Source organism: Salinimicrobium xinjiangense DSM 19287 (assembly GCF_000423585.1).
GTDB lineage: Bacteria > Bacteroidota > Bacteroidia > Flavobacteriales > Flavobacteriaceae > Salinimicrobium > Salinimicrobium xinjiangense.
The window spans coordinates 1-57,671 of the sequence record NZ_AUIG01000024.1 but is presented as its reverse complement, the minus strand read 5'-3'; the positions used below and the strand labels follow the sequence as shown (position 1 = coordinate 57,671).

General features: G+C 41.4%; 58 protein-coding genes (1 of these 58 running past the window's edge). 24 read left to right on the top strand and 34 right to left on the bottom strand.

The annotated features are described in order from the left end of the window. A protein-coding gene (gene mfd, locus G564_RS0110185; RefSeq protein WP_029037577.1) for a transcription-repair coupling factor crosses the window boundary here: on the top strand, positions 1-64 show its 3' end. 3,326 nt of this gene lie to the left of the window's left edge; 64 of the gene's 3,390 nt are visible here — the last part of the coding sequence; its start codon lies off the left edge, out of view; it ends in the stop codon at positions 62-64. A gap of 52 nt (positions 65-116) precedes the next feature. On the opposite strand, the gene G564_RS0110180 is transcribed toward mfd, so the two are convergent. Further along, complete coding sequence (locus G564_RS0110180) at positions 117-548, bottom strand: hypothetical protein (RefSeq protein ID WP_037373820.1); 432 nt, start codon at positions 546-548, stop codon at positions 117-119. Continuing rightward, positions 545-1,921 (bottom strand): hypothetical protein, encoded by a 1,377-nt coding sequence (locus G564_RS0110175; RefSeq protein ID WP_029037575.1) that lies wholly within the window; start codon positions 1,919-1,921, stop codon positions 545-547. The genes G564_RS0110180 and G564_RS0110175 overlap by 4 nt, the downstream gene beginning before the upstream one ends. Positions 1,922-2,071: 150 nt before the next feature. Here G564_RS0110175 and G564_RS20785 point away from each other — a divergent pair, with 150 nt between their 5' ends. Next, complete coding sequence (locus G564_RS20785; protein ID WP_262504840.1) at positions 2,072-2,197, top strand: hypothetical protein; 126 nt, start codon at positions 2,072-2,074, stop codon at positions 2,195-2,197. Between the two features lie 113 nt (positions 2,198-2,310). Here the strand turns inward: G564_RS20785 and G564_RS19045 are convergent, their stop codons facing one another. Then, a complete protein-coding gene (locus G564_RS19045) occupies positions 2,311-3,570 on the bottom strand; it encodes a cation:proton antiporter domain-containing protein (RefSeq protein ID WP_051205392.1) in 1,260 nt (419 codons plus the stop codon). A 223-nt stretch (positions 3,571-3,793) separates the two neighbouring features. On the opposite strand from G564_RS19045, the gene G564_RS0110155 reads away from it, so the two are divergent. Together G564_RS0110155 and G564_RS0110150 are read left to right on the top strand one after the other, a co-directional pair. Next, the gene (locus G564_RS0110155; RefSeq protein ID WP_029037574.1) at positions 3,794-5,053 is read left to right on the top strand and encodes a DUF389 domain-containing protein; all 1,260 of its coding nucleotides are present in this window, start codon (positions 3,794-3,796) and stop codon (positions 5,051-5,053) included. 9 nt (positions 5,054-5,062) lie between these two features. Next, positions 5,063-5,596 carry a DUF421 domain-containing protein gene (locus G564_RS0110150; protein ID WP_029037573.1) on the top strand — a complete coding sequence of 178 codons (534 nt, stop codon included), beginning with the start codon at positions 5,063-5,065 and terminating at the stop codon, positions 5,594-5,596. Here G564_RS0110150 and G564_RS0110145 read toward each other — a convergent pair. Then, positions 5,593-5,952 carry a YraN family protein gene (locus G564_RS0110145; protein WP_029037572.1) on the bottom strand — a complete coding sequence of 120 codons (360 nt, stop codon included), beginning with the start codon at positions 5,950-5,952 and terminating at the stop codon, positions 5,593-5,595. The genes G564_RS0110150 and G564_RS0110145 overlap by 4 nt on opposite strands. Before the next feature lie 8 nt (positions 5,953-5,960). Further along, positions 5,961-6,542 carry a hypothetical protein gene (locus G564_RS0110140; protein ID WP_029037571.1) on the bottom strand — a complete coding sequence of 194 codons (582 nt, stop codon included), beginning with the start codon at positions 6,540-6,542 and terminating at the stop codon, positions 5,961-5,963. A gap of 112 nt (positions 6,543-6,654) precedes the next feature. On the opposite strand from G564_RS0110140, the gene metG reads away from it, so the two are divergent. Both metG and G564_RS0110130 read left to right on the top strand, forming a co-directional pair. Next, a complete protein-coding gene (gene metG, locus G564_RS0110135; RefSeq protein WP_029037570.1) occupies positions 6,655-8,769 on the top strand; it encodes a methionine--tRNA ligase in 2,115 nt (704 codons plus the stop codon). A 364-nt stretch (positions 8,770-9,133) separates the two neighbouring features. Beyond that, complete coding sequence (locus tag G564_RS0110130) at positions 9,134-9,454, top strand: GIY-YIG nuclease family protein (protein ID WP_029037569.1); 321 nt, start codon at positions 9,134-9,136, stop codon at positions 9,452-9,454. A 323-nt stretch (positions 9,455-9,777) separates the two neighbouring features. Here the strand turns inward: G564_RS0110130 and G564_RS0110125 are convergent, their stop codons facing one another. The 14 genes from G564_RS0110125 to G564_RS0110060 form a co-directional block, all read right to left on the bottom strand. Continuing rightward, positions 9,778-10,503, bottom strand: a complete 726-nt coding sequence (locus G564_RS0110125; protein ID WP_029037568.1) for a hypothetical protein — start codon at positions 10,501-10,503, stop codon at positions 9,778-9,780. Positions 10,504-10,541: 38 nt separating this feature from the next. Then, positions 10,542-11,765 carry a GTPase HflX gene (gene hflX / locus G564_RS0110120; RefSeq protein WP_029037567.1) on the bottom strand — a complete coding sequence of 408 codons (1,224 nt, stop codon included), beginning with the start codon at positions 11,763-11,765 and terminating at the stop codon, positions 10,542-10,544. Positions 11,766-11,890: 125 nt separating this feature from the next. Continuing rightward, on the bottom strand, positions 11,891-12,781 hold the full coding sequence (locus G564_RS0110115) for a DUF3078 domain-containing protein (protein WP_029037566.1): 891 nt from the start codon (positions 12,779-12,781) through the stop codon (positions 11,891-11,893). Positions 12,782-12,784: 3 nt separating this feature from the next. Further along, complete coding sequence (locus G564_RS0110110) at positions 12,785-13,288, bottom strand: DUF2480 family protein (protein ID WP_029037565.1); 504 nt, start codon at positions 13,286-13,288, stop codon at positions 12,785-12,787. A gap of 31 nt (positions 13,289-13,319) precedes the next feature. Next, positions 13,320-13,643 (bottom strand): SUF system Fe-S cluster assembly protein, encoded by a 324-nt coding sequence (locus G564_RS0110105; RefSeq protein ID WP_029037564.1) that lies wholly within the window; start codon positions 13,641-13,643, stop codon positions 13,320-13,322. 1 nt (position 13,644) lies between these two features. Beyond that, a complete protein-coding gene (locus tag G564_RS0110100) occupies positions 13,645-14,070 on the bottom strand; it encodes a SufE family protein (RefSeq protein WP_029037563.1) in 426 nt (141 codons plus the stop codon). Position 14,071: 1 nt separating this feature from the next. After that, on the bottom strand, positions 14,072-14,476 hold the full coding sequence (locus tag G564_RS0110095; RefSeq protein WP_084625618.1) for an META domain-containing protein: 405 nt from the start codon (positions 14,474-14,476) through the stop codon (positions 14,072-14,074). Between the two features lie 10 nt (positions 14,477-14,486). Then, on the bottom strand, positions 14,487-15,725 hold the full coding sequence (locus G564_RS0110090; RefSeq protein WP_029037561.1) for an aminotransferase class V-fold PLP-dependent enzyme: 1,239 nt from the start codon (positions 15,723-15,725) through the stop codon (positions 14,487-14,489). A 20-nt stretch (positions 15,726-15,745) separates the two neighbouring features. Then, a complete protein-coding gene (gene sufD / locus G564_RS0110085) occupies positions 15,746-17,059 on the bottom strand; it encodes a Fe-S cluster assembly protein SufD (protein ID WP_029037560.1) in 1,314 nt (437 codons plus the stop codon). 61 nt (positions 17,060-17,120) lie between these two features. After that, a complete protein-coding gene (gene sufC / locus G564_RS0110080) occupies positions 17,121-17,873 on the bottom strand; it encodes a Fe-S cluster assembly ATPase SufC (protein WP_029037559.1) in 753 nt (250 codons plus the stop codon). 34 nt (positions 17,874-17,907) lie between these two features. Next, complete coding sequence (locus G564_RS19040) at positions 17,908-18,303, bottom strand: hypothetical protein (RefSeq protein WP_156879214.1); 396 nt, start codon at positions 18,301-18,303, stop codon at positions 17,908-17,910. Positions 18,304-18,315: 12 nt separating this feature from the next. Beyond that, positions 18,316-19,761: a Fe-S cluster assembly protein SufB gene (gene sufB / locus G564_RS0110070; protein WP_029037558.1), complete on the bottom strand. Its 1,446-nt coding sequence runs from the start codon at positions 19,759-19,761 to the stop codon at positions 18,316-18,318. 40 nt (positions 19,762-19,801) lie between these two features. Further along, positions 19,802-20,194 (bottom strand): four helix bundle protein, encoded by a 393-nt coding sequence (locus tag G564_RS0110065; RefSeq protein ID WP_029037557.1) that lies wholly within the window; start codon positions 20,192-20,194, stop codon positions 19,802-19,804. Between the two features lie 32 nt (positions 20,195-20,226). Beyond that, complete coding sequence (locus tag G564_RS0110060) at positions 20,227-20,556, bottom strand: HesB/IscA family protein (RefSeq protein WP_029037556.1); 330 nt, start codon at positions 20,554-20,556, stop codon at positions 20,227-20,229. A 270-nt stretch (positions 20,557-20,826) separates the two neighbouring features. Between G564_RS0110060 and thiL the strand changes: the two genes are divergently transcribed. Next, positions 20,827-21,879: a thiamine-phosphate kinase gene (thiL, locus tag G564_RS0110055; RefSeq protein WP_029037555.1), complete on the top strand. Its 1,053-nt coding sequence runs from the start codon at positions 20,827-20,829 to the stop codon at positions 21,877-21,879. Here the strand turns inward: thiL and G564_RS19035 are convergent. From G564_RS19035 to G564_RS0110040, 3 genes are all read right to left on the bottom strand, one after another. Next, positions 21,876-22,160 (bottom strand): hypothetical protein, encoded by a 285-nt coding sequence (locus G564_RS19035; RefSeq protein WP_211224627.1) that lies wholly within the window; start codon positions 22,158-22,160, stop codon positions 21,876-21,878. The two genes, thiL and G564_RS19035, sit on opposite strands and share 4 nt — an antisense overlap. Positions 22,161-22,230: 70 nt before the next feature. Continuing rightward, positions 22,231-23,004 carry an alpha/beta fold hydrolase gene (locus G564_RS0110045; protein WP_029037554.1) on the bottom strand — a complete coding sequence of 258 codons (774 nt, stop codon included), beginning with the start codon at positions 23,002-23,004 and terminating at the stop codon, positions 22,231-22,233. Between the two features lie 85 nt (positions 23,005-23,089). Then, a complete protein-coding gene (locus G564_RS0110040; protein WP_029037553.1) occupies positions 23,090-24,382 on the bottom strand; it encodes an aminopeptidase P family protein in 1,293 nt (430 codons plus the stop codon). Between the two features lie 293 nt (positions 24,383-24,675). On the opposite strand from G564_RS0110040, the gene G564_RS0110035 reads away from it, so the two are divergent. From G564_RS0110035 to G564_RS0110020, 4 genes are all read left to right on the top strand, one after another. After that, positions 24,676-25,389 carry a succinate dehydrogenase cytochrome b subunit gene (locus tag G564_RS0110035; RefSeq protein ID WP_051205390.1) on the top strand — a complete coding sequence of 238 codons (714 nt, stop codon included), beginning with the start codon at positions 24,676-24,678 and terminating at the stop codon, positions 25,387-25,389. 3 nt (positions 25,390-25,392) lie between these two features. Then, a complete protein-coding gene (locus G564_RS0110030) occupies positions 25,393-27,396 on the top strand; it encodes a fumarate reductase/succinate dehydrogenase flavoprotein subunit (protein ID WP_029037551.1) in 2,004 nt (667 codons plus the stop codon). An 80-nt stretch (positions 27,397-27,476) separates the two neighbouring features. Continuing rightward, entirely contained in the window at positions 27,477-28,220 is a 744-nt protein-coding gene (locus G564_RS0110025) for a succinate dehydrogenase/fumarate reductase iron-sulfur subunit (RefSeq protein WP_029037550.1), read from the top strand. A gap of 78 nt (positions 28,221-28,298) precedes the next feature. Continuing rightward, complete coding sequence (locus tag G564_RS0110020; RefSeq protein ID WP_029037549.1) at positions 28,299-29,456, top strand: methionine aminotransferase; 1,158 nt, start codon at positions 28,299-28,301, stop codon at positions 29,454-29,456. Between the two features lie 4 nt (positions 29,457-29,460). On the opposite strand, the gene G564_RS0110015 is transcribed toward G564_RS0110020, so the two are convergent. After that, the gene (locus G564_RS0110015) at positions 29,461-29,976 is read right to left on the bottom strand and encodes a DUF1440 domain-containing protein (RefSeq protein ID WP_029037548.1); all 516 of its coding nucleotides are present in this window, start codon (positions 29,974-29,976) and stop codon (positions 29,461-29,463) included. 104 nt (positions 29,977-30,080) lie between these two features. Between G564_RS0110015 and G564_RS0110010 the strand changes: the two genes are divergently transcribed. Beyond that, positions 30,081-30,860: an amidohydrolase gene (locus G564_RS0110010; protein WP_029037547.1), complete on the top strand. Its 780-nt coding sequence runs from the start codon at positions 30,081-30,083 to the stop codon at positions 30,858-30,860. Here the strand turns inward: G564_RS0110010 and G564_RS19030 are convergent. Then, on the bottom strand, positions 30,847-32,493 hold the full coding sequence (locus G564_RS19030; RefSeq protein ID WP_051205389.1) for an Ig-like domain-containing protein: 1,647 nt from the start codon (positions 32,491-32,493) through the stop codon (positions 30,847-30,849). The two genes, G564_RS0110010 and G564_RS19030, sit on opposite strands and share 14 nt — an antisense overlap. Before the next feature lie 38 nt (positions 32,494-32,531). After that, positions 32,532-33,212 carry a ComF family protein gene (locus G564_RS0110000; protein WP_029037546.1) on the bottom strand — a complete coding sequence of 227 codons (681 nt, stop codon included), beginning with the start codon at positions 33,210-33,212 and terminating at the stop codon, positions 32,532-32,534. A gap of 72 nt (positions 33,213-33,284) precedes the next feature. On the opposite strand from G564_RS0110000, the gene G564_RS0109995 reads away from it, so the two are divergent. From G564_RS0109995 to G564_RS0109975, 5 genes are all read left to right on the top strand, one after another. Then, the gene (locus G564_RS0109995; protein WP_029037545.1) at positions 33,285-34,166 is read left to right on the top strand and encodes a hypothetical protein; all 882 of its coding nucleotides are present in this window, start codon (positions 33,285-33,287) and stop codon (positions 34,164-34,166) included. Positions 34,167-34,229: 63 nt separating this feature from the next. Next, entirely contained in the window at positions 34,230-35,768 is a 1,539-nt protein-coding gene (locus G564_RS0109990) for a glycine--tRNA ligase (RefSeq protein ID WP_029037544.1), read from the top strand. Between the two features lie 108 nt (positions 35,769-35,876). Beyond that, entirely contained in the window at positions 35,877-38,882 is a 3,006-nt protein-coding gene (locus tag G564_RS0109985) for a GEVED domain-containing protein (RefSeq protein ID WP_029037543.1), read from the top strand. After that, the gene (locus G564_RS0109980; RefSeq protein ID WP_029037542.1) at positions 38,879-39,640 is read left to right on the top strand and encodes an exodeoxyribonuclease III; all 762 of its coding nucleotides are present in this window, start codon (positions 38,879-38,881) and stop codon (positions 39,638-39,640) included. The genes G564_RS0109985 and G564_RS0109980 overlap by 4 nt, the downstream gene beginning before the upstream one ends. A gap of 29 nt (positions 39,641-39,669) precedes the next feature. Further along, complete coding sequence (locus G564_RS0109975; protein WP_029037541.1) at positions 39,670-40,635, top strand: OmpA family protein; 966 nt, start codon at positions 39,670-39,672, stop codon at positions 40,633-40,635. Here G564_RS0109975 and G564_RS0109970 read toward each other — a convergent pair whose 3' ends face one another. Beyond that, positions 40,636-41,775: a peptidoglycan DD-metalloendopeptidase family protein gene (locus G564_RS0109970; RefSeq protein ID WP_245583681.1), complete on the bottom strand. Its 1,140-nt coding sequence runs from the start codon at positions 41,773-41,775 to the stop codon at positions 40,636-40,638. Between the two features lie 260 nt (positions 41,776-42,035). On the opposite strand from G564_RS0109970, the gene katG reads away from it, so the two are divergent. Together katG and G564_RS0109955 are read left to right on the top strand one after the other, a co-directional pair. Further along, a complete protein-coding gene (gene katG, locus G564_RS0109965; RefSeq protein ID WP_029037539.1) occupies positions 42,036-44,297 on the top strand; it encodes a catalase/peroxidase HPI in 2,262 nt (753 codons plus the stop codon). Positions 44,298-44,496: 199 nt separating this feature from the next. Further along, complete coding sequence (locus G564_RS0109955) at positions 44,497-44,703, top strand: hypothetical protein (protein ID WP_029037538.1); 207 nt, start codon at positions 44,497-44,499, stop codon at positions 44,701-44,703. 163 nt (positions 44,704-44,866) lie between these two features. On the opposite strand, the gene radA is transcribed toward G564_RS0109955, so the two are convergent. From radA to panC, 5 genes are read right to left on the bottom strand one after another with little or no spacing between them, the layout of a single operon-like run. Then, positions 44,867-46,231 carry a DNA repair protein RadA gene (gene radA, locus G564_RS0109945; protein WP_029037537.1) on the bottom strand — a complete coding sequence of 455 codons (1,365 nt, stop codon included), beginning with the start codon at positions 46,229-46,231 and terminating at the stop codon, positions 44,867-44,869. Between the two features lie 26 nt (positions 46,232-46,257). Continuing rightward, a complete protein-coding gene (locus G564_RS0109940) occupies positions 46,258-47,403 on the bottom strand; it encodes an alpha/beta hydrolase (protein ID WP_029037536.1) in 1,146 nt (381 codons plus the stop codon). A 34-nt stretch (positions 47,404-47,437) separates the two neighbouring features. After that, positions 47,438-48,403, bottom strand: coding sequence for a lysylphosphatidylglycerol synthase transmembrane domain-containing protein (locus G564_RS0109935; RefSeq protein WP_029037535.1), 966 nt, complete (start codon positions 48,401-48,403; stop codon positions 47,438-47,440). Between the two features lie 3 nt (positions 48,404-48,406). Further along, a complete protein-coding gene (panD, locus tag G564_RS0109930; protein WP_029037534.1) occupies positions 48,407-48,757 on the bottom strand; it encodes an aspartate 1-decarboxylase in 351 nt (116 codons plus the stop codon). A gap of 4 nt (positions 48,758-48,761) precedes the next feature. Next, entirely contained in the window at positions 48,762-49,610 is an 849-nt protein-coding gene (gene panC / locus G564_RS0109925) for a pantoate--beta-alanine ligase (protein WP_029037533.1), read from the bottom strand. Between the two features lie 106 nt (positions 49,611-49,716). Here panC and G564_RS0109920 point away from each other — a divergent pair, with 106 nt between their 5' ends. From G564_RS0109920 to G564_RS0109895, 5 genes are all read left to right on the top strand, one after another. Then, complete coding sequence (locus G564_RS0109920; RefSeq protein WP_029037532.1) at positions 49,717-50,526, top strand: glycogen/starch synthase; 810 nt, start codon at positions 49,717-49,719, stop codon at positions 50,524-50,526. Between the two features lie 15 nt (positions 50,527-50,541). Next, positions 50,542-52,107 carry a DUF4270 domain-containing protein gene (locus G564_RS0109915; protein ID WP_037373816.1) on the top strand — a complete coding sequence of 522 codons (1,566 nt, stop codon included), beginning with the start codon at positions 50,542-50,544 and terminating at the stop codon, positions 52,105-52,107. A gap of 3 nt (positions 52,108-52,110) precedes the next feature. Then, positions 52,111-53,958: a glutamine--fructose-6-phosphate transaminase (isomerizing) gene (glmS, locus tag G564_RS0109910; protein ID WP_029037530.1), complete on the top strand. Its 1,848-nt coding sequence runs from the start codon at positions 52,111-52,113 to the stop codon at positions 53,956-53,958. Between the two features lie 271 nt (positions 53,959-54,229). Then, entirely contained in the window at positions 54,230-55,741 is a 1,512-nt protein-coding gene (gene atpD, locus G564_RS0109900; RefSeq protein ID WP_029037529.1) for a F0F1 ATP synthase subunit beta, read from the top strand. Positions 55,742-55,817: 76 nt separating this feature from the next. Further along, positions 55,818-56,108, top strand: a complete 291-nt coding sequence (locus tag G564_RS0109895) for a FoF1 ATP synthase subunit delta/epsilon (RefSeq protein ID WP_029037528.1) — start codon at positions 55,818-55,820, stop codon at positions 56,106-56,108. 400 nt (positions 56,109-56,508) lie between these two features. On the opposite strand, the gene G564_RS0109885 is transcribed toward G564_RS0109895, so the two are convergent. The 3 genes from G564_RS0109885 to G564_RS20485 all read right to left on the bottom strand — a co-directional run. Then, entirely contained in the window at positions 56,509-56,721 is a 213-nt protein-coding gene (locus G564_RS0109885; protein ID WP_029037527.1) for a helix-turn-helix domain-containing protein, read from the bottom strand. 3 nt (positions 56,722-56,724) lie between these two features. Continuing rightward, on the bottom strand, positions 56,725-57,240 hold the full coding sequence (locus tag G564_RS0109880) for a DUF2975 domain-containing protein (protein WP_029037526.1): 516 nt from the start codon (positions 57,238-57,240) through the stop codon (positions 56,725-56,727). A 125-nt stretch (positions 57,241-57,365) separates the two neighbouring features. Further along, a partial coding sequence (locus G564_RS20485; protein ID WP_037373734.1) for a transposase occupies positions 57,366-57,671 on the bottom strand: 306 nt, incomplete at its 5' end.

Below are 57,671 nucleotides of genomic sequence, written 5' to 3'. Positions count from 1 at the left end.
TAAAGCCTTAAAGGTACTACAGCCGCTTGATATTAAGGTGGAGGTTGAGGTGGAGGAAAAATAACACCTCTCAAAAATGACATTTTTGAGAGGTGTTATCTGCTCTTGGCCAGTATCTATTCTATTTCAGTCAATGGGTAAACCCGAAAATATTTAGGAGGTTCACAGTTATAATCCACCAGGTATATTGTAAAATTTTGAAGATGAGAAGCGAGTCTGTAATCTCTCAGTTTATTTACTTTCTTTTCCTCATTAAAAAAATCGGAATTTCTAATATATTGTTGAAAATTTTCAATTTTTTTTGGGGGGGCGATATCACTTCTTCGCTCCATTATTTTAAACAGGAAAGTTTCTGAAGAACCTTCGTCTTTTAAAGCATCCTTAATATAGAGCAAATTCTCATCGTACCTTCCTTTTAGAAAATAACTTTCATCTAATTCAAAAAATATGGTATCCTTGAATTTATAAGAGGTCATGTCATTCTGAGCATGTGAAAAACACCCTAACAAGGTGACAACTAAAACAATGTATCTTTTCAATATTTTCATTGTGGGCAGTCTTTACCTAATAATCCTAATTTTTGTTCTTCAGCTAAAATAAGCTTTTTTACTTCCTCCGTTAGGTTTACATATGCCTGAACATTATGATTTTTTAACCCCTGCCATGCTAATGCCTCATAAAAAAAGTCACTTGGTGGAGTTCCGAAGTAATTGACGTATGCATTATAATCTGCTGTCAAGGCAGTTTGATGAAAATTCTTAAGGGCATCTCGCATACTTTCTACATATAACGACGCCATAGTTTCATGATGATCTTCTTCATATTGTTCAAAAATATTTTTGAAATTTAATTCAAGAATGGTATTCGTCCTACTTTCCAATTTTCTAAAGATATCAGCGTGTATATATTCATGAAGTAAGGTTCGAGTAACAGCTAGAGCAGAATTTCCATTAGCATTTGTCGAGCTGATATGTATTTCAATAACATTATTTACAGGAGATCTTGTTATGGCGTTAACGTAATCCTGTAAATTTTCCGACCATACTTTATCTTTTGATAAAATTTTAATATCAAATTCAGTACCATCTCCTTTAAACTTGGCTAACAAATCTTTGACAAAGGAATTTCCATTTTTATCTAGTAAATCATTTATACATTTTTCTTTGTCCTTCAGTTCACTATCATCAATTTTATCCTCTTCCTCATTCGGTTCTGGGGTAGTTGAGGTTTCGCCTCCTCCGCCACCGCCGCCGTCATCGTAGGCTTTGTAGTAATAATTTTCCTCTTCTGTACCACCACCATCAATAGCATAAATTGTAGATATGGAGACATATGGAGTTGGTTCAGAAGTGGTGCCCTCGAGATAAACCTCATCCAATTCTCCGCAATTCCAATCCTCACCCGTTTTGTATGAATCACAAGGACTGCTCGTCTTAGAAGTTGATTTTGTTGATTTAGGAAGAAATTTGGAAACTAAAACCCCATCGTTTAATTTGTATCCAACCAAAGATTCACCATCTAAGGTTTTAATGCTCATTTTTCCTGAAAAAAATTTAGTTGAGATTTTTTCATCCTTATACAGTGTGAGTATTCTTCCTTCTACAAAACCTTCTAATTTCATCATTAAAATCCGGCTATTTCCACTATTGTTTTTGATAGTTGCGGGAATAACAAGGATCTTTTCTTCAGTATTTAATAACTCTTCGTAAGTCATAGAATCCCAATGAGGTTCAGCATAAGAATAATCGGCACTTTTTAAAGATTTCCTGTTGCCGGAAAAGTTATTTAACAGATCTAAAGCTTCCTTTTCGGAAACTGTTTCCAAAAAAGAATTCTGAGTTTCAGCAGGAAGTAGTTCCTCTTTTTGGCAACTAACAAAGGCCAAAGCAAATAAACAAACGAGCAGGTAAATTTTCTTCATTTTATATTTTATAGAAGATTAATTAAAACCTGCATTTAAGGTAGGGAGGCAGTGTCGTGCTGCGACAAAAATGCAATAGATGGAGCAATTTGTTTTTTTTTGAATTATGCAAGAAAAAGTTTACATTTTTCTCTTTTCCACAACAATACCATGAAAGAAAAGAAAAGCCGCAGCGGGTTGAGGTTGTTGCTCACTTTTGAGAAAGTGACTTCGGTGGATAAAGCTTTGAAGGTGCTGCAGCCGTTGGATGTGAAAGCAACTGTGGAAGCCCCCTGACGCCGGAGGGGGAAATTTAATGAGGAAAAATAGAACCTGTCAAAAATGTCATTTTTGACAGGTTATTTGCAGCAGATCTCACAGGTATTTGAGACCTGTGAGGTCTTTCTTAATTACGTTCTACTATCCAGATTCTCCCGCTCATTCGTTCCCTCAGTGGAGTCGTGGTAGAGCTTTTCAAGAGGAACACTGGTAAGTCCATGAACAACTGTCGAAGCGGCTACTATAAGGCTTGGAATGATCCAGGCGTCTTCAAAATGTGCCTTATCCTTTGATATTACCGCGTAATAGAGTGCGGCAACTCCAATAGGCCCAAACCATCCCATGATGAGCACGCTGTAGATCTTTTTCCGGAATTTTGGCATGACGGGCATGAGCAGCAAAAGGGCAGGTAGCCTTCTAAAAAGTAGGATGAGAATAACTATCCAGACTGCCGTCCAGCCCATGCTGTACCAGTCCTGCCAGGGGAGCATAAGACCCAAAATGAAGAATACCGGCACAGTGGTAAGCCGTTCCATAGTCTCCTGTATCCTTTCTTCTTCAATATCTTCATTTGCAGTAATATCCTTTGCGAATGCAAAGCCGCCTACAAATACAGCGATAATAGGATTCATTTCTAAGATGTGGAAACCGCCCAAAAGCAGCAACGCCACAGCAATAGAAAAGGACAACAGGGTTTTAGTATTGAGAAACCCCGCTTTATGTGCCTTCTTCATCAGGAAACCGCAGCCATACCCAACGCCATAAGCCAAAATAGCACATAAGATATTTTCGTAAAGCAGCACTTTTGTAAACCACTGACCCAGATCTCCACCGCCCTCTGCACCCAGCAGGTAGAGCGCCAAAAAAACGATGGGATAAGCAAAACCGTCATTAGCACCTGCTTCAAAAGACAACGTATTCCGAATATTTTCCGGGAGATATTTTTCAGCTTTTTCTCCGGTAACCAGAGTGGATGCGACCACAGGATCTGTAGGAGTAATAATAGCTCCGATCAAAAGGCACTCAAAAACTGAAAAGTCGGGAAGCAGCAAATAAATTATTCCGCTGCTCAGGCCCCACATGAAGATCATGCCGAAAATGACCAGGTTGGTAAGTGAAGTAGCATTCTTTCTGAAAATGTGTTTTGGCAGTCGCAATGCTGTTGCCATTAGTGCCATTGCTATTGTAAACTGGCAGGCGAGTTCGAGCACTTTAAATTCACTTTCAGAATCTGTAGATTCTATAACATTTAAAACATCAGGACCAACTAACACGCCTAAAGCAAGTGCAAGGAATGGTTCCGTAATTGAAATGTTCTGGATTTTCTTGTAGAATGCACCTGACAGTATGATCAGGAGACTTATAAAGAAAATGATGAGCATTAAATCCATAGGTAGATCTTTTTGATGGCTCCTTTAAATTTAGGAAGTTGCTGCTTCTATTTTCTTAAGATTTATTTAAATGTCTGATTTTGAACCCTCAGGGACTGACCAGCCTGAGCCAGAAAGCCTTAAAGTTCCCTTAAGGCTATGGCTCTTTTTCTCACTTTCTTTTATCTTGTAGTGCAGGCAGGTCCTCAGAAGCTTTATCTGCTTACAAAACAAAGAAATTTTCATGCGACAACTTTTAATCAAGATCCCTAAAGGACATAAAAAAGAGGTATTAGAGACAGTGGAGGAATTCCAGGGGAAGAATACGATCTTCCTTCCTAATGAAGAACATGATGTTTTCTACGTTTTTCTTCCCAATGAAAAGGTCAATGATTTTTTGAAAAGGATTGATGAGTATGAGGAACCTGAGGTGAACCTCATTCCCCGGGGAGTAATCTCTATGTATCCCCCGGCTTCTGAAGCACCAGACCAGGTAGCCGATGTACAGCCTAAAAGTTCTCTTGAGATTTACCTGGGGGGAATACAGAGTGTGGGATCTAAGTTTGGACTTATAGGTTACTCACTAGTGGCTGGAATTATTGTGTGGATAGGACTCTTTACCAGTACGAGTTATTTACTGGTTGCCGCCATGCTGGTTGCGCCTTTTGCCGGTCCTGCTATGAATGCTGCTTTAGCAACGGCTGCCGGGAAAGCAGATCTGCTAAAAAGTAGCCTTGGGAGATATGGAATTGCTATTATTACAGGGATTGTGGCCAGTTTTATTATGACACTGTTATTTCCGCTAAAGACCCTTACTCCGCTAATGGAGCAGATAAGCCAGGTTTCTAAATTTGCGATATTACTACCATTGGTTTCAGGATTTGCGGGAGCGGTGAATATTTGCCAAAGTGAAAGAGATAGTCTTGTTTCCGGAGCAGCTGTAGGTATTTTAGTGGCAGCTTCTCTTGCCCCGCCGGTGGGACTTGTTGGTGCCGGAATGTACATGATGGATTGGCAAGTGGTTTTTAGTGGTCTCTTCAGGATCCTTTTACAGCTATTGGGGATCCATATTACAGCGACTCTGGTCTTCTACTTTTTTGGAAAAGTTAGTCCCCGCGGAGTTCGGTTCTTAAAGGGTAGCAAAATGATAGGACTCGTCACCACCGGAATTGTTATTTTGGGGATTGGAGCCATGATGTTCTGGCAATTTAGTCAGCCGCCTTTTCTCCGAAAAGCCAGTATGAATACTGAACTTAACGAAGTCTTTGATGCAGAACTTCAAAAGATTCCATATATCCTGGTTCTGAATAAAGATGTAACTTTCACCAATGAGAAATTTGAAGGCACTCCCGTGGCTAACTTTGCTGCCACTTTAATGTTAAGGGATACGGCTCTGAACAAAGAAAAAGCAAAAACGGAAGTAATTAGACATTTGAAGCAGAATATGAATTACGAGGTGGAAAATCTCTATGAGGTCTTCGAAATTAATTTTGTTGAAAGATAAGTAAGAGCCATGGACGACACTACTTTCTTGTGGAACGGGATTCAGCCAATCATACGTATCATTGTCGTAGGTTTTACTGCTTATATAGCAATTGTGCTTATTCTTCGGGTTTCCGGAAAGAGAACTCTGGCCAATATAAGCGCTTTTGACTTTGTAATTGCTGTTGCAGTGGGTGCTGTTTTCGGTCGTACACTCACCACAAAAGATCTTTCGATTTCTGAAGCGCTTACCGCTTTTATCCTACTTGCAGTATTACAGTTCATTTTTGCCTATTTTGAAGGAAAGTCAAAAATGTTCAAAAACATTTTCAATACTTCACCCACCTTACTGTTCTACGATGGAGAGTTTATTCAAAAGAACCTTCACAAAGAGAGACTTGACAAGAGCAAAGTAATTGGTGCAGCCAGGAAAAAAGGATTTGGAAGTATGGATGATGTTGCCGCCGTAATTCTTGAAATAGATGCGACTTTATCTGTAATCGGAAAATCAAAAGAAGGAAAGACCTCAACTTTCAAAGAACTGCTCGAGAAAAACGAACTTTAGAAGTGCAAAAATGCATCTTCCAGATGCTCCAGTCTTGTACCCGCTTTGTTCTTGATAATGGCAATAATGTCAAATCTTACTTCCACATCAAGATTATGCTCATTAACAAAAAAGTCGATTGCCTTTACCAGCTGATTGATCTGTTTCTTCTTTACAAATTCCTGCGGATCCCCAAAATCTGGAGTGCTTCGGGTTTTTACTTCAACTACCGCCAGGATATTATCCTTACGGGCAATGATATCCACTTCTGCCTTCTGGTATAGAAAATTCCGCGCAACAATTTTGTAGCCGGTTTTTAAAAGATGAGCCACGGCCATCTCTTCTCCTTCCTTTCCCAGCTCATTGTGTCGTGCCATAAGACAAATTATTTGCCGTTGTGGAGCATCACAGCTCTCACTCTTAGATTAAGATTGAGGATATCTTCGGGATCTGCTTCAATGATCTGGTCGCCATAAAATCTTTGTGGAGGGGCATTGACAGGAGCCAGAAAAACCCGAATATTAGAATCGGCCAGTTTGCCGTCATTCCAGTCAACCGCGCCGCTGTAATCCCATCCAAAACCATAGAATTTTATTGGGCCATTATTGATCCTTTCCAGTTCTTCATATGTAGTGCCTACCTTAATTCCATTCTTTGTACTCCATTTTCCTTCATTATCGAAATAGAGCTGGTAAGGACGAGTACGACTTTCATCTTCCCAGATGATCAAAAGCTGGTCTGCAGTTTCGGGATAAAGAATGCTATAGGGAAGTTCCACAGTTCCCTCTTCAAAAAGATCGATGCCTTCAGCTATTCGGGCTTCGGGAAATATTTCTTTAAGGTTATTATCTGCAATTATTCCCTCAAGGTTTTCAAGCTGGAATTTTTCGGGAGAATTAGAAGTTATTTTTCTGCTTTTACAACCTGCAGCGAGCAAAATCAGCCCCAGGATTAAAACTTTCCTCATGATTATTTTTTTACTAAAGTGCGTAAGATTTGCCGCATAGGCACGCCCTTTTGCTAAAATTTAACTTGTATTCCCCTCCACTTGCTTAACTTTACAGACTTTAAATTTTAACATGAATTCACCAAAAAGATATACGATCACAGCAGCCCTTCCTTATACAAACGGGCCCATACATATTGGCCATTTGGCCGGAGTTTACGTGCCGGCCGACATTTTTGCACGTTACCAGAGAATGCAGGGTAAAGATGTGGTTTTTGTATGCGGGAGTGATGAACATGGAGTGCCTATTACCATAAAAGCGAAAAAAGAAGGCGTTTCTCCCCAGGATGTAGTTGATAAATACCATAAGATCATAAAGCAGAGCTTTGAGGACTTCGGAATTTCTTTTGACAATTATTCGCGGACTTCTGCAAAAATACACCATAAAACAGCTTCGGAATTCTTTAAAAAACTCTACGACGCCGGAAAGTTCACCGAAGAAACAACTCAGCAGTTCTACGATGAAAAAGCCGAACAGTTTCTTGCTGATAGATTTGTAGTAGGTACCTGTCCAAAATGTGGTTTTGATGGCAGTTATGGTGACCAGTGCGAAAAATGCGGCACCAGTCACAATGCGACAGATCTCATTAATCCCAAGTCGGCCATTACCGGTGCTATTCCAACTTTAAAGGAAACAAAACACTGGTTCCTTCCGCTTGATCAATATGAAGGCTGGCTTAAGGAGTGGATCCTTGAAGGTCATAAAAAAGACTGGAAGCCGAATGTGTACGGACAGGTAAAATCCTGGATCGATGACGGACTTCGCCCTCGTGCCGTTACCCGTGATCTTGATTGGGGAATCCCAGTGCCGGTAGATGGAGCAGAGGGCAAGGTGCTATATGTGTGGTTTGATGCGCCAATAGGTTATATCTCTTCAACAAAAGAGTGGGCCGAGAAAACCGGAAGAGACTGGGAGCCTTACTGGAAAGATGAGGATACTAAGCTTCTTCACTTTATTGGAAAGGACAATATTGTTTTTCACTGTATCATATTTCCGGCGATGTTAAAAGCTGAAGGTGGTTTTATCTTACCTGATAACGTGCCTGCAAACGAATTCCTGAATCTCGAAGGTAATAAGCTTTCCACTTCAAAGAACTGGGCGGTTTGGTTGCATGAATATTTGGAGGAGTTCCCGAAGCAACAGGACGTTTTACGTTATACTTTGACCGCCAATGCGCCCGAAACTAAGGATAACGACTTTACCTGGAAGGATTTTCAGGCGAGGAATAACAATGAGCTGGTGGCTATCTTCGGCAATTTCATCAATCGGGTAGTGGTGCTAACCAACAAATATTACGACGGAATAGTTCCGAAGCCGGGAAACTTCTCAGAAGTTGATGAACAAACTTTAACCGAATTAAAAGCTTATCCTGCGGTTATTGCCAGCTCCATAGACCGCTACAGGTTCCGGGAAGCACAGGCCGAGCTAATGAATGTGGCCCGCCTCGGAAACAAATACCTGGCAGATGAAGAACCCTGGAAGCTCATAAAGACAGACGAGGATAGGGTGAAGACCATAATGTATGTGGCCTTACAGATAGCCTCGGCCCTGGCTAGCCTCTGTGAACCTTTCCTGCCTTTTACCTCTCAAAAGCTGAAAAGTATGCTTGATTATGGACGTTCAACTTCAGAAGCTGTGATAAATATGAGTGGAGTTGTATTTGGAGAGGGCGTAGAAGAAAATGAATGGGAGCAAATAAGCGCAGGGAAAGAACTTTTAGAACCCGGTCATGCCATAGGTGAAGCGGAGTTACTTTTTTCAAAAATAGAAGACGAACAAATTCAGAAGCAATTGGATAAACTTGAAGCAACAAAAGCGGCAAACATAGCCGATAATAAAAAAGCAGAATCGCAAAAAGAAATTGCCACTTTTGAAGAGTTTAGCAAAATGGACCTGCGGGTGGGAACTATTGTGAAAGCTGAAAAAATGGCAAAAGCTAATAAGCTTCTTGTGCTTAAGGTAGATACCGGGCTGGATGTGCGCACCATTGTTTCAGGAATAGCCGAGAGCTTTAAACCTGAAGATATTGTTGGTAAGAAAGTGACAGTTTTGGTAAATCTTGCTCCGCGGAAGCTTAGAGGCGTGGAAAGCGAAGGCATGATCCTCATGACTGAAAATGCTGAAGGTAAGCTCGTGTTCCTAAATCCAGATGAAGACGGAGTTAAGAATGGGACGGTGATAACCTAAAATACAAATTATATTGAATTTGACATTGTCTCCCCGAGCACCTCGGCTGTGCTCGGCACAGGCTTTGTCGAGGGGTCTCTTCTGGAAAAGGAATCTTGGTTCTAAAAAGGTTTTTTAGGATATGTCTTTAGCGGGAGTCGGAAAGGCTCGATGATTATACAATTGTCTCCCCGAGCGGAGTCGAGGGGTTTGTTGGTGAAGAAGAATGGCAATTCTATACTCAAAAGGAGGTCTCGACGAGCCTGTCTTGAGCGATAGTCGAAAGGCTCGACCTGACACCCTGTGTCTATAAGACCATCCTGTACTAAGAGAGTCGAAACAGAGTTCAAGGGTCTCTCGTTAAGATGAGACTTAGTTGATAACAATGAAAAGATATTACGTCTACATCCTGGAATGTTCAGATAAACTTCTCTACACCGGAATAACAAACGATATTTCCAGAAGATTAGATGAGCATAATGCAGGTGTAGATAAAAACAGTTTCACGTTCAAAAGAAGACCCGTTGAGGTCATCTTTCATCAGGAATTCAATGATGCGAACCAGGCGATCTGGTTTGAAAAAAAGATTAAGAAGTGGAGTGCTCAAAAGAAAAGAGCTTTAGCTAATGAGGATGAAATGCTTCTGAAGCTTTTAGCAGAATGCAGGAATGAGTCCCACTATAGAAATAACACAAAAAAAGAGTAGGTCTCGATGAGCCTGTCTTGAGCGGTAGTCGAAAGGCTCGACCTGACATCGTTGGCGGTAGTCGAAACTAGACCGAAACAGAAATGGTCAAAACTGATTTTCCATCCCTTTACCTCCTGCCTCTCCTTAAAGACCACTATTTGCTGATATGAAGCAACTTCTGCTTAAGATACCTTCACTTTACTCAATTTTTCCGAGCCGGGATTTTTCAATGAAGATGAAGTCAGGAATGGGACGGTGATATCTTAGAAAGAAGTTTTATCATATATAAGGCTTCACAGGTTTTGGAAACCTGTGAGGCCTTATATTTCTATTCAAAAATTTTATTTTTTATAAGCCTCAGCGTATGGAGACCAAATCTCATAAATGGGATCTCCTTTGGAGCTCTTCCCCTTGTGATGCCACTCACCGTCTTTTACTTCGAAGTCGAAGTCGAGGCTTGCACCTACACGACTGTCATCTCTGGAGAAAAAATCAATATTTTCGGTGTATTTCCCGTTCTCAGCAGTATATGTTCCCCCGCCGGTGCCCGAAAATTCTTTTATTTTTGAATTGAAAGCTACCCATTGAAAACGGTCCCCGCCAATGATCTTAACGGTTCTGCGATCTCCCGGAGTGCTGCGTTGCATTTCTCCATTCCTTTGTCTTCCTGTAAAGACCCAATTGCCGGAAAGGTCATTCTGGTTTGAAGAAACCCTTTGCCAGGTCTGGGATCTATCATTTCCGGTCTTGATCGTGAACTTATCTCCTGCCTGTGAAAAGTCATATCTAATTTCTTTTCCCACCACGGAGGTGTCAGTTGTATTGAAATCGTAACGTTCAATATATTGATCGTTGTTCTCATACTCACCGCCTCCCGCTTCTATAAATTTATTTGTACCGACCTGTTTTGTGCCATAGGTAAAATACCCATCCTGATAAATTCTTATGGTCTCCCGGTCGGATACAGGTGTGCCGTTTTTTTCAACCAGTTTCCAGGAGCCCTCAAGATCCTGGGCAGATGACATTCCGAAGAATAATAGCAAAGGGAATAGGATCAGCTTTTTCATCAGGAATTTTAGATCCTCTAAAATAGCAAATTTTCTACTTATTCTTCCTCGTCGGTATAAGTGTCGTACTCCGGATAAAGGAAATTATTATAGGGGAATCTGGTGATGTGTATTTCACGCACTGCCTCGTAAACCTTCTTCCTGAATTCTTCAAGGTTTTCTTTGTTCAGAGCAGAGATGAACAGCACATTATCACCCAACCTGTTCATCCAGGTATTCTCCCATTCCGCTAAAGTGTTGTGAGAACTGGTCTTTTCGGTCATGAGATCATCTTCTTCGATCTTTTCAGCTTCGTAGGCGTCAATTTTGTTAAACACCATTAGAGTAGGTTTTTCTGCACTTTTGATCTCTGCAAGAATCTGGTTTACCGAAGCAATATGATCTTCGAATTGAGGATGCGAGATGTCCACTACATGTAGCAGCAGGTCTGCTTCCCTTACTTCGTCAAGAGTTGATTTGAAAGACTCGACCAGTTGAGTGGGAAGCTTCCGGATGAATCCTACAGTATCTGTAAGCAGGAAAGGCAGGTTTCTTATTACAACCTTTCTTACCGTGGTATCCAGTGTGGCGAATAACTTATTTTCAGCAAAAACCTTACTCTTACTAATTACGTTCATAAGAGTAGATTTACCCACATTGGTATATCCTACTAAAGCAACCCGTACCAGCTGGCCGCGGTTTCCACGCTGTACTTCCATTTGTTTGTCAATGGTCTCCAGTTTCTTCTTTAAAAGGGAAATTTTATCACGGACTATCCTGCGGTCGGTCTCAATTTCTGTCTCCCCGGGACCTCTCATTCCAATACCTCCGCGCTGCCGCTCAAGGTGAGTCCACATCCCTGCCAGCCTTGGAAGTAAATATTGGTATTGAGCCAGTTCCACCTGGGTGCGCGCATAACTGGTGGTGGCGCGTTGAGCAAAAATATCCAGAATAAGATTGGTACGGTCTAATACCTTGCAATTAAGTACCCGCTCGATGTTCTTTTGTTGGGCAGGGGAGAGTTCATCATCAAAAATTGCCGTTCCCACTTCATGCTCGTTGATATAATCCCGCACCTGTTCCATCTTACCTGAACCAATAAAGGTTTTAGGATCTGGCCGCTCCATTTTTTGGGTATATCTTTTCACTACCTCGCCTCCTGCTGTGTAGGTCAAGAACTCCAGTTCGTCCAGATATTCTTCAAGTTTTTCTTCACTCTGCTCCCGGGTGACGATCCCGATTAAAACTACTTTTTCGTATTCTAGATTGTTTTTTTCTAACATAAAAGCTTTGCTATACTAACAAAGTTACACAAATATGCTCTACAAGAACAGGACTCCATGTCCTCGTCCTCTTAAACATAAGCTAATTTTAAGGCTGCGGAAAATTTCTTCTGAAAATCCCTTTTTTAAAAGGTATAGGTCAATCCTGCTCCAAACACTTCCCGTATCTGAAAAGCGCCCACCGTGTTGTCGTCGTAGATGGCCTGAAAGATGAAATTGGCGGAAAGATATTGATTGATGCTCATATCAAGATTAAGCAGGTAGTCAATATCAACATTTCCCGGCTTATCCAGGTAATTCGAGTAGAGACTAAGGTTGTGCTCCATGTTTACATTGGTCATCACCTCATATTTTAAATAGGCGCTAACCGATGCTCCCAGTTCAAAGCGGCTGCTTTCTCCCCGGTCCACTCCGTAATAATCGCCGTCAACATAGCCCGGTGCAGAGGTGAATGCGGGATCTACAAAGATGAATCGGGCAGTTGCCGGAGCAAGATTAAACCAGAAATCATCACTTTTTTTCCACATCATACCGGGTCCGAATTGAAGATAGGCCGGAGAAAACATATGAGTAGTTTCGGTGCGGATCTCGACTCCATCAGCATTTTTGGAGTAGGTATATCCTTTGCTGAACTGCGTTCTGAAATTTGCAAAAAAGGAATAATACCAGTTGGAATTTTCAAGCTGTTTCCCGGCAATAGAATTCACCTCCAGGCGGTCGCTGGTCTTGCGGGTAAATTCATCTCCTTTGAGTTTTGTGAGTCCGTAGTTGGCGAGGAATTTATTGTCCCATGTGAAATCGCCCTGCCTGTAGTTGAGGTTGTAATCCAGGACAAGATTTGCTGCCATACTCGAAGTTCCGCCGCCGGTCCATTCCTTATTAAATGCCGACTGGTTGAAGAGCAGTTGAAATTTACCCTCAGAATTCCATCCTTGCGGCGGAGTTTCATCCTGTTCTTCCTGTGCGTTGACAACAAATCCAAATAAAATAAAAGCTGAGAGTAATAGTTTCTTCATAATTTATTTTTTAAATAAAGGTACAGACGAACAGGCTTCGCCATACATAATGCTTTTAGCAATAGGTTGTAGCTTATTTATGAGTTGCAGGTATGCATTTTGAGGAACCGGTCTGCGGGAACAGCCTTTTATAATGACAGGAATTCCGGTATATTCCGATAGATCAAGATTGCTAAGGATTTCAGTGTAAAGTATCGTTTCCAGCATTTCCAGGTCGCCCACAACCACCTTCTTTGCTACAGGAGCAAGGTAGGTGCTAAGGAGCATATGAGCCCAACCCGGAATAATGGCATCACTGGAGCAGGTTAGCGCCACAAACTTGCCGGCGTATTGCGACCAGTCATGCGATTTTGCGCTTGCTCTAAAATCTTTTTCTCTCAGAACAAATTCCTCCAGCAACCAGTCTTTAATATCAAACATTACCCGCTCTCCCTGGGGGTAGTAATCCTCCAGATTAATGGTAACAAGTTTGCTGTTAGCGACACGGTTAATAATCTCTTCGGCCATTGGTGGTTATAATTGTTTTCTTCAGCAGTAATTAAAGCATTCCAAGCTCAAGCTTGGCTTCTTCACTCATTAGTTCCTGAGTCCACGGTGGATCAAATGTGATCTCCACTTCACAATCTTTGACCTCGTTCATTGATTTGACTTTCTCTTCTACTTCCATAGGCAGCGATTCGGCTACGGGACAATTGGGAGTAGTAAGGGTCATAAGGATCTTTATCTCATTATCCTCATTGACCATAACGTCATAGATCAATCCCAGTTCATATATATCGACCGGAATCTCGGGGTCATAGATCGTTTTTAGAACAGTAACGATTTTCTCTCCAAGAATCTCCGAATTTTGTGCGTGTTCCATCTTAATTCAGTTGTGTTTGATATGCAACAGCATACATTTTTAATTGTTTTATCATACTAACAAGACCATTTGCCCGGGTAGGGGATAAATGCTCTTTCAGACCTATTTCGTCTATAAAAGCAGTATCTGCTTCCAGAATGTCCTTTGGATGTTGATTTGAATAGGCTCTTACCAGAATAGCAATAATTCCTTTGGTGATTATGGCATCACTATCTGCAGTAAAGATCAGTCGATCTCCCTGAAGTTCGGCATGTACCCACACCTTACTCTGACATCCTTTTATTAGATTATCTTCCGTTTTATATTTCTCTTCAATGAGAGGGAGGGATTTACCAAGTTCGATCATATGTTCATACCGCTGCATCCAGTCGTCAAACATTTCAAATTCCTCCACAATCTCTTCCTGTATTTTCTTGATGTTACTCATTTCAATCTATTTTGATTAAGGTGAAAAGTGGCTCATTGTTTATAGAATAAACGAAGATTTCCTGTCCTGTCCTGTTCAGTCTGGAAACCTTTTCAAGAGAAGAAAGAATTTGTCTTTCCATTTCCATTTTCCCTTCACAATGTTTTCTTGTATTCATGGGAGTGGAAAATTCAAGATTATTTCCATGCTGGTTGTAATGAGCCGAAAATTGGTTACATCCGGTATTTCCTGAAACCCTGTTTCCAATAGGATTAAATTCTAAAATTATTTTTTCAGAGACAATTTTTTGACCATCTATCTCCGAAATCTGGTAATCTCCATCAAGACTTTCATCTGTGACCGTATCGGCAGTGTTGGCACATGACAATAAAATCAGGGAGAAAAACAATAGCAGGAAATTCTTCATTGCCTGAACTTTAGGATAACATATTTTTTGCCCTTTTGACTGCCTCTACAAAGCTATCAATTTCTTCTTTAGTATTGTAAAATGCAAAGGAGGCTCTTACAGTACCAGGAATTTTATAGTAATCCATGACCGGCTGAGCACAGTGGTGACCCGTGCGCACAGCAATTCCCAGTTTGTCTATAATTGTCCCGATATCATAGGGATGTATTTCTCCAATATTGAAAGAAATCACGGCAGTCTTTTCTGCTGAAGTACCATAGATCCTCAAATTTTCTATCTCCAGAAGTTTTTCTGTAGCGTATTCCAGAAGCTCGTGTTCGTAAGCTGCGATCGCTTCAAAACCTATTTTGTTCATGTAATCCAGGGCAGCTCCAAAAGCAATTCCGCCGCAGATATTGGGCGTGCCTGCTTCAAATTTGTGAGGGAGGTCAGCATAGGTGGTTTTTTCAAAAGTAACCGTAGCGATCATCTCTCCACCTCCCTGGTATGGAGGCAATTTTTTAAGCCACTCTTCTTTTCCGTATAGAACCCCAACACCTGTTGGTCCGCACATTTTATGAGCAGAAACGACATAAAAATCGACATCCAGTTCCTGAACATCGGCCTTGATATGTGGTGCGGCTTGTGCACCATCTACAAGAACTGCCGCTCCTACTTTATGTGCACTTTTTATTATATCTCCTATAGGGTTTACTGTGCCTAAAGCATTTGAAACGTGATTTACAAAAACCAGCTTCGTTTTTTCCGAAAGAAGTTTCTGAAATTCATCCATTCTTAACATTCCCTGGTCATTCATAGGAATCACCTTCAATTTGGCGCCTGTCTTTTCACAAAGCATTTGCCAGGGCACAATATTGGAATGGTGTTCTAAAGCCGAAACTATAACCTCGTCTCCTTCCTGCAGCAAAGTCGAAAATCCGCTTGCCACTAAGTTAATAGCATTTGTAGTACCCGAAGTAAAGATGATCTCGTGAGATTTAGCGGCATTGAAGTGCTTCTGAATCTTTCTACGGGCTGCTTCGTAGGCATCTGTAGCTTCCTGTGAAAGCGTATGGACCCCGCGATGAATATTGGCGTTATAGCGGGAGTAATAATCCACAATTGCGTCTATAACCTGCCGGGGCGTCTGCGAAGTTGCTGCGTTGTCGAAATAAACCAGGGGTTTCCCGTTCACCTCCCTTGAGAGGATAGGAAAATCTTTGCGGATAGATTCTACATCAAATTTTATTTCGGAAGAGGCGACTTTCATCAGGTGATATTTATAGGATCTTAAATGCTGTAACCAACACTAACTCCTAATTTTAAAGCAATAATTTTTGTGATACGGGCTTTTAGCTCCGGGATTTTCACACTTTCCAGAACATTATTGGCGAAAGCGTACATAAGCAATGCACTCGCTTCTTTCATAGGAATCCCGCGGGAACGAAGATAAAATAAGGCTTCATCGTCTAACTGTCCAATAGTACAACCGTGGCTACATTTTACATCATCGGCAAAGATCTCCAGCTGAGGTTTGGAATTAATTGTCGCTTTATCGTCCAGCAGAATATTGTTATTGGCCTGAAAAGCATTTGTCTTTTGCGCTTCTTTATTTACAATGATCTTTCCGTTAAAGACTCCGGTTGAAGATTCGGCAAAAACTCCTTTATAATCCTGATGGCTTTCACAATTTGGTTCTATATGATGAACCAGGGTATTGTGGTCCACATGCTGCTTTCCACCAATAATGGTTATTCCCTTTAAGGTAGAATCAATGCGCTCTCCCTTTTGGTAGAAATTCAGGTTGTTCCGGGTAAGATTTCCGCCGAAAGAAAATGTATGTACAGAACAAACGCTTTCCCGGTGTTGCTCAATAAAAGTATTGTCAATCAAAGAAGCAGAATGGTTGTCATTCTGAATTTTGTAATAATCCACAATAGCTCTTTTGTCGGCATAAATTTCCGTAACAGAATTTGTCAGTACAGGATGATCTGTCAAACTCTGGTGTCTTTCAATGATCTGTACTTGCGAATTCTCACCCACAACAATAAGATTTCTGGGCTGTACAAGTAGTGCAGATTCATTTCCGGTAGAAAAATTGATCACCTGTATGGGCTTTTCGGCAAGTGTGTTCTTTGGGATATTTATGAAGGCACCTTCTCTGGAAAAAGCTGTGTTAAGAGAGGTGAGACTTTCTTTTGGAGCAACAGTATTAAAATAATTATCAATTATAGGTTTATACTTGGAGCTGTTCAAAGCAGAAGACATCAAGCAGGCATCTATTTTTTCATGAGTCGTTGCCGACAAATGAGAAGCATATATCCCGTCAATGAAAACGATCTTATAGGTGTCTATATCATCAATGAAGTACTTCTCGACATCCCTGTAGTCAATGGTATCCTCCTTTTTTGGGAATACCGTATAGTCGTGTTTCAACACCTTATTTAAAGACGTGTATTTCCAGGCCTCCTGCTTTTTAGTAGGAAACCCCATGACCTCAAAATCTTTAATTGCCTGGCTTCTTATGTCGTGAAGATCTGTATTGACATCCACGTTCTCTTCAAAAGCCAGAAATGAGGATAATAATTTATCTTTTAATTCCATTGTTCTTTTTTCTTACTCCCCAAAAAAGGGAAAATTAAAAGGTTTTCTTTTCCGAAGCGAATTACGCTCCTACTTCTTCCTTGATCCAGTCGTAACCTTTTTCTTCGAGCTCGTATGCCAGTTCTTTACCTCCTGATTTCACAATTTTTCCGTCAAGCATCACGTGCACAAAGTCCGGAATAATGTAGTCAAGTAATCTCTGGTAGTGTGTAATCACCAGGGTAGCGTTATCTGGTCTCCTTAATTTGTTTACACCGTTTGCAACGATACGAAGGGCATCAATATCAAGACCGGAATCTGTTTCGTCAAGAATTGCCAGTTTTGGCTCCAGCATGGCCATTTGGAAGATCTCGTTTCTTTTCTTTTCTCCTCCCGAAAATCCTTCATTTAAGGAGCGGGATAGAAATTTACGATCTATTTCAAGCAGTTCTGACTTCTCTCTGATCTTCTTTAGCATTTCATTTGCCGGCATATCTTTAAGCCCTTTTGCTTTTCTATTGGCATTAATTACCGTCCTCATGAAATTTGTCACCGTAACTCCCGGAATTTCCACGGGATATTGAAAAGATAGAAATATCCCTTTATGTGCTCTTTCCTCGGCGTCAAGTTCAGTAAGTTCTTCGCCCTCAAAAAAAATTTCTCCCCGGGTCACCTCATATTCTTCTTTTCCTGCAATTACAGAGGATAATGTGCTTTTTCCGGAACCATTGGGTCCCATGATCGCATGTATTTCTCCCGGATTAATTTCGAGATTAATGCCTTTTAATATTTTAAGGTCTTCTGCTTTGGCGTGTAAATTCTTTATTTTAAGCATAGTTTGAATATTTCCTGAAATTTCAGGGTTTATCTTAGTCTTTGGTAACCTTTGGAACCGATCTTTCGGGGATATCCGGAGAAATCTCCAGTACTTCTTTGATGATCACCAACTCTTCCCAGCCATCGCGACCGGGATTTTTAATGATCTCTCCTTTTACCACTACCGGGATCATATGGAATTCATCCCGCTTCATGGGTTCAATAGAATCGGCCAGTTTCTTACTTGTGGAGTCGATACGAACTCCATATATGTAATTTTTGCCCTTGAGTACAGCCGCGTCAGAGAGAAAAATAAATTCTCCTTCCAGAGTAGGAATACTGTCCTTTGCAACAACGGGAGTACTATCTACCTCCTCGGAAGCAGAATCTCCTCCACAGGCTGTAAACATTACAAGCATTGTAAGTATGGCAAAAATATATCTTATCATTTGTTATAGTTCTTATCCTACAGATCCTTCAAGAGATATCTCTAATAGTTTCTGAGCTTCAACTGCAAATTCCATAGGCAGTTTGTTAAGCACTTCTTTGCTAAAGCCGTTCACGATCAAAGCAATTGCTTTTTCAGTATCGATTCCGCGCTGGTTGCAGTAAAATATCTGGTCTTCTCCAATTTTACTGGTGGTAGCCTCGTGCTCCACTTTAGCCGATTTATTCTTTGTTTCTATATAGGGGAAGGTATGAGCGCCACATTTATTGCCCATCAACAGGGAATCACATTGAGAAAAGTTTCTTGCGTTTTCTGCCTTACTGTTGATCTGGACCAGTCCCCTGTAGCTGTTCTGACTTTGACCGGCAGAGATCCCTTTTGAAATTATAGTACTTTTTGTATTCTTTCCAATATGGATCATCTTAGTGCCCGTATCTGCCTGCTGATAATCATTGGTCACCGCAATAGAATAAAATTCTCCTACAGAGTTATCTCCTTTAAGGATACAGCTCGGATACTTCCAGGTAACAGCCGATCCCGTTTCTACCTGTGTCCAGCTAATCTTCGCATTCTTTTGGCAAATTCCGCGTTTCGTAACGAAGTTGTAAACCCCGCCTTTTCCATGCTTATCACCCGGATACCAGTTTTGAACGGTAGAATATTTAATTTCGGCGTTGTCAAGCGCAATCAATTCGACGACAGCAGCATGTAACTGGTTCTCGTCTCTTGATGGTGCGGTACAACCTTCAAGGTAACTAACATAACTACCTTCATCGGCTACAACAAGGGTTCTTTCGAACTGTCCTGTTCCCGCCTGATTAATTCTGAAGTATGTTGACAGCTCCATAGGGCATCTCACTCCCTTAGGTATATAGCAGAAAGAACCGTCACTAAATACTGCCGAATTTAAGGCCGCATAATAGTTGTCTCTTTGAGGAACAACACTTCCAATATACTTTTTAACCAACTCGGGATGTTCCTGAATGGCCTCGCTCATGGAGCAGAAAATAATTCCTTTTTCGGCCAGAGTCTTCTTAAACGTAGTGGTCACAGAAACCGAATCCATTACCACGTCTACCGCAACTCCTGCCAGTTTTTTCTGCTCGTCAAGGGATATACCCAGTCTTTTGAAGGTATCCAGCAATTCGGGATCTACTTCATCAAGACTCTCATATTTTGGCTTTTTTGAAGGGGCAGAGTAATAGGAGATGTTCTGAAAATTTGGTTTTTCATAGTGAACATTAGCCCATTCTGGTTCGATCATTTCCTGCCATGCACGAAATGCCTCCAGGCGCCAGTTAGTCATCCATTCCGGCTCATTCTTCTTCTTAGAGATCGCCCTTACTATTTCCTCATTAAGCCCAACAGGAAAAGTATCAGATTCTATATCTGTATAAAATCCGTACTTATACTCCTTGCCCTCGAGCTCTTTCTTTAAATCGTCTTCTGTATATGCCATCTTCTTATGTTCCTGGTTTAAGGTTTAAAGTTGAAGGTTTTTAAGCTTTAAACTTTATTCCTTTTAATTCACTTTTTTGCAGATAATTAATGAAGGAGCTTATCTGCTTGCTCAAAAGGATTAATTTGTCATAAAGAATAACAAACTCATCCTGCTTTATGTATTTCCTATCGAGTGCTCTGTATAATTGGGATCTCGTTTCCCCACAAGAGGCTTTCGCTATTGCCAGAAATTGAATAAATTCTCTGTTCCCGTTTCGTTCAAATCCTTCAGCAATATTATCCATAATAGATCCTGAAGAACCGTTTAACTGGTTGTATAGTTTAAAGTCAGATTTTAATTCTGTTTCTTGTTTAATCTGAAAGATATCATTGCAAATCCCACGAGCGCTCGCCCAGATCTCCAGATCTTCAAAATTCTTCACTGTCCCCATTAACCTTAAACCTTAAACTTTAAACTTTGAACCTAGAGAGAAAATGATTCTCCACACCCACAGGTTCTGTTCGCGTTTGGGTTATTGAATACAAAACCCTTGCCATTAAGACCTCCGGAATATTCCAGTATGGTTCCGGCGAGGTAGAGCACGCTTTTTTTGTCTACAACGATTTTTACATCATTATCTTTAAAAAGCCGATCGGTTTCACCCTGGGTTTTGTCGAATTTCAATTCATATGACAAGCCCGAGCAACCGCCGCTCTTCACTCCTACCCGAACAAAGTCGCGCATGGCGTCATAACCATCCTCCTGCATGAGATTAGTTATTCTCTGTTTAGCGCTTTCACTTACCTTGATCATGCTTATAAAGATTAATTCTAAATTAAGTGCAAATATAATACAAACAATAGGTTTTACCATGGTAAAACTCATTAGAAAAAAGAATCACAGCATTGGTTTGAGCTATTCCTCGAGATCCTTCTAATGACGGGCTTTTAAGGATTAACTTACTGGCAATCAGGCGGAAGTGTTATGCTGTTTTAAGTCATGTCCTAAAAAGGGTATTTTCTCCCGATCTTTCCTGAAATGAAAATATAAGCCTTAATTTTGCACAAAATATTGCACAGTATTATGTTTGAAAACAGTCGGGAAAGCAGGACAGACCTTTCAGAATATGGTGAATTCGGGCTTATTGACCATTTAACAGCAAACTTCAGAATTACTCCGGAGCATACCCTGAAAGGAATAGGTGATGATGCCGCGGTACTTGATTTTAAAGATCAAAAGGTGGTCGTAACTACCGACCTGCTGGTGGAAGGGGTGCATTTCGACCTTTCCTATATGCCTCTTAAACATCTGGGATATAAAGCGGTGATGGTTAATCTTTCAGATATATATGCCATGAACGCTACTCCCCGGCAGATCACTGTGTCTATCGCAGTTTCCAACAGGTTTCCGGTAGAAGCTTTGGAAGAGCTTTATGCGGGTATTGAACTTGCCGCAAAATTGTATAAAGTTGACGTGGTAGGAGGGGATACTTCTTCCTCCACTTCGGGAATGATCCTTAGTATTACCGCTCTTGGGGCGGCAAAAGAAGAAGAAATTGTTTACAGAAACGGGGCAAAAGCTAATGATCTTCTCGTTGTGACCGGGGATCTGGGTGCCGCTTATATGGGATTGCAGATCCTTGAAAGGGAAAAGCAGGTATTTAAAGTAAACCCTAAATCTCAACCAGATCTTGATCCTTATACTTACCTGATAGAGCGGCAGCTTAAACCTGAAGCCCGGCAGGATATTCCACCATTGTTTAAAGCTTTGGAGTTAAAGCCGACTTCCATGATCGATATTAGTGACGGTTTATCTTCAGAAACAATTCATCTGTGCAAAAACTCGAAAACCGGAGTGAACCTTTTTGAGGAAAAAATTCCGCTGGATCCTTCTGTAATTTCGGTATGTGAGGAGTTTCAGCTCGACAGCACAACAATTGCCTTGAGTGGTGGCGAAGATTATGAGTTGTTGTTTACTATAGATCAACAGGACTATGACAAGATAAAAGCTAATCCTAACTTTACCGTAATAGGACACATGACAGAGGAAGCCGAAGGTATGCATTTGATCACCCGGGCCAATCAAAAGATTCCGCTGATAGCGAGAGGCTGGAATGCGATGAAGAAAGAAGATTAAGAAGCCTCAGAAAGGATGTTGTTTGAAATCTCTGCTTTTTTAAACATCTTTCTGGAACATCTTCTTTTGTAATAATTAGATAAAAACTCGTTGGTTTCTCTAAACTTGGGGGTAAGTTTTTCCATAAATCCCTGGGCAGTGTCTGTCCTTTCTTCTCCACAACAGCTGCAGCGGTACTCTCTGATGTGTTGAGTGATGTTTTGTGAAACTTCAAACCTATGGCCAATTATTGCACAAATCCAGGCTCCGGGAGAAAACAAAAGGGGCTTTTTATTTTCCATTTTAACAAGAGTTTTGTAGGTTATTAAAATTGAAAGTATATAAACTTTTTTAATTAATCGACAAAAAACATCATTTTTTCGATGAAATACACAATTCTATAAATTTTCTTTTATTTTCTATGTAGGAAAGATGTCCGCCTGAAAATGTGATGAAAGTACAGCCGGAGCGGTTTGCTAAGTTGCTAAGGTCTTTTAAGTTGACCAGTGGATCTTCTCTTCCTGCTACAATGATCTTATTTCCGGAAAAGCTGCTGAGCACATCTGTCCGATTTGTACGAATTTTCATACCTTTTAGAGCGGCGCTGATTCCTTTGGTGGGAAATTTCATTGCTCTTTTTTTCAGCTCTTCAATTTCTTCAGAAAACCTTTCAGTATTATTCGGAGATAGCAGATTATTAATAGCCATACTTATGTAGGCTCGTTTATTTTTCTGCACCAGTTCCACCGATCTGTCGCGGATCTCTTTTTTCTCTTCGGAATCTGCCTGAGAAGTAGAATTAAGTAACATGAGGTCCTTCATCATTTCAGGATGTTCTTCGAGAAAAGCGAGACTCACATATCCTCCCATGGAATGACCTATAAAATTGGCCTTTTTGACACCTAAGGTTTTGAGCACTTCATGAACTGCACCCGCCATGAGTTCCATGCTGTGTACCTTCTCAATACAACCCGACCTGCCATGCCCCGGCAGGTCGATTGTGATAACCTTGCCATATTTCGAAAACTGCGGAAGAAATTCTTCCCAGATCTCCGAGGACTCTAAAAATCCGTGCAACAACACAGTCGCATCTCCTTCGCCTACGACTGAGTAGTGAATGTCTGCTCCGCGGAAGTTTAGAATCATATTGTTGTCTTTTAATGTTGCGGGTTACGAGTTACGAGTTACGGGTTGCTGAAAAAACCTTAAACCTTAAACTTTAAACCTTGAACTATGAGTTCATGATCTCTTCGATCTCTTCAACTTCTATAGGAATGTTGCGCATAAGGTTGAATGGTTCTCCTTTTTCCTGTATCACCACGTCGTCTTCAAGACGTATTCCAAAGCCTTCATCGGGAAGATAAATTCCGGGTTCTACAGTAAAGACCATATTTGCCTTCATGGGTTCATATAACAAACCGTAATCATGAGTATCCAATCCTATATTGTGGGAAGTCCCATGCATGAAGTATTTTTTGTATGCCGGCCATTCCGGATCCTCATTCTGTACATCAGCTTTGTCCAGAAGTCCGAGGCCAAGCAATTCTGAAGTCATTAGCTTTCCTACTTCCTTGTGATATTCAGCCCAATCGGCACCGGGAACAAGCATTTTTGTGGCGTCATTCTTAACTCTGTTCACGGCGTTGTAAACATCCTTCTGGCGTTTTGTATATTTTCCGGAAACAGGAATTGTCCGGGAAAGATCGCTGGCGTAGTTCGCGTATTCGGCACCGGTGTCCAGTAAAATGAGTTCCCCTTCCTTACACTGCTGATTGTTCTCAATATAGTGGAGCACGTTAGCATTGTTCCCGCTTGCGATAATAGGAGTGTATGCGAAACCTTTGGAGCGGTTCCTTATCATTTCATGCCAGTATTCTGCTTCAATTTCATATTCCCAAACTCCGGGCTTTACAAATTTTAATACTCTTCGGAAGGCTTTTTCCGTAATATCACAGGCAGTCTGCATCAAATCAAGTTCGATAGGATCTTTTACTGAACGCAGACGTTGAAGGATGGGATTACTTTTTGCCACGCGATGAGCCGGAAATTGTTCTTTGCACCACTTAATGAATCTGGCTTCCCTGGTTTCGGTCTCCACGTTTGCCCTGTAGTGTTCATTAGTATTGAAGTAAACTGTATCGCATTGGGTCATAACTTCAAAGAATACTTTTTCGAAATCCTTTGGCCAAAACACATTTTTGATACCCGATACTTCCAGGGCTTTTTCTTTGGTGAGTTTTTCACCTTCCCAAACTGCGATATGATCATTGGTTTCAGTAAGGAAAAGCATCTCTCTGTGCTTTTCTGAAGGAGCATCGGGGAAAAGTACCAGAATACTTTTATCCTGATCCACACCGCTTAGATAAAAAAGATCTCTGGCTTGTTGGAAAGGCATTGTACTATCTGCTCCAATGGGATAAATGTCATTGGAATTAAAAACAGCCAGGCTATTAGGCTGCATTTCCTGGGTAAAATTCTTGCGGTTTTTGATGAACAGATTGCTGTCTATTTGATGATATTTCATGGGAATTTTTTAGTGTGTGCCACAAATTTAAAAAATTAAACCCGAGAAGCCTTGGAAAAAGACCGGAAGCATAGCCGGTTTAAATAAAAATTGAGGAAGCTACCGATAGACTAAAAAAAACGTTTTCGTTTTTCTCCGGAACAGACAGAAAATCTCTTCTCATCCTTCTAAATAAGAGCCTTTTGAGTCTTCTTTATACTTATTCTAAATAATGACTAAATAAGAAGGAATGTTTGCTAATGAAGTGAAAGGGCGTATTTTTGTTTCACTTTATTAAAACAATCATAAATTTTATGGCAAAATCTGCGCTATTAAAGTCATCGCTTGCGAAAAAGTACTGGATGGCTTTCACCGGCCTGTTTCTATGTTTATTTCTGGTTGGCCATCTTGCAGGAAACCTGCAACTCTTGGCTGCCGGAGAGGGGGCGAGGGACCAGTTCAATGAATATGCTCTTTTCATGACCACGAATCCCATTGTTCGAGTGTTGTCTATAGTTACTTTTGCAAGTATACTTTTTCATGTTATTGATGGAATTATCCTCACCGTTAATAACAGAAAGGCGAGACCTGAGGGATATGTGAGTTTCAAACCTTCCACCAACTCAAAATGGTCTTCACGTAACATGGGTATTTTGGGAACGGTGATCCTTGCCTTTATTATCATCCACCTGATCAACTTCTGGGGGCAAATGAAATTTGGAGGTCTTGACGATACCGTATATCAAACGGCAAACGGAGAAACGGTTAAAGATCTTTACACACTAACCATAAGAACTTTTCAGGATGCTGAAATGGGTCTTATCTGGGCAATTATTTACCTGATCGCGATGATCGCTATCGGTTTCCACCTGTACCACGGCTTTGGAAGCGGTTTTCAGTCTCTTGGGATCAACCATCCTAAATACAATACTTTCGTAAGAAGGGTGGGGGTGGGCTTTGCTATTATTGTTCCGCTATTGTTTGCCATCATTCCGTTTTACATCTATTTTGTACTGGAAAAAATTTAAGCTATGGGAGTATTAGATTCAAAAGTACCACAGGGGCCGTTGGCCGAAAAGTGGGTTAGCCATAAAAATGAGATCAACCTCGTCAATCCTGCCAATAAACGAAACATTGATGTTATAATCGTTGGAACAGGACTGGCAGGTGGAAGTGCTGCCGCTACTCTGGCAGAACTGGGATATAACGTAAAAACTTTCTGCTACCAGGATTCGCCGAGAAGAGCGCACTCCATTGCCGCACAGGGTGGGATCAACGCAGCTAAGAATTATCAGGGAGACGGAGATTCAGATTACCGACTTTTTTACGATACAGTAAAAGGAGGTGACTATCGTGCCCGGGAAGCGAATGTTTACCGTCTTGCAGAAGTTTCCGGAAACATCATTGATCAATGTGTTGCACAGGGAGTGCCTTTCGCCAGAGAATACGGCGGACTCCTTGACAACCGCTCTTTTGGAGGGGTGCTCGTTTCAAGGACCTTCTACGCTAAAGGTCAGACGGGTCAGCAATTGCTCTTAGGTTGTTATTCTGCCATGAACAGGCAGATCAACCGCGGAAAAATAAAATCCTACACCCGTCATGAAATGCTTGACGTGGTACTTGTCGATGGTAAGGCCAGGGGTATCATTGCCCGTAACCTTGTTACCGGTGAGATCGAAAGGCACAGTGCTCATGCTGTAGTTATAGCTTCGGGTGGATATGGGAATGTTTTTTTCCTTTCTACCAATGCAATGGGAAGTAATGTGACTGCAGCCTGGAAAGTGCACAAGAAAGGAGCATTTTTCGCTAATCCCTGCTTCACACAAATTCACCCGACTTGTATTCCGGTTTCAGGAGAGCATCAGTCCAAGTTAACGCTTATGTCAGAATCCCTGCGGAATGACGGACGTATCTGGGTTCCGAAGAAACTGGAGGATGCCAAGGCAATCCGTGAAGGTAGACTGAAACCAACCGAACTGGCTGAAGAAGACAGAGATTATTATCTAGAAAGACGTTATCCGGCTTTTGGTAACCTGGTGCCACGTGACGTGGCTTCAAGAGCTGCCAAGGAACGTTGTGATGCCGGTTTCGGAGTAAATAAAACGGGAGAGGCTGTATATCTTGACTTTAGCGACGCATTTATGCGCTACGGAAGGGAAGCCGTTTCCACACAAAAAATAGAAAATGCTTCCGAAGAGCAAATAAGAGAACTTGGAGTAGCCGTTGTAGAGGCTAAATATGGAAACCTTTTCCAGATGTATGAGAAGATCGTGGATGAAAATCCTTACAAGACTCCAATGAAGATCTATCCCGCAGTTCATTATACCATGGGAGGTCTTTGGGTAGATTATAATCTTCAGACAACCGTACCCGGCCTTTATGCTGCCGGGGAGGCCAACTTCTCAGATCACGGAGCGAACCGGTTGGGAGCTTCAGCTTTGATGCAGGGACTGGCCGATGGATATTTTGTACTTCCATATACTATGGGAGATTATTTGGCAAACGACATTAGAACCGGACCAATTTCAACAGATCTTCCCGAATTCGAGGAGGCCGAAAAGAACATCCGTGGACAAATGGAGCGTTTTATCAACACAAAAGGCACCAAGTCTGTAGACTACTTCCACAAGCGTCTAGGAAAGATCATGTGGGATAAAGTAGGAATGTCAAGAAACGCAACTGGATTGAAGGAAGCTATTTCAGAAATTAAAGCTTTGAGAGAAGAATTCTGGAAAGATGTTCGTGTTCCGGGAATTATTGATGGAATGAATCCCGAACTTGAAAAGGCAGGTCGTGTAGCAGATTTTCTTGAACTTGGAGAATTGTTCGCTAAGGATGCTCTTCACCGGGAAGAATCCTGTGGAGGACATTTCAGAGAAGAACATCAAACTGAAGAAGGGGAAGCCCTTCGTGACGACGAGAACTTTATGTATGTAGCCGCCTGGGAATACACCGGCGAACCTGCAGATGCAGTGTTGCATAAGGAAGACCTGGTTTACGAAAATATTGAAGTTAAAACGAGAAGCTATAAATAGATATGAGATGTTAGTATTGAGAAGTGAGATCTTTTTCTCGTACTCAATACTCAGTACTCAATACTCAATACTATAAAAAGATGAATCTTACACTAAAAATATGGCGTCAAAAGGATGCCGCTTCAAAAGGAGGAATTCAAACCTACCAGTTGGGAGGGGTGGAACCCGATATGTCTTTTCTCGAGATGCTTGATGTTCTTAACCAGGAATTGATAGATAAGGGAGAAGAGCCTGTAGTATTTGATCATGACTGCCGTGAAGGTATCTGCGGGACCTGTAGCTTACAGATCAACGGAGAACCACATGGACCTGACAGGGGAATTACCACCTGTCAGCTTCACATGAGGATGTTTAAGGATGGAGATACCATTACTATTGAACCATTCCGTGCAAAAGCGTTTCCGGTGATCAAGGATCTTGTAGTTGACCGCTCTTCATTTGAAAGAATTCAGCAGGCAGGAGGATATATTTCTGTAAACACTTCCGGAAATACTCAGGATGCAAATTCAATTCCGATTCCAAAAGACAAAGCAGACGCAGCTTTTTACGCAGCTACCTGTATTGGATGTGGGGCCTGTGTTGCAGCCTGTAAGAATGCCAGCGCAATGTTATTCACTTCAGCTAAGGTGAGTCAGATGGCTTTATTACCGCAAGGAGAAGTGGAGGCCGATCGCAGAGTACTTGCAATGGTTGAACAAATGGATAAGGAAGGTTTCGGGAACTGTACTAACACAGGTGCATGTGAGATAGAATGCCCTAAAGGGATCTCTCTTGAGAACATTGCCCGTATGAACAGGGAGTACTTAAGAGCCAGCGTAAAATAGCATTTTTGACACCTAATATTTCTGAAGATCCCGGACTTTGCAGTTCGGGATTTTTTTTAGACCTTAAAGAAAAAACGAATGTCAGCAGTCAGTAATATATCTTCTAAACTTCCGAAGCACGAGACCAGTATTTTTTCAGTTATGTCAAAAATGGCCTATGAGCATGGTGCCGTGAATCTTTCTCAGGGCTATCCGAATTTTGAGACAGATAAACATCTAAAGGAGCTTGTTTACCAGGCAATGCTGGATGGTCACAATCAATATGCGCCTCTGGCGGGAATAGCACCCTTAAGGGAACAGATCGTTGATAAAATCGAAAGACTGCACGGCAAGAAATATGATAAAGATGCTGAGGTAACAGTGACCAACGGTGCTACCCAAGCCCTATTTTTGGCTATTACGGCTTTTGTCAATCCCGGTGATGAGGTGATAGTATTGAAACCCGCGTATGATTCCTATGAACCGGCAATAGAACTTAACGGTGGGATTCCGGTACTTATTCAATTGGAAGGCAAGGAATACAAGCTGAATTTTGAAGCAGTTAAGCAAAAGGTCAGTGAAAAAACCCGGATGCTCATTATCAACACTCCGCACAATCCCAGCGGGAATGTATTCAGCAAATCAGAAATGCAACAACTGGAAAGTTTGTTAGAGGGAACAGATATTATCCTTCTAAGCGATGAGGTGTATGAACATATTATTTTTGATGAGGCGAAACATTACAGTGCTTCGGCTTTTCCTGAGCTCTCAAAAAGGGCAATTGTTTGTGCTTCTTTTGGAAAAACATTTCACAACACCGGGTGGAAAATGGGTTACTGTGTTGCTCCCGAAGTACTTATGGCCGAAATATGGAAAGTAATGGAGGTGAACGTTTTCTGCGTACATCATCCTACACAGCGTGCCTTTGCAGAATACCTGAAAACACCTGAACATTACCTGGAACTCGGGAATTTTTATCAGGAAAAAAGAGATAGATTCCTTGAGCTTATTAAAGATACTGCCTTTAAATTCAAACCTTCCAAAGGCACTTATTTCCAGCTGCTGGATTACTCTCAAATAACAAATGAGCCCGATGTGGATTTCTCCCGCAGACTAATTAAAGAGTTTGGTATAGCAAGTATTCCCGTCTCAGCCTTTAATAAAGATAAGGTGGATCACCGGCAGTTGAGGTTCTGCTTTGCCAAGACAGATGAAACGCTGGAGAAGGCCGCAGAAATCTTAGAAAGGATTAAGTAGAGGTTTACTCTTCCTCATGCTTTCTAAGGTTGTCATTGATATATGCCCTTACAATCTCTGTAGTAACTCCAAACACAACATGGGCAAGCAACTCATGCGCCTGAGTTTTAAATGGCACCTTGTCGGGACTTTTTTCTAACCCCATTAGCGGCAGACCGGTTTCGTGAGTAGAAGCCCAGGTAGTAGCTCCAAGTATGGCCCCGTCTACTATATTCATCTGGTCACTATCTCTTTTTCCATAGCCATAAATAGCTCCGACAGTAGCTCCAAGTGGTAGATTCACAAGCTGCTCCACAATCCCCTCGTTCTCCAGCTTAATAGGGGTTCCAATTAACTTAGTTGAAAATTTATCCATGACCTTTATCTGGGCAGATCTCTGGTCGATCTTGCGGACTTCCAGAAAACGTTCCACACCTGCTTTAACAGCGGTTCCAATGAGACCTGCTACAAAACCTGCCAGTATTCCACGGGAAGTATTTGAAGGAAAAGAATCTTTTTCAAAAAATGATTGTAAACTCATAGCTTTGTTCTTTTTATTGGAATAAAGCTATTTAACTTCTCCTGCCAATCCAACCATTTAACACGCATTTAGCAGGGAATTCTTGATATTTTATAACTTTACGTATGACACAAATCTTAAAGACAGCACTCCTTCAGGCAAATCTGGACTGGGAGAATATATCTCAAAATGTTACTAATTTTGAACAGAAGATAAAGGAACTTCCGCAAGAAGTGGATCTTATAATTCTTCCTGAAATGTTTTCTACCGGCTTCTCCATGAATGCCGGGAATCTTGCAGAGCCCGAGAATGGCCCTACCTTTCGATGGATGCAAAAAATGGCTTCTGAAAAAGATGCGGCTGTGACGGGCAGTCTTATAATATCTGAAAATGGCAATTTTTACAATCGTTTATACTTTGTTTATCCCGACGGTTCCTTTCAAAAATATGATAAACGCCACACCTTTACTCTGGCAAAAGAAAATGACACCTACGCTTCGGGGAAAGAACGTCTCATTGTTGAATACAAAGGCTGGAAGGTCTGTCCGCTGGTTTGTTATGACCTGAGATTTCCTGTATGGGCCCGAAATACAGAAGGCTATGATCTGTTGATCTTCGTGGCTAATTGGCCCGCAGCCAGGGTTGCTGCATGGGACACGCTTTTAAAGGCACGGGCGATCGAAAATATGAGCTACTGTATTGGAGTAAACCGCGTAGGCAGGGACGGCAGCGATTTAAATTACGTAGGACATTCTGCAGTATATGACAGTCTTGGTAAGCAGATATCGGGAGCTCACGATGAATCTGAATTTACCGAAATTGTGGAACTGGACAAAGATCATTTAAAGGAAACGCGGTCACAGTTAAAGTTCCTTCAGGATCGGGACAGGTTTACGGTACATTAGGCCCTTCTGGCACAACTGCAGGTTGACTGACATCAAAGGTTTGGGTGACATCCCAGTTTGGCCTCACCTCAATAGGTTCGGGAAAATAAACTACCTGTTCCGGCTGTCTCCTTCTCATAAAACTTCCTGTGTCCCATATCTCATTTTGGTTTTGATCATATATGAGACGAAGCAAATATTTTCCGGGTTTGATATTATTGAAATTTATAGCTGTTCTTTCGGTACTATACCTTTCGGCCACAACTTCTCCTTTATCTGTAGTAATTTGAATGATCACGGGAAATTCCAAAACACCCTGCAAATTCACGATCAGGTTGCCACGGTCGGCAAGAGCCGGTGTCCTTAGCTGAGATCTGAGGGTGTCATTTTCCCTTCCGAAGAAATCTGTGAATGCTCCCGGAAAGGCTGTAACCCTGTAGGTGGATCTTTCGGATTTGCTGAAGGAAAGAACGTACTCGTTTCTCCAGCGATCATAACTCCCGGTAAAGGCTACCTGCACAGTATCCTGATCCAGGATCCTTACAAGTGAGTCATTGACACTAACCAAAGGTACCGTCGGCCTGATCCTCAGGTCTTGTTGCAGCTCCAGGCCAGATGTAGGTTCGAAACTGAATTGAAGGGTATCTCTCTTCATGGTTCTTAATCTGGCAATGATTGTGTCTGTGACCCTCGGGGTCTTGACGACAAATTTAAGGGTATCTCTTTCCAGATTAGGTTTGTACCAATAGTGTAAAGTATCTGTCGTAACGTCTTTGGTAATCCGGGATTCGAAATCTTCAGGAACATTTAGAGCATTGATAGAAACGCTGTCGGCTATCATCAGTCCGCGGTAACCAAAAATAAGATGTTGCTGTGCTTTTTGCTGCGGACGTTCGAACGTTCCATCCAGTAGCTCTTTGAAAAGTGTGAGATCGAACTCCTCATCTGTAGGAATGTTTATAAATTCATCTGCAAAAGCTATTTTATCTGAATTAGGATCAAAGGTGTAGTTGTTGTTAACATCTCTCATACCTACTAATTGATACGTTCCTTCTTTTAAATTGTTCAATTGGAAAGTCGTTGCGCTATCAAGAGTGTTGGTGATATATCTCGGCATACTCGAATAAACCACAGAATCATGGTAAGTAGAATCTACTTCATAAAGCATCACAGTAATAAAAGGATCTGCTTCTTTTCGAATGGCATCCCTTACCCGTCCCCTTAGGGCAAGAGAATCAATATAAGGACCTGTAGAAAAAGCATAGGTGAAAAAGCTGAGAGGATTTCCCTCATTGTTATCGGTAATGCTTCTGCCAAAGTTAATTGTATAGGTGGTTCGCGGCTGTAGCGTATCATTTATCCTTATACGTACAGACCTGCTGGCGGTACCTAGAGGTGTTATCTCCGGCCGTGGATCCATAGGTGGCGAAATTATTATTTGTCGCTGTGGATCTGAAAGTTTAATGTATTCATTGAAAAAGATCCTTATCTCCCGGGCATCAAAGTTGGTAGTGAAATTATCGGGTCTTGCCCTAACGTACTGCGGCGGCTCCTCGTCAAGTGGCCCGCCATCTGGAGTACCTCTTTTTGCACAGCCCCAGATGGCAGAGATCATGGATAGAATAATCAGAAGATTTAAACCGATTTTTTTCATACTGCAAAGAAACAATTTATTCTTTTAATCCTGAAGTCTTAATGGGTAACGGCCATGGTGGCAATGCTGATTCTTAACCCCGGAATTTTGAGTAGTTTTTGTGCGCATGCTTCCAAAGTTGCCCCCGTGGTGACAAGGTCATCTACCAGTAGCACATGTTTCCCTTCCAGAAGTTCGGCATTTTTTACTACCAGGGTTTCGTCAATATTTCCCCAGCGTGCAAATCGTTTTTTGACAGTCTGGGTTTGAGTCGCAGTAACTTTGAGCAAAACTTCATCATAAAATTCTGCATCGAGTGCTTCGGCAATTTGCTGACCAAATTTTGTGACCTGATTATAGCCTCTTTTATTGAGCTTCTGCCTGTGCAGGGGAACAGGTATCACAGCATAAATTTCCTGCCACTCAGGGAACTTCTTTAATTCACTACCTAACCAGTCTCCCAGAAAATCTCCTATTTCCTCATGACCGCGATATTTGAGGTTGTGAATTAGTCTCTGTACCATTCCTTTTTTTTCAAAATGAAGTAAGGAGACGGCATTCTCTACAGGAATTCTTCCATAGAAGATCTTTTCGACCGCATTATCCTTCTCCAGATGCTGGTTCGTGACAGGGAGTTCATGCAGGCAGGTTGTACAAAGGATTTTTTCATTAGCATTTAAAGGGTTTTCACAGCCATGGCACATCCTAGGATAAAGTAAGTCTAAGAAATCGTGAAACATTTGTTAAGAAATTAGTTGTGGGGGAATTAAAACTCCTAAATTTACAAAGTAAAACCGTTAAAATCATTTATTATGACAGACCAGAAAAGTAATAATGCCTTAAAGATCCTTACCGGAGTTTTGGCAGTAGCTTTGGTTGCATTGGGTATTTATACTATTAAATTTTATAATGAAGAAAAAGAGAATCAGGAACTATTAAAACAGGAGAAAGCTGTTATAGAAGGTGAACTAAATGACCTTATTATCAAATATGATGAGGCCATAGGGAATAATGAAGAACTGGATCGGGAGCTTGTTGCTGCACGAGAAAGGATCGTGGCTTTAAGAGATTCTGTTCAGGATATGGAGGCGAATCTTGCCTTAATTGCCCGTTACAGAAGAGAAGTAAGTAACCTAAAGGCCGAAAAGGAGCAATTGTTCAGGGTCGTGGATAGCCTTAGTAACCAGAATCAGCGGCTTATAACTGAGATTGACAGTACTAACAATGTGCTGCTGGAAAGAACCCGGATTTCCGATTCTCTTCAGGTACAGACCCGGGCTATGGGAGCCAAAATAGATCAGGCTGCACAGCTTAAGGTGAGTAATCTTAGAGGAGAAGGTGTAATTGAAAGGAATAGTGGAAGACTGGTTGAGAATGACAGGACCCGAAGAGTAGATAAAATAAGAACCTGTTTCTCACTTACGCCTAATGCACTTGCCGAAGCAGGGGAAAAAGATCTCTATGTACAGGTGTACAATCCTAACAACGAACTGGTGGGAGACCAGATTGCTGTACAGCATGATGGCGGAGTGATGGTTTACAGCGCGGCTACAAAAGTTTTCTATGAAAATGAGGAGCTGGATGTTTGTATCCTGGCCAACACAGTTTCTGACAGACTCATCGAAGGAAATTATAAGGTACTGGTTTATGAGGGTACTAATCTAATTGGTGCGACCAGTTTTAGTCTCAGATAAACTTATTAGTAATTAATCAAACCGCCCTGAACTTAATCGGGGCGGTTTTTTTATTTTTGTCCTATGGCAAAACAAGAAGATTTTTTTAAGAACGTAATTTCCCATGCCAAAGAGTATGGGTACATATTTGCATCCTCCGAAATTTATGACGGTTTAAGTGCTGTTTATGATTATGGGCAAAACGGTGCAGAATTAAAAAAGAATATCAGGGATTACTGGTGGAAAAGCATGGTGCAGCTGCATCAGGAGATAGTAGGTATTGATGCTGCTATTTTAATGCATCCTACTACCTGGAAAGCCTCGGGACATGTCGATGCTTTTAATGATCCGCTAATTGATAATAAGGATTCAAAAAAGCGATACCGGGCCGATGTTCTGGTAGAGGATCATGCTGAAAAAATTCTTCAGAAAGCACAAAAGGAAATCGAAAAGGCGCGTAAACGCTTTGGAGATGCCTTTGATGAAGAGCAATTTGTCAATACCAATGACAGGGTGCAGCGGTATCTAAATGAAAGGAAAGAGATACTTGAGAGATTGGGGCGTTCCCTGACGAATGAAGATCTTAAAGATGTAAAAGCTTTAATAGAGGAATTGGGTATTGCCGATCCCGAAACAGGATCAAAGAACTGGACCGAAGTGCGACAGTTCAACCTTATGTTCGGCACCAAGCTGGGAGCCTCTTCAGAGACTGCTTCAGATCTGTATCTACGCCCTGAAACAGCTCAGGGTATTTTCGTTAATTTTTCCAACGTTCAGAAGACCGGAAGAATGAAAATACCTTTTGGAATAGCTCAAACGGGAAAAGCCTTTAGAAATGAGATCGTGGCAAGGCAATTTATTTTCAGGATGCGGGAGTTTGAGCAGATGGAAATGCAATATTTTGTACGTCCGGGTGAAGAGCTCGAATGGTATGAGCACTGGAAGGAAGTGCGTCAAAAATGGCATTTTTCGCTGGGCTTAGGCGAAGAGAACTATCGCTTCCACGATCATGAAAAACTGGCTCATTATGCCAATGCCGCGACAGATATAGAATTTAATTTTCCGTTTGGATTTAAAGAGTTAGAAGGTATACATTCCCGAACGGATTTTGATCTTAAGGCTCACGAAGAATTTTCGGGAAGAAAACTCAGGTTTTATGATCCCGAATTAAAGGAGAATTATGTGCCCTATGTGATCGAAACTTCCATTGGCCTTGACAGGATGTTCCTGGCTGTACTTTCAGCCTCACTAAAAGAAGAGGAACTTGAGGATGGTAGCTCCAGAACGGTCTTAAAATTACCGGCCATACTTGCTCCCTATAAGGTAGCTGTCCTCCCGCTGGTCAAGAAGGATGGTTTGCCGGAGCTCGCCCGCGAAATTGTAGACGAATTAAAGTGGGACTTCAATGTACAATATGATGAAAAGGACGCTATAGGCCGCAGGTACCGAAGACAGGATGCTGCGGGAACTCCGTTTTGTATTACTGTAGATCACGATTCTCTTGAGGATAAAACCGTCACCGTGCGACATCGCGATAGCATGGAACAAAAAAGAATTCATATATCTGAGTTGTCAAAACTAATTCTGGAGGCGACAGATTTAAAGCATTGGCTTAATAAGTAGGTCTTTTCTGTTTAAATTGAGTTAAAAAAGAGCAAGTCTATAGGAATTGTTCTTTTTTTTGTTCCAACTCTGGCTAAAATCTTAACTTTAAAACATAAAGCTCCCTACATGGTCAAGAAATACTTTTTTCCTGTCCTCATGTTCCTTTTGTACATGGGGTTGTACGGTCAAACAATACAACAAAAATCCGGTCCTGTATCTCACGGACTGGCAAAGCCTTCACGTACTGCTCCCTTATCGACAAAAGAATTAATTGCACCTAATAAGGAACTAAAGGAAGTCAACCCGAAGAACCGAAGTGCTAATCGCATTGTTCCCGGGAAAGGTTTCCCCCGAACCGTAGATGCTGCCTGGCAAAAAGAGCCGGGGCAGGTGCCTATGAAGGCGCCAATTATCACCTTTGATGCAGCCAACACTTTTCACACTCCAACAGATCCAACGGGTGCTGTTGGTCCTAATCACTATGTGAATGCCTGGAACAGTGGATTTTCCATCTTTGACAAGGAAGGAAATCTTCTTTCCCCACCGGCCGATCTTGAAAGTCTTGGCGGAGAATTCACTAATGAAGATCTTGGAGACCCCATTGTAGTTTATGATCAATTCGCCGACAGGTTTCTCATTACGCAATTCAGTGACTCTCCCAACAGTCTTTTGGTGGCTGTTTCCCAGGGACCCGATCCTGTTAATGACGGCTGGTATACCTATAGATTTGAAACAGGTACATTTCCCGATTATCCTAAATTTTTTGTGTGGAGTGACGGGTATTATGTGACCACCAACCAGGATCCGGAAGATGAAGATATTCATGAGGTGGTTTTTGTACTGGAAAGAGACAGGATGCTGTTGGGAGAAGAAGCCCGCCATGTAGGTTTCCCATTGCCGGGAGTAAGAGTCAACGGGTTTTACAGCCCCGCGGCTTTTAATGCCGTAGGAGAAGAAATGCCGGCTCCCGGAAATTCGCCGATCATTTATTTTCAGGATGATGCATGGATGGGAGTAAATGAGGATAATTTGAAAATATGGTTAGTCAATGTAGACTGGAATGATATATCGAATTCTACAATTTCAGAATCACAGGAACTGGGGCCCTCCGAAGGAGTCACACCGTTTCATAGTACCTTCGATGGCGGAAGCTTCAGAAACCTCTCACAACCCGGAAATGCTCCCGATGTTGATGCTTTGCAGGGAGCAATAATGTATCCAACATCTTTCCGAAGATTTGAGACGCATAATTCGGTAGTCTTCAATTTTGTGGTTGATATAGATCCTACCGTGGTTGAGCATGCCGGTATACGTTGGTATGAATTAAGACAGGATGCCGGAGGTGGCCCCTGGAGTGTTTACCAGGAGGGGACATACGCGCCAGATATGAATGATCGGTGGTGCGGAAGTATAGGTATTGATAAATACGGAAATATTGGAATGGGTTTTACAGTGATGAATGATAATCCTGAAGAACCTCTATACCCTACTTTGAGATTCACAGGCAGATATGCCGGAGATCCTCTGGGGGTTATGACATTCCAGGAAGAAACTGTGGCTGAAAGTACCGTTCCCAATAATAGTAATCGGTATGGAGATTACGCCCACACCAGTATCGATCCCATTGATAATGAAACTTTTTGGTACAATGGGGAGTATTTTATGGGGGGATCACGCCTAAATAAAGTGGGTGTTTTTAAAATAGCACCTCAATTCGCTAAAGATGTTGGGGTGACAGCCATTCTTGCCCCCGTCTCTGCTACTCTTGGTAGTGAAGAGAAAATAACTGTCACACTTAGAAATTTTGGAAGTGAACCTCAGTCAAATTTTGAAATCTGGTATAGAGTAGGATCGAATGATTGGGTAAGAGAAATGTTTACCGGAACAATTGCACCTACGAGTCAAATTGAGTTTACCTTCGCCCAGGCTGCTGATCTCTCACGCGTTGGAGATAGCTATGAGATCCTGGTAAAGACCAACCTGGTGGGTGACAGGGATTTTGGCAATGATTTCCATGCAGAAACAATTATCAATTTACCTCCTAAGGACATTGGTGTGACAGAAATTCACAGCCCAGTATCAGATAATGACCTTGGAATAGAGGATGTTGTCGTAAGCATACAGAATTTTGGGGGAGAGCCCCAGAGTAATTTTGAAATTGGATACCGGCTTGATGATGGTGAATTCATTAGAGAGACAGTAAGTGAAACCGTCTTACCAAATTCGGAGATCTCTTACACCTTTACACAGCCTGTGGACGTTAGCGAGAGTGGGATTTATTTAATTACTGTTTCCACTTTTCTGGCGGGAGATTCAGGGCCTGATAACGACAGCTCAAGTCAAACTTTTGCCAATCTCAGCTGTATCCCCGATGGTTCTTCCTGTGCTTTTGCCGATGGAATAAATGCCTTTTATCTTGAAGAAATAGTCAATACTAATATTTACTGTACTACCGGCTACAATAATTTTATTGGGATGTCTACCCGGCTGGATCGCCAAAGAGGAGTATACCAGGTGGGAGTAAGATCTAATTCGACCAGCGAATTCTCCATGTGGATAGATTTTAATGACAATGCGGTATTTGAACCCGAAGAAATGCTGGTTCGATCGGGTGATCTTAGATCATCAAATTTAATAACCATCTTTGAATTTAATATACCTGAAGATGCCCCGCTGGGGGAACATATTTTACGTGTCAGAGCAGGGGATCCCCGTTTTCAGGGGAATGTCAGTGATCCATGTAGTGTAATGCAATTTGGAACTACAGATGATTATTCCGTCGTTATTGTAGATGGACTTGAAGAGTCAGAAATTCAGCAGGGGGAATTAGTGATAAGTTCTTCAGGAGAGAATATCTTTGACATTCGGTTTACAACTACATATCAAAATCCGCTATGGTTAACTGTACACAACCTGTTAGGACAAAAACTGGTGGAGAATATGGTGCGTAAAGGTCAGAATACATTTCCTTATACGCGGGATACATCGGGTAAAGAACTTGGTAGTTATCTTTATACATTAGATATGTCTTATGCCGCACCGGGAGTTTACCTGGTAAGATTGGGCACCCGGGAAGAAGGACGGGTGCAGCGAATATTAGTTAAAACAGCAAAATTTTCAGAATCAGAATGAAGATAATTTCTTACAATGTCAATGGAATTAGAGCAGCAATAAGAAAAGGATTTATAGAATGGCTTGATAAAACAAATGCCGATGTAGTTTGTCTCCAGGAGATCAAAGCGACTCCAGAGCAGTTTGATCAGGAACCCTTTGAAGAACTCGGCTATAAATTCAACTCCTGGTTTCCGGCAGTTAAAAAAGGCTACAGCGGAGTAGCTATCCTTAGTAAAATAGAGCCCAAAAATGTCATTTTTGGAACCGGAATAGATTACATGGATTTTGAAGGGCGCAATGTAAGGGTAGATTTTGAAGATTTTTCGGTGATGAGCATGTATTTACCCTCGGGAACGAATATTAACAGGCTGGAACATAAGCTTCAGTATATGGCCGATTTTCAGGAATATGTTGATGAGCTGAAACAGGATCTTCCTCACCTGGTGATCTGTGGAGATTATAATATTTGCCATGAAGAAATTGATATTCATGATCCTGTAAGGCTAAAGAACACCTCCGGTTTTCTACCGGTGGAGAGGGAATGGCTTGGTAACTTTATGAAGAGCGGATTTGTTGACTCTTTCAGACAGTTCAATGCTGAACCTGGTCATTACTCTTGGTGGAGTTATAGGGCTGGAGCACGTGGAAATAATAAGGGCTGGAGAATTGACTACCATCTGGTGAGTGAACCCTTGCAGGACCGGGTGAAACGTGCAGTAATTTTACCCGATGCGCAACATAGTGATCATTGTCCCGTTCTTTTGGAAATAGAATAGATCGACCAAATAATATTTATCCCCCCATTATGAAAAAATATTTTTTTATTGCCTTTTTAAGCAGTTCTGTTCTGCTTACCTCCTGTGTGTCTTCAAAGGTTTATAAGGATCTCGAAAGTCGACATGCTCAGTTGCAGGATGAAAACCGTGAGCTCTCACGCAATTACAGGGATCTTCAATCCCGTAATGAGAAAAATGAAGCAGATCTTGCTGCACTTCAGGCCGAATATGAAAAGACAAAAGCTGAACGCGATATGCTTCAGGAGCAGTACAACACTACAAGGACCAGCTATGAAAAGTTAAAAACTTCCTATGATGCATTGGAGGCGAACAGTTCTTCTGCACTTGCTGAAAATTCAAAAAGGAACAGAGAATTACTTGCAGAACTGGACAACAAGGAAAGAGCCCTGGTTGCTGAAAAGGCTAGACTTGAAAAGCTGGAGAAAGATCTGGCTGCCCGTTCAAAGAGAGTTGATGAATTAGAGAGTGTTATCGCTGCTAAGGATGCTAAAATGAATGCTCTTAAAAATGCCATTTCCAAGGCCCTTGTAAATTTTGAAGGCAAAGGTCTTACCGTGGAGCAAAGGGATGGTAAGGTCTATGTTTCTATGGAGAACAAACTTCTGTTTAGTTCCGGAAGCTGGGCAGTTGGGTCCGAAGGGAAAAAAGCTGTGCAGCAACTTGCATCGGTACTCGCTCAAAACCCCGATATCGCAGTACTAATAGAAGGACATACCGATAACGTGCCGTATAATGGAAGCGGTCAATTGAATGATAACTGGGACCTGTCTACTAAGAGAGCTACTTCCATTGTCCAGTTACTGCAGCAAAATCGCGATATAGATCCTCAAAATCTTACGGCTGCAGGGAGGGGAGAATTCGCTCCTGTAGCAACAAATGATACCGCAGAAGGCAGGGCAAAGAATCGCAGGATAGAAGTGATCCTCACTCCCAAACTTGATGAGATCAATAAACTGCTTCAGGAAATAGAATAACTAAAGGGGTCGTGCCAGACTTTTGTGGATATAGAAATTTTCCTCTCCGAGTCTGGCATGATACCAATCTGTCGTTTCTCCTAAGAACTTCAACGTATCGTTTGGTTTAACCTGTGTTGTGATCTCAGCTTTCGTGGAAGGTCCTTTCCGTAGATTTGCAGTGCCTGTAGAAAGGAGATAATCTGAAGCTGCAATAGGTGCTATTTTCTCCGGTTTGGCAGTTTGAAATACATAGGGTAAAGGATTCTGAGCTCCCCTATATCCTTTATATATTCCAAAATGTAAATGTGGTGCGGTTGTTTTAGCATTCCCTGTATTTCCCACGAGGCCCAGGGTATCACCGGGAGAGACTCTCATTCCGGGGGTGGCAATAATACTGTCCAGATGAGCATAATATAAGGATTGTCCCCGCTTGCCATCTCTAAGCCATACCTGTTTACCACCTAGTCCTTTATTTGCTGTTGAAGAGACTCTGCCTTCGGTTACGGCAACTACAGGCGTTCCACGTGTTGCAAATATATCTATGCCTTCATGGCTTCGGCGGCCACCATCACGAACAGCCCCCCAAAAACTCTGAACTGAAGCATTTCCTTTTCCTGCGACAGGAAAGATATACACGGGTTCTTTAAATACGCTTAAGCTGAAAGAGGATGTGGAATTTATTTCCGGCTGAAGCAACAGCTTATAGATTCCCGGCTCATTCACTTCCTGCTGCAGGATTTTTGTGTTGAATTCAGCTGACTTAATATGCTCATAAGTAACTACCGAATCTATCTCCTGCCGGAAGAGATCAATAAACACGAGAGGATTAACAGAGTCGGTATCCACAGAAACCTGTAGGCGTTCCCCCGGATTAAGAGAAAAGTTGTAAGTATAGACCTTTGGAGCAGTGGGAGAGAATTTCCCCGTTTCGGCATAGGGAAGGGCAATAGCTATACTATCGTATAGTGCACTCTCAAAAGCTTGTTTCCATTGGGAAAAAGCTAGAGAATCCTTTTCATAATCACGTTCATACTTTTCTCTTGCCGTAGGTTTATCAAAAATGTCTTTCACTTTGTTTACCCTGGAACAGGAAGTGACACCTGCTAATCCAAAAAGGACCAGGAAACTGAATATCAGTAGTGGGTTTTTCTTTTTCACTTGGTGTAAAATGCAGAAAGTATGCCAATTAAGAACAGGTTTTCTTCAGCCCTATATATTTCAAAAATCTCATTTTCAGGAAAGTTTGGATTTTCCTATATTTAAGAGGAAGAAATCTTAAATGGAAATACAAACTATTCTTGATGGCTACCGTTCAATAATTTTTGTTTACTGACCATAAATAATTAGTATGGAAAAATTAAATCTATAGGAAATAATTATAATATTTTTAGGTATTAATCTTCTAAAACCTCTCTCAAATGGAAAAAAATGAACATAGAAACTCTCCCGGAACTCATAAGGTTTGGGAGGTAAACGAATCCAGCAGGTGCCCTTTTTTGGGTGGTGCGATGAACAAAACCGCCGGCAGTGGAACCTCAAACCGCGATTGGTGGCCAAATCTTCTTAATTTATCTATTCTAAGACAACATTCGAACCTTTCCGATCCCATGGGGGAGGATTTTAATTATGCCGAAGAATTTAAAAGCCTTGATCTTAAAGCAGTAAAAAAAGATCTTCAGGATCTAATGACTGACTCACAGGATTGGTGGCCGGCAGATTACGGTCACTACGGGGGATTATTCATACGCATGGCATGGCACAGTGCCGGTACCTACCGAATAACCGATGGGCGTGGAGGAGCCAGTTCGGGATCCCAGCGTTTTGCACCTTTGAACAGCTGGCCCGATAATGCTAATCTCGACAAGGCCCGCCTCCTTCTTTGGCCGATTAAGAAAAAATACGGGCGAAAAATTTCCTGGGCAGACCTAATGATCCTGACAGGTAATGTTGCCTTAGAGTCTATGGGCTTTCAAACTTTCGGATTTGGTGGTGGTCGTGAAGATATATGGGAGCCCGAGGAAGATATTTACTGGGGTTCTGAAGGAGAATGGGTTGGAAATAAAGAGCGCTATGCAAACGACAATAAATTAGAACAACCTCTTGGAGCTTCTCACATGGGTTTAATCTACGTAAATCCTGAAGGACCTAATGGCAACCCGGATCCTCTTGGATCGGCCAAGGACATTAGGGAAACCTTTGGACGTATGGCGATGAATGATTATGAAACTGTGGCTTTGATCGCAGGCGGCCATACCTTTGGGAAAACTCATGGAGCGGCAGATCCTGTAGAGAATGTGGCTGCAGAACCTGCAGGTGCGCCTATTGAAGAACTGGGACTGGGTTGGAAAAATAAATTTGGCTCGGGTAAAGGACCGGATACCATCACCAGCGGAATTGAAGGAGCCTGGACTCAGACTCCTACGCAATGGAGTAATAATTTTTTTGAAAATCTCTTTGGTTTCGAATGGGAATGCCATAAAGGACCAGGGGGTGCTTTCCAGTGGAAACCTAAAGATGGTGCAGGCGAAGGTTTAATACCAGATGCTTTTGATCCCAATAAGAAGCATGCACCTTTCATGCTCACTTCGGACATTGCTTTGCGTGAGGATCCGGAATATTATAAGATCTCCAAACATTTTCATGAAAATCCAGATGAATTTGCAGATGCTTTTGCCAAAGCCTGGTATAAATTAACTCACCGGGATATGGGACCGGTTTCCCGTTATCTGGGGCCTGAAGTTCCTTCGGAAGAATTGATTTGGCAAGACCCCGTGCCGGCAGTTGATCATGATCTGATTGACAAGAATGATATTGCCGCACTTGAGAAAATGATCTTCAAGTCTGGGCTTGAAGTTTCCCAATTAGTATCCACTGCGTGGGCATCGGCTTCTACCTTTAGAAATTCAGATAAACGTGGCGGTGCAAACGGGGCACGAATTCGCCTTGCACCACAAAGACATTGGGAAGTAAATAATCCGCCCCAATTGCAGCAGGTGATAATGAAACTTGAGGAAATTCAGGAAGATTTTAATAATAGTCAGAATGGAAATAAGAAAGTCTCACTTGCCGATCTTATTGTTTTAGGAGGATGTCTGGCAGTTAAAAAAGCCGCAAAAGATGCAGGCTTTGACATTGGAGTGCCTTTCGCACCTGGTCGTACGGATGCTACAGAGGAACAAACCGACATAGAAGCCTTTGAAGCCCTGGAGCCAAATGCTGACGGATTCAGGAATTATGCAAGGAACAGGGACAATATCGAAGCTTCAGCCGAAGAGATGCTGGTTGATAAGGCACAGCTTCTGGGTCTAACAGCTCCCGAAATGACTGTCCTATTAGGCGGAATGCGGGTACTCGACACTAATTACAACGGTTCAAAACATGGTGTCTTTACCGATAGACCGGGAGAACTTACTAATGATTTCTTTGTGAACCTGCTTGATATGCGTACAACCTGGAAAGCAAAATCTGATTCTCAACATGTTTTTGAAGGCAGTGATCGTATCTCAAATGAAGTCAAATGGACAGGAACAAGAGTGGATCTCATTTTTGGCTCTAATTCTGAACTGAGGGCACTTGCAGAAGTTTATGCCTCCAATGATGCAAAGGAGAAGTTTGTCAGAGACTTCGTAAAAGCCTGGGATAAGGTGATGAACCTGGATCGTTTTGAAATTAAGAACTGATCTTTAACTGCATATTTGCTGTGTAAACTATAAGGAGGTCTTTTTGGGACCTCCTTAATTTTTTCGGCAGGCCTTGAATGTATTCCATATTTTTGTCAGTTATATAATTAAAAATTGAGTATTTTCTTTAGAAAGTGTTAATTCTACTTATGTTTTCTTATTATGTAATAACTTTATTGTTTAACCAAAACATGAAGTTATGATCAAGATCTTAGCAGTTATAATGTTAATTGGAGGTGGAATTGCACTCATCATGGGTGTACTGGGAATATTTGGCAGTCTTGCCTTAATGTTCAGCCCATGGGCATTGGCTATCCTGGGTTTCATATTTTTCATCGCCGGAATTTCCATGCTTAAGTACAGGAAAGATACAGATGAGGTAGCTTCAGAACACAGACAGAGATAACTATAAAGTAACAGAACCGCTCCAAAAAGAGCGGTTCTGTTACTTTATAGTAATTCTGTTTAAAACCGAAACTAATGAGCTGCCGGATTTTCTCTCTCTTTAGGATCTTCTTTCTGATTCACCTCATTTAAGAATTGAAGTGTGCCTTTTTTGAATACCAGGGTCACCCAAACAAATAGCTGACTACATCTTCAATCTTTGAAGTTTTTTGGATCTTAATGATAAAGTTATTTTTTGGGATCTTACTTTGTGTAGAGATGATTATGGAGCTAAACCCCAATTTTTCAGCTTCCATAATTCTTTGTTCTACACGCGTCACCGGGCGTACTTCTCCTGCAAGTCCAACTTCTGCTGCAAAACAAATATCTTTAGGTACGGCAATGTCTTCATTTGAAGAGAGAATGGCAGCCACTACTGCCAGATCCAGGGCCGGGTCGTCTACAGAGATACCACCGGTAATATTCAAAAAAACATCTTTTGCTCCCAACCTGAATCCTGCCCTTTTTTCCAGTACGGCTAGCAGCATGTTCAATCGCTTGGCATTATAGCCGGTTGCCGAACGTTGAGGGGTGCCGTAAACTGCCGAACTTACCAGGGCCTGTATTTCGATCATAAGCGGTCGCACGCCTTCCAGAGTTGCAGCTATTGCAGTGCCGCTTAGATCCTCTTCATTCTTTGAAATAAGAATTTCTGATGGGTTACTCACCTCCCGAAGCCCGTTTCCCTGCATTTCATATATTCCAAGTTCATGGGTGGAGCCAAATCGATTTTTATGTGCTCTCAAAATCCTGTACACATGATTGCGATCTCCTTCGAATTGAAGAACTGTGTCTACCATATGCTCCAGTACTTTAGGTCCCGCAATGCTGCCTTCTTTGGTGATGTGACCGATTAAAATAACAGGAGTAGCTGTTTCTTTGGCGTATTTTATTAATTCTGCAGTACATTCTCTTATCTGCGAAATGCTGCCGGGACCACTTTCGATATAGTCACTATGAAGAGTTTGTATGGAATCAATAATGACTATCTCGGGCGCAAGTTTCTCGATTTGCTGAAAGATATTCTGGGTTTTGGTCTCAGTGAGTATGAAGCAGTTATTGGAATCTGGATTGATTCTTTGTGCTCTCATTTTTATTTGTTGCTGACTTTCTTCACCTGAAACGTACAGCGTTTTATACCTTAAATTCAGGGAGATTTGTAAGAGCAGCGTGCTTTTTCCAATTCCCGGTTCTCCACCTAAAAGGGTAAGGGACCCGGGAACTATGCCGCCACCTAACACACGGTCCAGCTCCTGGTCATTGGTTTTGAGTCTTTCTTCTTTCGATGTTTCAATCTCCGAAATTCGAAGGGGTTTTGCCACTCTTTTAACTACCGGTGAAGAAGGGGATTTCCAGGATTGTTTTTCAGTTTTTTCCAGGATCTCTTCAACCAGAGTATTCCATTCTTTGCAGGAATTACATTGGCCCTGCCATTTGCTGTGTTGTGTACCGCAATTTTGACAGTAAAATGAGGTTTTTAGTTTAGCCATTAAGGTTAAGCTTCAGAAATGAACAGCTAATAACCGAAATCTTGCTTAATTAATTCAGCTTTTTTCAGCATAAAATCGACAGTGACGAAGGCTACTTCCTCCTGCCCGTACGCACTTTGGTAGGTTTTCATAGCCTTTTTAGGTCTTCCACTGGCTTCATAGGCCCGGGCAAGATAATATGTTCCCAATGCCGATGATGGATATTGTTTTCGTGCCAGTTCACCCAATCGCTCCAGGTCATCCCAGTTCTGAATAAATTCAAGAGCTTTGCCTACAGCCAAAAAATCGTTCACCCTTACGTTCTTTTGAATCCCAAAATTGTTGTTGATAACCTCATATTTTTTGGTTAAATAATCGAAAGGTGAGTTTCCTTCCATTACAATTTCATCATATTCTTTTAATCCAATAGGTTTGTAAGAGGAGAAAATATGTTCAAGAGCACCAGGTAATGCTTTGCTGACAAGGGTATAATGAGTGGCAGCATCGAATTCTTCAAAACGGTATTTTAAATTGGGATGATCTAATCCGCTAAGCTGTTTATCCAGACCCTTTATTTCTTTTTTAAGATCTGGGATATCATTTGATCCTGTGCATAAATAAAACCATGTTGATTTGGCCTGAACCCGGAGTGATTCGACCAGGCGATTGGCCATTTCGGGTGCGAGATCGGGACTTAAATTGATATAGGCATGAAACAATGGTTCCGGCTTGAACAGGTAATAATTGAGGAAGTTGGATGTAATATCATGTCCTGCAATGGCCACAAATTTTGAGGTACGATAGGTGTTATCAAGAAAAGGCAAAAGCTCCATTCCCACAAATTCAAAAAACTTGGCTCCTTTTTTTTCAGGTAAATAGCGTTGAGGATCATACATGCTGTCTTCATCACGGCTGTTAACCTGGTTTACCCCTACCACAATAGCTTCCGGAATTTCATCCCAGTAGGAGTAATAATCCACATTCCCGGCCATAGGTTCGAAAAGATAATCCCCATCTAATACGATTATTAAGGGGTATTTCTTTTGTGAGTTTTGATCGTAGTTACGGGGCAACTGAATCTTTAGCTCTCGTTCATTGCCTAATCTTGAGGAGTTAATGGTTTTGTAAAGTGTCTGAGAAAAGCTCAACTGAGCCACAAAAAATATTAGAATAAAGAAGTATAATTTCCTCATATGCAGTAGGTTTTTTCCTAAAGCAATATATATATTATTTCTTTTGATTGTAAAGTGGGAGAAATAATAGGGAAAAACCTCCTAATACCACAACCATTAGGGTTTGAGATCCCCACATGATCCAGCCGAAAGCTTCCCCCGCCTGTTGGTTAATTCCAAAAAGAAGCAGAACTGCACCCATTGCGATAGGATAGATTCCTATCCCGCCATTTGTTGTGGTTATGGCAAAGGTTCCTACTATAAAGGCGGCCATAAAACCTGCTATGGTAAGAGAATTTGTTTCGGGGATGGCGTATTTGATCACGTAAAACATAAGCAGATACATTACCCATATGAAAAGAGTGTGCAGTAAAAATTCTTTTTTTCTTTTCATCTTCAGAATGCTGCGCATGCCTTCCAGGAGTCCGCGGGCGAATTCCCTAATCTTGATCATATATCTGTGGCTGGACCTTCTTATGAGATTCAGGAACAGGATTCCGATGAATACCATTGCAAGAAAAATTCCTATCGTAAGGAAGGGATTTATATCATTAGCCCTGAAGTAGGAGATGAGCTGCTCTGTCTGGATAAGGAATCCAATGATAGTAATGATAAGTACCATAGCCAGATCGGCAATCCTCTCTGATACTATTGTGCCAAAGGCTTTGTCAAAGGGCACCTTTTCATACGTGGCCAGGGTGGCACCTCTTAATACCTCTCCGGAGCGGGGTACGCCTAGGTTGGCAAGATATCCGCTCATAACCGCCATAAAACTATTGGCAAACCGGGGCCTGTAACCCAAAGGTTCTAAGAGGTACTTCCATCTGTATGCACGGGAAAGGTGAGAAAGGACACCAAAAAAAACACTTAACCACACCCATTCCATATCGGCAAGTTTGATGTTGTTCCAAAGCTCCTGCCGTTCCTGTGGCGTAGCGCTGCTTAAAGAATACCAAATCAGGAAAACTCCCAATAATAGAGGAAGAAATGTTTTGGAAAACTTTAAAAGCTGTTTCTTCAAAATTTAATTCAGCAGGTTGTTTTCTTCATTAGGGAAGACCAGTGCAGGTTTGAAATTCTTGGCCTCTTCAATGTCCATTATGGCATAGGTAATAAGAATAAGCACATCTCCTTTGGCAACTTTACGTGCTGCTGCGCCATTAAGAGTAATCTCACCGCTGTTACGAGGTCCGGGAATAGCATAGGTCTCCAGGCGTTCCCCGTTATTATTATTCACTATTTGAACCTTCTCTCCTTCAATGATATTGGCCGCATCCATAAGATCTTCGTCTATTGTAATGCTCCCAATATAATTGAGATCTGCTCCGGTTACTTTAACGCGATGAATTTTAGATTTTACAACGTGAATTTGCATGTTGCTAATTTAGAGCTATATTATCAATTAACCTTATCTCACCCGAATAAGCAGCAATAAAGGCCCGGTATTTTATGTTATTTTCTATATCCCGTATACTGGTTAAGGTATCGGCATTTGCAATCTCAAAATATTCCAGTTCCAAACCAGGATAGGATTCAAACTCCTGAGAAACCCAGGTGTTGATCTCTGTTGCACTTTTTGTGCCAAAATCCTCCTTTACCTGTTGCAGGATACTATATATGAACGAAGCTTTTTGTCGCGCTTCGGGGCTTAACCTTTCATTCCGGGAACTTCGGGCCAATCCATTGATCTCACGGTGTATAGGGCAGCCAACGATCTCCACTTTAAGATTTTGTTTTTCAACAAGCTTCTTTATAATTTGTAACTGTTGATAGTCCTTTTCTCCAAAGAAAGCCTTATCTGGTTCAACCATTTCAAATAGCTTCTTTACAATGGTCCCAACTCCATTAAAATGTCCTTTCCGGAATCTTCCCTCCATTTGATGTTCCAGACCATCGAAAGAGAACTCTTCAGAAATAATTTGATCCCCATAGATTTCAGAAGCCGGAGGGGAAAAAATTAAAACATCCCGGTCAACCTCATTAATCTTTGCTACATCCTGGTCAAGGGTGCGGGGATATTTTTCAAGGTCACTGGGGTTATCGAACTGGGTAGGGTTTACAAAGATGCTCACTACAACCTTATCACAGGCAGAAATAGCTTGTTTAATAAGGGAAAGATGCCCTTCGTGCAAGGCCCCCATAGTGGGTACAAAACCTATGCTCTTTTTTTCATTCTTTAAAGCTTTAATGTGCTTTTTGAGAGCATCCTTCTCCTTAAAAATCTGCATTTTATTCAAACTTAGCGGGGTGCAAACTTAATATAATACTGGCAATCTGCATAAAATTTTGTATTTTTGCGTGTTTTTATTTCACAACAGCATTTAAAGTGATCCTATGAAAGATAAGAGGATATTGTACGTATCATCTGAAGTTATTCCCTATTTACCCGAGACTGAAATTTCATCTATGTCATTTGAAGCCCCCAGAATGGTGAATAGCCATGGTGGCCAAATACGTATTTTTATGCCTCGTTTCGGAAATATAAATGAGCGCAGGCACCAGCTTCATGAGGTGATAAGGTTATCGGGAATGAATCTTGTCATTAACGATCTTGATATGCCACTTATCATTAAAGTTGCCTCTATTCCCAAGGAGAGAATGCAGGTGTATTTTATTGATAATGAAGATTATTTTAAGAGGAAAGCTACTCTTACCGATGAAGAAGGAAATCTTTTTCCCGATAACGATGAGAGAGCAATCTTTTTTGCCAAAGGAGTAATTGAAACGGTCAAAAAACTTAACTGGGCACCAGACATTATTCATGTTAACGGATGGTTATCCTCCATGCTGCCACTATATCTCAGGAACTATTACGGCAATGAGCCGCTATTTAATACGGCAAAAATTGTTACCTCTGTATACAATCAGGACTTCGAAGGGACGTTAGATAATGACATGTACAAAAAAGTGCTCTTTGATGGCTTGGAGAACGATCAGGTAAAACATTTGAAAAAGCCTACCTATGTCAATTTGATAAAAACCGCAGTAGATAACTCTGATGCTGTGATTATCGCAGGAGATAATATTCCTGAAGAACTAAAAAAATATTTAAGTAAACTTGCCAAGCCCGTGTTGGATTACAAAAACAGAGAGGAATTTGCTCAGGCTTACCAGGAATTCTATACCAAACAGGTACTCTCTTAATTAGAAATAAATTTAATGAATTTAAAGAATAAGATGTTGAAAATAACAACAGTTGTAGCTGTTGTTTTTTCGTTTATAGCTTGTGAAGACGATTTCGAAACTATAGGCAGCGGTGTTATTGGAGAACCGGGATTTAATGCAGCTCTTTATGATGAAGCAGAAATCAGCGCCCGCACTTTTACACCCGAAGCCGTGCAAACCAATAACCTGCAGCTTAACCTGCTGGGAGTTTATAGCGATCCCTTGTTTGGGACGCAGGAAGCTAATATTTTATCCAGCGTTATCCTGACTACCCCTAATCCCGATTTTGGTACCGAGCCCGTATTGGATAGTGTTGTATTGTCTATCCCTTATTTTTCCCGGGAAGTCATCGAAGAAGGTGAAACCGAATATAAATTAGACTCCATCTATGGCAGTGGTCCCATAAAGCTTTCTGTAATAGAGTCAAAGTTTTTTCTAAATAATCTTGACCCCGAAACAGATTTCCAACAGAGTCAGAAATATTACTCCAATATGGAGCCCCGTATTCTAAACAATTCAGGAGCTCTGCTTTACGAGAATGAAAATTTCACTCCCTCTGCGCAATCTCTCACCGAGTATGCTCCGGGAAATAACGGGGAAATAGACACCCTTACCCTTGCCCCTGCACTTCGTGTAAAGCTTAATAAGGATTTTTTTCAGAATAAAATTCTGGATAATCAGGGGAGTTCAGATCTGCTTAACTTTAACAACTTCAGGGATTATTTTAGGGGAGTTTATTTAAAGGCAGATCAGGTAGGTGATAACGGCAGTATGATGCTTTTAAATGTTCAACAGGAAAATTCAGGGATCACACTTTATTATAGAACCAATGTTCCGGACAGCAGAGATGAAGATGAGGATGATGACCTGGAGGAGTTGGTAGAAGTAAGAAGATCCTATAAACTCAATTTTGGTAATAGCCGGGTGAATACTTTTAACCAGGAAATGCCAGATTTTAATGATGATGAAAACCTGTTTCTTAAAGGTGGAGAGGGGTCTATGGCTGTTATTGAGCTTTTTTCGGGTCCTGATACTGATAATGACGGCGTCTCCGATGAACTTGAATTTTTAAGGGAAAACAATTGGCTGATAAATGAAGCCAATCTGGTTTTTCATGTGAATCGAAATTATATGACCGGATTGAGAGAGCCGGAGAGAGTCTATTTGTATGACCTGGATAATAGGAGAGTGCTGGTAGATTATGTGCTGGATTCACAGGGGCAAATGAATAATCCTTCCTCGGTTTCAAATAACCGGCATCTGGTTCCTTTAGAGAGGGATGAGAATGGGAATGGTATTAAATACAGGGTGAGAATCACCGGACATATTAATGAAATTCTGAATAATGAAGCAGCAAATGTTCGTCTGGGACTTGTTGTTTCTCAGAACGTAAATCTTATTTCAATGTCTTCCGTTTTGCCCGGAGAAGAGGTGGAGGTCACAGGTGTGCCGGTTTCCTCTATTATTACGCCGCTCGGAACTGTCTTATATGGTCCTGATGCCGAAGATGACGATAAGAGACTAAAATTAAATATTTATTATACAGAACCAAAGAATTAGATTATGTGTGGAATAGTTGGGTACATTGGGTATAGAGATGCCTATCCCATTGTTTTGAAGGGACTTCAAAGACTGGAGTACAGGGGGTATGATAGTGCGGGAATCGCTCTGTTTGATGATAAAGAGTTGAAATTGTGCAAGACCAAAGGTAAGGTTGCCGATTTAAAAGAAAAGCTGGAGAATGAAATTGATACTTCAGGAACTCTGGGTATTGGCCATACCCGCTGGGCGACACACGGGGTGCCGAATGATGTAAATTCGCATCCTCATGTTTCGAATTCGGGAAATCTCGTGATCATTCATAATGGGATCATTGAAAATTATGAATCTCTAAAAAAGGAATTGATCAAAAGGGGATATAAGTTTCATTCAGATACAGACACAGAAGTACTGGTGAATCTTATAGAGGATGTTATAAAAAAGGAAGATGTAAAGCTTGGGAAAGCTGTGCAAATTGCTTTGAATCAAACAATAGGAGCATATGCAATTGCGGTGTTTGATAAGGCTAAGCCAAATGAAATTGTAGTAGCAAGACTGGGAAGCCCTCTGGCAATAGGAGTTGGAGAAGATGAATATTTTATAGCTTCAGATGCCTCTCCATTCATTGAGTTTACTAATAATGCAATTTACCTTGAAGATGGTGAAATGGCCGTGGTGAGAAGGAACAAGGGAGTTAAGGTGAGAAAGATCAAAGATGATTCGTTAGTTGATCCCTACATTCAGGAGCTTCAGTTAAACCTTGAGCAGATCGAAAAAAATAATTTCGACCACTTTATGCTGAAGGAGATCTATGAACAGCCAAGTGCAATTAGAGATACTTACCGCGGAAGATTACTTGCTGAAGAGGGTATTATCAGAATGGCGGGGATAGATGATAACCTGGAGCGTTTTCTTAATGCCCGAAGAATTGTTATTGTTGCCTGTGGTACTTCCTGGCATGCCGGGCTGGTAGCCGAATATGTGTTTGAGGATCTGGCGAGAATTCCTGTAGAAGTAGAGTATGCTTCAGAATTCCGTTACAGAAATCCTATTATAAATTCCGATGATATTGTGCTTGCAATATCACAGAGTGGTGAGACTGCCGATACCATGGCGGCAATTAAGCTTGCAAAGGAAAAAGGCGCATTCGTTTTTGGAGTGTGTAATGTGGTTGGATCTTCAATTTCGAGAGAGACCAATGCGGGTGCTTACACTCATGCCGGGCCTGAAATTGGTGTGGCTTCGACAAAAGCATTTACAACTCAAATCACAGTTCTTACCCTTATAGCTTTAAAGCTGGCCAAGGCTAAAGGAAGTATTTCAAATACAGATTATCATATGCACCTGCAGGAATTGGAGACCATTCCGCAGAAAATTGAAGTTGCCTTAAAGCAAAATGATCATATTAAAGAAGTTGCTTTAAAATATAAAGATGCCCGTAATTGTCTGTATCTGGGACGCGGATTTAATTTCCCCGTAGCTTTAGAAGGTGCTCTTAAATTAAAGGAGATATCTTATATCCATGCAGAAGGTTATCCTGCGGCCGAGATGAAACACGGACCCATAGCCCTTATTGACGAAGAGATGCCGGTGGTGGTGATCGCTACCCGCAAAGGACACTATGAAAAAGTTGTGAGTAATATCCAGGAGATCAAATCCAGGCAGGGTAAGATCATCGGTATAGTGACCGAGGGTGATACGAGCGTTAGGGATCTTGCAGATCATGTGATTGAGGTGCCAGATACCATTGAAGCTCTTACGCCGCTTATCACAACCATTCCGTTGCAGCTGCTTTCTTATCATATTGCGGTCCTGCTTGGCAAAGATGTTGACCAACCCAGGAACCTCGCAAAATCGGTTACGGTTGAATAAAACTTAGATCATCATTATTAAATAAAAACCTGCGGCAGAAAAGTCGCAGGTTTTTTTATACCTCCCCAAAATGGCTTTTCCAATTGGATTTTGGTCTTAAAAATAATCAGGATGTTCAGGTTAGAAAAAGTTATTATTTCTCTTATAGACTTTTATACAAAAAAACTATCTTTGCAGCCTGAAAAAGAGACGGACTTTTATAATAGATTAAAAAGTTGTTACGGGTTCTTTTTTAGTTATTTATAAAAACACAATATTAAAGGAATAGATAATGTCTAAAGTTACAGGTAAAGTTGCACAAGTTATCGGCCCTGTTGTTGACGTGAAGTTCGACACAGAGAATGCTGAATTGCCAAGGATCTTCGATTCTCTTGAGATTACCAGGAAAGATGGATCAATATTGGTTCTTGAGGTTCAATCTCACATTGGTGAAGACACAGTAAGAACGGTTTCTATGGACTCAACCGATGGTTTGAGCCGTGGCGTAGAAGTTTTTGCAACAGGAGCTCCTATCCAGATGCCAATTGGAAAAGAAGTTTTTGGTCGTTTGTTCAACGTGATCGGGGATGCCATTGATGGTCTTGGAAATCTGCCTAAAGCAAATGAAAATGGTCTTCCTATTCACAGGGAGTCTCCAAAATTCGAAGATTTATCTGTTTCGACAGAAGTACTATATACAGGAATCAAGGTAATCGACCTTATTGAGCCTTACGCAAAAGGAGGTAAAATTGGCCTTTTTGGAGGTGCAGGGGTTGGTAAGACTGTATTGATCCAGGAATTAATTAACAATATTGCAAAAGGACATGGTGGTCTTTCGGTATTCGCAGGAGTAGGGGAAAGAACACGTGAAGGAAATGACCTTTTGAGAGAGATGCTTGAATCTGGTATTATAAAATACGGTGATGATTTCATGCATTCAATGGAAGAAGGTGGATGGGATCTTGAAAAAGTTGATAAAACAGCGCTTCTTGATTCAAAAGCAACATTCGTATTCGGGCAGATGAACGAACCTCCCGGGGCACGTGCCCGTGTGGCTTTATCTGGTCTTACCATTGCGGAGTATTTCCGTGATGGTGCCGGAGAAGGGCAGGGGAAAGACGTACTATTCTTCGTAGATAACATTTTCCGTTTTACACAGGCAGGTTCTGAGGTGTCTGCACTTCTTGGACGTATGCCATCTGCGGTAGGTTATCAGCCTACACTTGCAACAGAGATGGGTGCGATGCAGGAGCGTATTACTTCTACCAAGAATGGGTCTATTACATCTGTACAGGCGGTTTACGTACCTGCAGATGACTTGACTGACCCGGCGCCTGCTACAACTTTCGCCCACCTTGATGCAACCACAGTACTTTCGCGTAAGATTGCCGAGCTTGGTATTTATCCGGCGGTAGATCCTCTTGATTCAACATCAAGGATTCTTACTGCGGATATTCTTGGTGCAGATCACTATAACTGTGCTCAAAGAGTAAAAGAGTTGCTACAGAGATATAAAGAACTTCAGGATATTATTGCCATCCTTGGTATGGAAGAACTTTCTGAAGAAGATAAACTGGCTGTATCACGTGCAAGACGTGTTCAGCGTTTCCTTTCTCAGCCGTTCCATGTTGCCGAGCAGTTCACAGGACTTAAAGGAGTACTTGTAGACATTAAGGAAACCATCAAAGGTTTCAACATGATCATGGATGGAGAATTAGATCACCTTCCGGAAGCTGCATTCAACCTGAAAGGTACTATCGAAGAGGCTATCGAGGCCGGAGAAAAAATGTTAGCTGAAGCTTAATAGTATTGAGTACTGAGTAGTTAGTATTGAGATGAATTCTCTAACTACTCAATACTCAATTCTCAATACTAAAAATATGTATTTAGAAATAGTTACTCCGGAAGCCGTTCTGCTTAGTGCAGAGGTAGATTCTGTAAGTGTGCCGGGTGTGGAAGGTCAGTTTCAAATGCTGAATAATCACGCTCCTATAGTTTCTGTACTTACTAAAGGAGAGATCAAAGTCTTTACCCATTCTCATCCTGTAAAATCTGATGATCTGTCAAAAGATTTTAAAAGAGATGCAGCCGATAGTAAGATCCTTATTTTACAAGTTGATGGCGGAGTAGTAGAAATGAAAGACAATAAAGTTATTGTTTTAGCAGATTAAGCTGAACAAAATTTATTCCTATTATAAAAACCTGTTGCGAAAGCGACAGGTTTTTTTGTATTAAGGACTGAAAGGAAAATGCCGCTCCTCCGGAGCTCTGCGGTCTGAACTTTTTAGGATCTATAAACATTTCGCGCCTCCGGAGCTACTTTGGGATGCTGGACTAAAGCCCTGGAAGACGATTTTCTCTAACCCTCCGGCTGAAGCCGGAGATAAATTTATCCTGTGTACGGATTGAACTTCAGAGAGGCGGAATATTTATAGGACAAGGGCTTTGTTAAAAAAAAGAGCGCCAGAGGAGCGACCTATGAATTCGTAAATAACGAACTTTCAATGAGTTGCCACGGCTTTGGCCCGTGGACCAAAGACAAATGAAAATAAAGGCTTTAGCTCAACTGATCTATAGATCTTCTTCCCTATACTCTAAGATATCCCCGGGCTGACAATCTAACTCACGGCAAATTGCCTCCAGTGTCGAAAATCTTACCGCCTTGGCTTTCCCTGTCTTTAAAATAGAAAGATTGGCTGTTGTAATACCAATCTTTTCTGCCAGTTCATTGCTCTTCATTTGCCGCTTTTCGAGCATAAGGTCGAGGTTCACATAAATCGCCATGGTTTAGACCGTTAATTCATTTTCCTCTTTTAAAACTTTTGCATTTTGAAAGATCTTGCTCAGGTAAATGAAGAATAAGCCAATGGCAAGAATGAACCAAAAAGAGCCGAAGGATAATTCCATACCTAAATCAACTCCCACTTTTGATTCAAAAAGAATTTTTTCTAAAAATTCGATAAATCCTTTGGCAAGAGTAATGGTTATAATGAGTTTTCCCACCAGATTTAAAGTCGCTATCTGGAAACTGGTGTATAATTTTCCCTTTAAAAAGTTCCTGATCAGTTTCCTCATGATATAAACCGTATATAATATTAATCCCCCAATTACTAATTCTGCTGAAATGAGAATTACTGTGGAGGGAGTAATTTCTGTAAGGATATTACCATTTACGGTAATAGGATAAAAACTCTCTCCATGGCTAATCGTGATGATAAAAATAATAACAGCACTAAAAAATGTCAGGGCAAGAAGTATAAAGCAGATATCGAGAATAGTTTTTAAAAGAACCGGTTGTTTCATTTATTATTGTTTATCAATAACAAATATAGAAAAATTATTGAATATCAATAATTTTTCACACTTACGAAACCTTGAACCTTGAGTCACCTCTAAAAAGCCTAATTTCGAAAAGCTCTGAGAGGCTACTATTTGACGATTAAATTGTTGTTTCTTATTTGCATTATGATAAACGAGAAAATCAGAGGATTTTTAATGTTTAGAAGGTGAAAAAATCCAGAAAATAAAGAGTTTTGGGATTTCCCGGGACTCCAGGGACACATTTTCTCCATGTTTTTGGCTATCCTCACTAGATTTATCCACATTCCGCGGGCAAATGCCCACATTCGGTTCTTGATGAGCCCCCGATACCTGGTTTTTTTATTTCTAATGTTTACCACAAACTGAAATATAGTGGCTTCTACATTGTTTCTTCGCTGCTTTTCTTCCACAGG

What these genes read in the sequence shown, in the direction of transcription:
- G564_RS0110180 (WP_037373820.1), bottom strand. Translation starts at nt 548, where the DNA reads ATGAAAATATTGAAAAGATACATTGTTTTAGTTGTCACCTTGTTAGGG.
- G564_RS0110175 (WP_029037575.1), bottom strand. Translation starts at nt 1,921, where the DNA reads ATGAAGAAAATTTACCTGCTCGTTTGTTTATTTGCTTTGGCCTTTGTT.
- G564_RS20785 (WP_262504840.1), top strand. Translation starts at nt 2,072, where the DNA reads ATGAAAGAAAAGAAAAGCCGCAGCGGGTTGAGGTTGTTGCTCACTTTT.
- G564_RS19045 (WP_051205392.1), bottom strand. Translation starts at nt 3,570, where the DNA reads ATGGATTTAATGCTCATCATTTTCTTTATAAGTCTCCTGATCATACTG.
- G564_RS0110155 (WP_029037574.1), top strand. Translation starts at nt 3,794, where the DNA reads ATGCGACAACTTTTAATCAAGATCCCTAAAGGACATAAAAAAGAGGTA.
- G564_RS0110150 (WP_029037573.1), top strand. Translation starts at nt 5,063, where the DNA reads ATGGACGACACTACTTTCTTGTGGAACGGGATTCAGCCAATCATACGT.
- G564_RS0110145 (WP_029037572.1), bottom strand. Translation starts at nt 5,952, where the DNA reads ATGGCACGACACAATGAGCTGGGAAAGGAAGGAGAAGAGATGGCCGTG.
- G564_RS0110140 (WP_029037571.1), bottom strand. Translation starts at nt 6,542, where the DNA reads ATGAGGAAAGTTTTAATCCTGGGGCTGATTTTGCTCGCTGCAGGTTGT.
- metG (WP_029037570.1), top strand. Translation starts at nt 6,655, where the DNA reads ATGAATTCACCAAAAAGATATACGATCACAGCAGCCCTTCCTTATACA.
- G564_RS0110130 (WP_029037569.1), top strand. Translation starts at nt 9,134, where the DNA reads ATGAAAAGATATTACGTCTACATCCTGGAATGTTCAGATAAACTTCTC.
- G564_RS0110125 (WP_029037568.1), bottom strand. Translation starts at nt 10,503, where the DNA reads ATGAAAAAGCTGATCCTATTCCCTTTGCTATTATTCTTCGGAATGTCA.
- hflX (WP_029037567.1), bottom strand. Translation starts at nt 11,765, where the DNA reads ATGTTAGAAAAAAACAATCTAGAATACGAAAAAGTAGTTTTAATCGGG.
- G564_RS0110115 (WP_029037566.1), bottom strand. Translation starts at nt 12,781, where the DNA reads ATGAAGAAACTATTACTCTCAGCTTTTATTTTATTTGGATTTGTTGTC.
- G564_RS0110110 (WP_029037565.1), bottom strand. Translation starts at nt 13,288, where the DNA reads ATGGCCGAAGAGATTATTAACCGTGTCGCTAACAGCAAACTTGTTACC.
- G564_RS0110105 (WP_029037564.1), bottom strand. Translation starts at nt 13,643, where the DNA reads ATGGAACACGCACAAAATTCGGAGATTCTTGGAGAGAAAATCGTTACT.
- G564_RS0110100 (WP_029037563.1), bottom strand. Translation starts at nt 14,070, where the DNA reads ATGAGTAACATCAAGAAAATACAGGAAGAGATTGTGGAGGAATTTGAA.
- G564_RS0110095 (WP_084625618.1), bottom strand. Translation starts at nt 14,476, where the DNA reads ATGAAGAATTTCCTGCTATTGTTTTTCTCCCTGATTTTATTGTCATGT.
- G564_RS0110090 (WP_029037561.1), bottom strand. Translation starts at nt 15,725, where the DNA reads ATGAAAGTCGCCTCTTCCGAAATAAAATTTGATGTAGAATCTATCCGC.
- sufD (WP_029037560.1), bottom strand. Translation starts at nt 17,059, where the DNA reads ATGGAATTAAAAGATAAATTATTATCCTCATTTCTGGCTTTTGAAGAG.
- sufC (WP_029037559.1), bottom strand. Translation starts at nt 17,873, where the DNA reads ATGCTTAAAATAAAGAATTTACACGCCAAAGCAGAAGACCTTAAAATA.
- G564_RS19040 (WP_156879214.1), bottom strand. Translation starts at nt 18,303, where the DNA reads ATGATAAGATATATTTTTGCCATACTTACAATGCTTGTAATGTTTACA.
- sufB (WP_029037558.1), bottom strand. Translation starts at nt 19,761, where the DNA reads ATGGCATATACAGAAGACGATTTAAAGAAAGAGCTCGAGGGCAAGGAG.
- G564_RS0110065 (WP_029037557.1), bottom strand. Translation starts at nt 20,194, where the DNA reads ATGGGGACAGTGAAGAATTTTGAAGATCTGGAGATCTGGGCGAGCGCT.
- G564_RS0110060 (WP_029037556.1), bottom strand. Translation starts at nt 20,556, where the DNA reads ATGATCAAGGTAAGTGAAAGCGCTAAACAGAGAATAACTAATCTCATG.
- thiL (WP_029037555.1), top strand. Translation starts at nt 20,827, where the DNA reads ATGTTTGAAAACAGTCGGGAAAGCAGGACAGACCTTTCAGAATATGGT.
- G564_RS19035 (WP_211224627.1), bottom strand. Translation starts at nt 22,160, where the DNA reads ATGGAAAATAAAAAGCCCCTTTTGTTTTCTCCCGGAGCCTGGATTTGT.
- G564_RS0110045 (WP_029037554.1), bottom strand. Translation starts at nt 23,004, where the DNA reads ATGATTCTAAACTTCCGCGGAGCAGACATTCACTACTCAGTCGTAGGC.
- G564_RS0110040 (WP_029037553.1), bottom strand. Translation starts at nt 24,382, where the DNA reads ATGAAATATCATCAAATAGACAGCAATCTGTTCATCAAAAACCGCAAG.
- G564_RS0110035 (WP_051205390.1), top strand. Translation starts at nt 24,676, where the DNA reads ATGGCAAAATCTGCGCTATTAAAGTCATCGCTTGCGAAAAAGTACTGG.
- G564_RS0110030 (WP_029037551.1), top strand. Translation starts at nt 25,393, where the DNA reads ATGGGAGTATTAGATTCAAAAGTACCACAGGGGCCGTTGGCCGAAAAG.
- G564_RS0110025 (WP_029037550.1), top strand. Translation starts at nt 27,477, where the DNA reads ATGAATCTTACACTAAAAATATGGCGTCAAAAGGATGCCGCTTCAAAA.
- G564_RS0110020 (WP_029037549.1), top strand. Translation starts at nt 28,299, where the DNA reads ATGTCAGCAGTCAGTAATATATCTTCTAAACTTCCGAAGCACGAGACC.
- G564_RS0110015 (WP_029037548.1), bottom strand. Translation starts at nt 29,976, where the DNA reads ATGAGTTTACAATCATTTTTTGAAAAAGATTCTTTTCCTTCAAATACT.
- G564_RS0110010 (WP_029037547.1), top strand. Translation starts at nt 30,081, where the DNA reads ATGACACAAATCTTAAAGACAGCACTCCTTCAGGCAAATCTGGACTGG.
- G564_RS19030 (WP_051205389.1), bottom strand. Translation starts at nt 32,493, where the DNA reads ATGAAAAAAATCGGTTTAAATCTTCTGATTATTCTATCCATGATCTCT.
- G564_RS0110000 (WP_029037546.1), bottom strand. Translation starts at nt 33,212, where the DNA reads ATGTTTCACGATTTCTTAGACTTACTTTATCCTAGGATGTGCCATGGC.
- G564_RS0109995 (WP_029037545.1), top strand. Translation starts at nt 33,285, where the DNA reads ATGACAGACCAGAAAAGTAATAATGCCTTAAAGATCCTTACCGGAGTT.
- G564_RS0109990 (WP_029037544.1), top strand. Translation starts at nt 34,230, where the DNA reads ATGGCAAAACAAGAAGATTTTTTTAAGAACGTAATTTCCCATGCCAAA.
- G564_RS0109985 (WP_029037543.1), top strand. Translation starts at nt 35,877, where the DNA reads ATGGTCAAGAAATACTTTTTTCCTGTCCTCATGTTCCTTTTGTACATG.
- G564_RS0109980 (WP_029037542.1), top strand. Translation starts at nt 38,879, where the DNA reads ATGAAGATAATTTCTTACAATGTCAATGGAATTAGAGCAGCAATAAGA.
- G564_RS0109975 (WP_029037541.1), top strand. Translation starts at nt 39,670, where the DNA reads ATGAAAAAATATTTTTTTATTGCCTTTTTAAGCAGTTCTGTTCTGCTT.
- katG (WP_029037539.1), top strand. Translation starts at nt 42,036, where the DNA reads ATGGAAAAAAATGAACATAGAAACTCTCCCGGAACTCATAAGGTTTGG.
- G564_RS0109955 (WP_029037538.1), top strand. Translation starts at nt 44,497, where the DNA reads ATGATCAAGATCTTAGCAGTTATAATGTTAATTGGAGGTGGAATTGCA.
- radA (WP_029037537.1), bottom strand. Translation starts at nt 46,231, where the DNA reads ATGGCTAAACTAAAAACCTCATTTTACTGTCAAAATTGCGGTACACAA.
- G564_RS0109940 (WP_029037536.1), bottom strand. Translation starts at nt 47,403, where the DNA reads ATGAGGAAATTATACTTCTTTATTCTAATATTTTTTGTGGCTCAGTTG.
- panD (WP_029037534.1), bottom strand. Translation starts at nt 48,757, where the DNA reads ATGCAAATTCACGTTGTAAAATCTAAAATTCATCGCGTTAAAGTAACC.
- panC (WP_029037533.1), bottom strand. Translation starts at nt 49,610, where the DNA reads ATGCAGATTTTTAAGGAGAAGGATGCTCTCAAAAAGCACATTAAAGCT.
- G564_RS0109920 (WP_029037532.1), top strand. Translation starts at nt 49,717, where the DNA reads ATGAAAGATAAGAGGATATTGTACGTATCATCTGAAGTTATTCCCTAT.
- G564_RS0109915 (WP_037373816.1), top strand. Translation starts at nt 50,542, where the DNA reads ATGAATTTAAAGAATAAGATGTTGAAAATAACAACAGTTGTAGCTGTT.
- glmS (WP_029037530.1), top strand. Translation starts at nt 52,111, where the DNA reads ATGTGTGGAATAGTTGGGTACATTGGGTATAGAGATGCCTATCCCATT.
- atpD (WP_029037529.1), top strand. Translation starts at nt 54,230, where the DNA reads ATGTCTAAAGTTACAGGTAAAGTTGCACAAGTTATCGGCCCTGTTGTT.
- G564_RS0109895 (WP_029037528.1), top strand. Translation starts at nt 55,818, where the DNA reads ATGTATTTAGAAATAGTTACTCCGGAAGCCGTTCTGCTTAGTGCAGAG.
- G564_RS0109885 (WP_029037527.1), bottom strand. Translation starts at nt 56,721, where the DNA reads ATGGCGATTTATGTGAACCTCGACCTTATGCTCGAAAAGCGGCAAATG.
- G564_RS0109880 (WP_029037526.1), bottom strand. Translation starts at nt 57,240, where the DNA reads ATGAAACAACCGGTTCTTTTAAAAACTATTCTCGATATCTGCTTTATA.